Source organism: Pseudomonas sp. ZL2, from assembly GCF_054788455.1.
In genome coordinates this window covers 1-54710 of the sequence record NZ_JBGOGX010000032.1, presented here as the reverse complement: position 1 = coordinate 54710, position 54710 = coordinate 1, and the positions used below count along the sequence as shown (strand labels likewise).

The following is a 54710-nucleotide window of genomic DNA, read 5'->3' as shown; positions in this document are numbered from 1 at the left end:
TAGCGCCCGACGAAGGTGTCCAAAATCATTAGGCCAGTTCAGCTTGCCCCGCGATAGGGCCGGTACAGCCTAGAGAAACCAGCGATACTCCCGCGCACTCACCTCATGCATGAACGCCAGGTGGTCCTGCCGCTTGTTCTCGCAATAGACCATGACGAACTCACTGCCCAGCCGCTCATTGACCACCGGGTGATGACGCATGGCCGCCACCGCCGCGAGCATGTCCTTGGGAAAATCGATGCCGCTGCTGCGGTCGTCGTTGAGCGGTGCAATCGGCTCCTGGCCGGCCTCCAGGCCATGCTCCATACCGCTGAGGATCGCCGCCAGCACCAGATATGGGTTGGCATCGGCGCCGGCCAGGCGGTGTTCGATGCGCAGGTTGCGCGGGTCCGATTCGGGGATGCGGATGCACGCGTCGCGGTCTTCAAAGCCCCAGCTGGCGCGGCTCGCCGCGTTGACCATGGCACCATAGCGACGCATGGCATTGTGGTTGGCCGCGAAGATCGGCATGCACTGCGGCAGCAGTTCCAGGCAACCGGCCACGGCATGGCGCAGCGGGCGCTGGTCATCGGCGGCCAGCAGGTTGTTGCCCTGCTGGTCGTAGAGGCTGACATGCACGTGCATGCCGCTGCCCGGCGCGTCCAGGTAGGGTTTGCTCATGAAACTGGCGCGCATGCCGTGCTTGAGCGCCACGCCACGCGTGCTGCGGCAGAACAGTGCGGCCCAGTCGGCGGCGCGCAGGCCGTCGTCACAGTGGCCGAAGTTGATCTCGAACTGCCCGGGGCCCAGTTCTGCGGTGATCACGTTGGCGTCCACGCCTTGCTCGTTGGCGGCTTCGACCATCTCTCGCAGCACGTCGGAGTAACGCGACAGGCGTTCGATGTGCATGTTCGGCTGGTCGTCCGGATCACCGCTGAACGGGTCGCGGGGGAACTGCGGTAGGCCGTCTTTCAGCGTGCGGTCGAACAGGTAGAACTCCAGCTCGAAGGCCACCACCGGGCGAATGCCGCGACGCTCCAGGCGCTGCAGCACCCGGGCCAGCACTTCGCGGGGCTCGAACTCGATCGGTGCGGCGGTGCCGTCGGAGCTGATCAGCATTTGCCCCAGCGGCTGGTTCTCCCAGCGCACCGGCTTGAGGGTGCCGGGAATCAGCCGCCGTGGCGCATCGGGGTCACCGTCGTTGAAGCAGTAGTCGCCAATCGGGTGCAGGCCGCCCTGGACACCCAGCAAAACGCAGTTCTGCGGCAGTTTCAGGGCGCTGCCGGCAGCGACTTTTTCGAGCATGTCGATCGGGTAGCGCTTGCCATAAAAATGCCCGGGGATGTCCAGGCTGATCAGGTCGACATAACGCACCTGAGGATGCTCGGCGCGAAATGCGCGTACTTCACTAAGCAGATCAGGGCAGTCTTTTATTGTTGTCATCACGTGCGATCCTGCGCTTGGTTTCAACGGAATACCCAGAGCACCCGGGTAGTGTGTTCGGTCAGGTTGGCGTAGCGGAACTGGCTGTGCGGTGGCAGCTGGAAGCTGTCGTTGGCCTGCAGGGTGACCGGCATCTCAGCGTCATCGAGCCAGATGCTCAATTCGCCTTCGAGCACAAAACCACCTTGCTCGGAGCTGTCGTCCAGGTGCCCGTCACCGCTGCTGGCGCCCGGCGCCAGGTGGCTTTCGAGCATCGAAAAGCCACCGTTGAGCTTGGGCGAGACCAGCACGTCGGTAATCCCGGCGGCGTAGTACAGGGTGCGCCGCTCACCGGGGCGGGTGACCCAGTCCACTTCGCGCGGCTTGCTCAGGTTGTAGAAGTAGGTGGTGGGCACGCACAGGGTTTCGCTGATGGCGGTAAGGTCGGCCACGGTCGGGCGCGACAGGCCACGCTCGACCTGGGACAGGAAACCCACCGAGCGGTCGATGCGGTCGGCCAGCTCGCCGAGGGTCAGGTTGCGATGCTTGCGCAGGTCGCGGATGAGGATCGCCAGGCTTTCGATTTCTTCCTGCATGTCCATGGGTGGGCCCTCTCAAATAGTGTCGCGCAGGCGGTACCAGACCTTGGCTGCCGCTTCCAGCGGGGCAGCGAGCAGGTCGCCGCCAGGGAAGCGGCCGTTGTCGATGGCCTGGTACAGGTCCAGCAAATGGTTGTCGCCCAGAATGGCGTCGCTGACCGCCCGGGCGCCGGCCAGGGTTGGCAGTACGCCATGGCCGGAGAAGCCCTGCAGCCAGTAGCGCTGGCCCTGGCGGCCGATGTCCGGGGTGCGGCGCAGGCTGCAGTCGATATGGCCGCCCCAGGCATAGTCGATCTGCACGCCTTGCAACTGCGGGAAGGCTCGTTCCAAGACCGGGCGGGTGGCAGCGGCAACGTCCTTGGGGATACCGCCCAGGTAGGTGCAACCGCCGCCGAACAGCAGGCGCTGGTCCGGGGTCAGGCGGAAGTAGTCGGGGACGAACTGGTTGTCGATCACGCAACTGTTCTGTGGCAGCAGCGAACGGGCCAGGGCCGGGTCCAGGGGCGCGGTGGCCACCTGATAGGAACCCACCGGCAGCAGGCGTTGTGACAGCGGGCGGTCGAGCTGGTCGATGTAGGCGTTGCAGGCCAGCACCAGCACATCACTGCGGATCTCGCCCTGGTCGGTACGGGCGACAAAGCCTGCCGGGGTATCGCGGTAGCTGAGCACCCGGCTCTGCTCGAAGATCCGCCCGCCGGCCGCTTCGATGGCGCTGGCCAGGCCCTGGGCCAGCTTCAGCGGGTTGAGGTGGGCACCTTCGGCGTCATACAGCGCAGCCTGGTAGCGCGGGCTGCCGATCCACTCGGGCAGTTCGTCGCGCTCGATTACCCGTAGCGGGTCGTAGCCCCATTTCATTTCGGCCTCGTGCCGGGCCGCATGGAGCATGGCCACGCGGCGGGGCAGGACAGCGGCCCACAGGCTACCGCGCCGGTAGTCGACCTCAAAGCCGTGGCGTTCGGGCAGCTCGCGCATCTCGCTGGCGGCCCAGCGCATGCTGTCCCACAGGCGCCGTGCGCGTTCCTGGCCAAGGGATTTCTCCAGTGGCGCCATGTCGCACGACCAGCCCAGCAACGCCTGACCGCCGTTACGCCCGGACGCCGCCCAGGCCACCCGGCTGGCTTCCACCAAAATCACCCGCTTGCCGGCCAGGGCCAGGCGCAGGGCGGTGTGCAGGCCGCTGAAACCGGCGCCGATGATCAGCACCTCGGTATCCAGGCGTTCCTGCAGGGTAGGGCGCAGAGGGATAGGGGCGGGGTAGGTCTGGGCGTAATAGCTGGCGACATGCTGGGCGGATTGCTTGAACACGACGGACCTCATGAATTTTTATTGGTATATTTTCATGAAAAACTACCAGATAAATTTCAAGTGGCCAAGCAGCGTCCAGCCGTAAACCGTGCGGTGGCTCTAGACCGCTGGTTTGTGATGGTGCCGGGTGCTTTCGATTTCGTCAGCCAGGCGTGGGCTGTAGCTGCGCGTGGGGATACCGGTCAGGCGTTCGAACATCAGCGCGAACTTCATGTCCAGCGCGCGCTTGCCGGTCATGTAGGCATTGAGGGTGGTCACACTGACCCCGAGCTCCGCGGCCATGCGCCGCTGGGAGACCCGGTCGGCCTGGCGCTGCCCGGCCTTGAGTGCGGCAAATGCCTTGCGCAGGGCCAGCAGCTCTTCTTCTTCCCACACCCACAGATTACCGCTCATGATTCGATCTCAGTCACACGGATTCGGTCGAGCAATCCGTTGCTGGAATCGCTACATCCTACTGCTGTTGTCTAGTGTTCATTAACCGACCAGAGCGGTCGGTTGTTTTGCCATCATACTCTTCGCGCGTTCCAAACTAGTAGCACGCGGCCATGAATGTGCAGTTTTTCCAGCGCCGCACCCTCGATCAGCACCGGCGGGTACAGCGGGTTGTCGGAAATCATCCGCAAGGTGCCATCGATCAGGCGCTGCAGGCGTTTGACGAACAGGTCGCCGTCGAGGCTGAAGACGTAGATGGCATCGCTGCGCACCTCGTTGATGCCGCGGTCGACCAGCAACGCGTCGCCGTCGTTGAACGTGCCGGCCATGCTGTCGCCATCGCCGCTGATGATCGCCAGGTTGTGCGCGCCGGAAAAGCTGATGCCCTGGCCGCGCAGCCAGTCCAGGTGCACGGTCAGGTCACGGATCACCTCGACGTGGGCTGGCGGCGTGTTGCCGTTGCCCATGGAGCCGCGGATGTCGAAGTGGGCGATGCTGACGAACTCGCTGCTCAGCGCCGTGCCGCTGCTGGCAGGTACGCCAGCTTCGCCTTGCAGCACATCCATCCAGCCCGCGGGCAAGTGCTCGGCCTGCTCGATGCGCCGGGCGACTTCATCACCGAGGTTTTTTTCCGTGCGGGTCGAGAGAATCTGGCTCAGGTGCGCCGGGCTCATGCCCCAGCGCTCGGCACAACTGGCCTTACGCTGGGTACCGATCAACTGCAGCAGATTGCTCTTGCGAATTGCGTAGATGTCCATGGGGTGCAGAATGCCACTATTTAGCTCGATGCTAAAGAGCCCGGCACAACTTTACCCGCGTGTTTGTTGTGCCTGTACCGCGCTGACCGGTGCGCTCATCAGGCGCTGACGCAGCAGGTCATAGCCCCAGTTGTAGGCCATGGTGTAGGGCAGCATGAAGGCGAAGAAGCCGATCTCCAGCAGGAACGCCTGCACCAGCGACACATCGAGCATCAGCGCGGCAATCGGCACGCCGATCAGCACGAAACCGGTTTCAAAGCCGCCGGCGTGCAGGGCGCGGACCTTGACCGTACGCGCTACCCGGCTGACGGGCCAGAGGCGGTCGAATGCCGCGTTGTAGAGCATGTTCCAGATCATCGCCACGGTCGACAGCATCACCGCCAGCGCGCCCATTTCCAGCATCGAGCGGTCGAGCAGCCAGGCGCCGATCGGCGCGCAGATCAGCACGGCGATGACTTCAAAGCCGACGGCGTGGACGATGCGTTCAGCGAAGGATTTTTGGGTGGCTTGCAGTTTCATGACTTCACCTGAAGGTGTGTTTCGGTGAGGTCATTTTCATCGCTTTTTTGCTTATGTGGAAAATAGGTTCCATCGAAAAAAGCGATGGTGTGGTGTTGCCAGGTTAGTCCCTTTGCTCGTCTTCAAGCTGACTGCGCAGCTGGTGTAGCACCTGGTAGGTCGTCTGGATGTCTTCGACCTTCAAACCCTGCGAAAGCTCGTTGATCCAAGGCGCTTGCAGCTTCATTGCAAGATTGAATGCTTGTTTTCCAGCGTCGGTAAGCACAACCAGCTGCGCCCTGCGATGGTGAGGGTTCGGCTGAAATTCCAGCATTCCATCCTTGACGAGATCGTTGACGATCCGCTGAACGTTCTGGCGGTTCGCGCCCATATCGCGGGCAATCCATGAGACGGGCTGCGCTCGATCGGCATTGACGATCGTTCCAAGCAGCTGCCAACGGGCGCTCGTGAGACCTGTCTCGGCAACGAGGCGATCGCCTGCGGTGAGCATTCGCGCACTTGCTCGAAAGAGCTCAAGGACCAGATCGGTCATGGCGCGTCCAGCGGGGGTGTGGTTTGGCTTGTTCATGGCGCAAACTTTTCCACATTGACATGATGATGTCAATTTTGTAGGGTTGGATGCGTGGTGCCAGGTTGTCACCATGTTTACAAGTTTGGAAGTCTCCATGCTTTCTATTCACCCACTTGATCCAGTCGCACCCATCCGCAGGCAGCAGCTCCAGTGCAGCGAATCTCCGGCGGTACTGGTCAACCCGTGCCCAATTAACTGACGGTATTCGATACATGCTCAAACGACTCCACCTGACAGCCAGCATGCTGGCACTGCTGTGCATCGCTACTTTCTTTCTATCGACCCTTCTTGTCGAAATCCTGGGAACCCAGCGTTCGATAGCTCAGCTCAAGCACTTGATCGTGAGCCCCGGACTTTGGCTGCTGGTGCCGATGATGGCACTGGCCGGGGCAAGCGGCATGCTGCTGAGTCGGGCTCGACCAGGGCGCCTGGTGAGCGCGAAGAAGAAACGCATGCCATTCATCTCCGCCAATGGCCTGTTGGTGCTTGTGCCCTGCGCAATTGCACTCAACTTATGGGCGTCGGCAGGAAGCTTCGACACGCGTTTCTACGTCGTACAGGTCATCGAGCTCGTCGCCGGGGCAACCAACCTTGCATTGATGGGGCTGAACGTGCGCGATGGCTTGCGCCTAAGCGGCCGCTTGCCGCGGGCTGTGCCTCACGGCCAGTAAGCTCGGAGCTCCCACCTTTGGCGTCGTGGGGCATCATGCCGAGTTGGGAGAGCGCCGTAGACTGGATTACTCTGCGCGGTCAGTTTCCAGGTTTACAAGGACGTCCATGATTCCTGTCGATCCGCTGGCCATGGTGGTCGGCTACATGATCTTGATTTTCTCCGAGGTTTTCCTCTGGCTGCTGATCGCCTGCCTGGTGGCTTTCCTTATCATGGGGATGCGCGTGCGTCGTCTAGAGCTGTGGCAAAGCCATGGCAACGCGACGGTCGAGACCGTGTCCACCCACGACCTTGAAGGCTGGAAATGTGAGCCAGGCAAGGTCGAGTTCAACTTTCCGTTCGGTGCCCATTTCAAGTTTTCCGAGTGGAGCCTGAAAGAATGCATGCTGGCGCCAGGCACCCGCTTGGGCGGCATCGTCTGGCCGGGGCCGGTGACGGTGTTTTCCACCGAGAGAGGATGGGAGGCGAGGTCCGAAGATACACCGGTCCACCTGCTGGGGATGGAACTGCGCTGGCTGCGCATGCGCGTGACCGGGCCTGACGGTGATGTGCTGATGTGGGATGGCTACTTGAACCGTGCCGTCGACTTCGGCTCTGTTCACTATCCACAAGGCACTCAGGTGCGCAGTGATCGAGGTAATCTGCGCTTCAGCCTGCCAGCGGAGATGGAGGCCCTGGATCGGCGCACGGGCAAGGCTCATGTTCCGCTGCCAACATCGACCTGAACTGAGCAATGAGCTCCGAAGACAGCCCGGCACCTTCGAACACGGCGCAGGTGAAGCTAACGGGTGCAGGGCCTGGAGCAGTGATGATGCGGTCGGCAATCACCGCGACTGGACTGCTTCGATAAAGCGCGTGCCCGTCATAACCTGGGGCATTCTGTTGCAAGAAGTCGGCGCTGTTCGAGGTATGAGGAACCGTGTCGAGAAGCCCGGCCCTCGCAAGTGCCAGCGTTCCGCCGCAGATGCCGGCAATTGACGCTCCACTTGAGCGATTGGCATGAAGAAAGTCCCGAATATCTGGTGCTTCTGCACGTTCCCAGGCCATTCCTCCAATGACCACAACAACGTCCGGTTTCCAGTCCAGGCATTGTTGCAAACTGCTATCGACCGTTACAGCCAACCCGCCCTGCGAGTGGAACTGCCCTGGAGTAGGAGCGAAAAACCTGACGTCGATCCCGTAAAACGGGGACGCAGTTCCAGCAATGAATGCATATTCCCAGTCTGCAAAACCTGGTGTCAGTATCAAACCCACGCGTGCCATCAGCCAGAATCCTCCATGAATGTTGCTAGCGTACGGTTACAACAAGCAGACATCAAGACGGATTCGGGTTGATTGCGGTCGGCAGCTTTCGACCCAGAGCTGCCGGTGTACGACGTCCAGGTGGGAGCGGGCTTGCCCCGCGATTCTGACTCTGAAAATTGTCTGTCATGCTGCCATGACCCTATCGCGGGACAAGCCCGCTGCCACCGTTTGCAGGCCGCTTGTGGCCGTCAGCTGCCCTCCGTGAAGGGCAGCTATAGGTCGACCCCGGTCATCCAGCGCCAAGGGCCGGCAGTGCCCAGAACAGGATACCTTCCTGGATTTCACAAGCCCGGTAGGTGCTGCAGGCAAGATGAGGGCTTAGTCCACCATCACTTCGTCCAGTGCCTGCTCGAGGGTGCTGACCGTGCGCTCGATATTGTGCAGCTTTTCGAGGCCGAACAGACCGATGCGGAAGGTCTGGAAGTCGGCCGGCTCGTCGCATTGCAACGGCACTCCGGCGGCGATCTGCAGGCCGTGGTCGGCAAATTTCTTGCCGCTCTTGATGTCGGCATCATCGGTGTAGCTCACCACTACGCCAGGGGCCTGAAAGCCGGCTGCGGCCACGCTTTTGATGCCTTTGCCGGTCAACATTGCGCGCACCCGATCGCCCAGCGCCTGTTGTTCGCCGCGGACCTTGTTGAAACCGTAGGCTTGCATCTCTTTCATCACGTCGTTAAAGCGCGCGAGGGAATCGCTGGGCATGGTCGCATGGTAGGCATGCCCGCCCTGTTCGTAGGCCTGCATGATCTGAAGCCACTTTTTCAGGTCGCAGGCAAAGCTGCTGCTTTGCGTCTGCTCGATGTGCTCGAGGGCCAAGGCACTGAACATCACCAGGGCGCAGCAAGGGGAGGCGCTCCAGCCTTTCTGCGGCGCGCTGATCAGCAGATCGACTGCGCACTTGTGCATATCAACCCAAATCGTGCCTGAGGCGATGCAGTCCAGCACGAACAGGCCACCCACCGCATGCACGGCGTCGCCGACGGCCCGCAGGTAGTCGTCGGGCAGAATAATCCCTGATGAGGTTTCAACGTGAGGGGCGAAGACAATCCGCGGCCTCGAAGCCTGAATGGCGGCCAGCACTTCGTCCAGAGGGGGTGGTGCGTAGGCAGCCTGGCGGCCCGTGTCGACCGGTCGGGCTTTCAGTACCGTGGTGGCCGCCGGGATGTTGCCCATCTCAAGGATCTGGCTCCAGCGATAACTGAACCAGCCGTTGCGTATTACCAGGCATTGCTGGTCGGTGGCAAACTGTCGCGCTACCGCTTCCATGCCGAATGTGCCGCTGCCCGGCACTACCGCAACAGCCTGGGCGTTGTAGACCTGTTTCAGGGTGCTGGAAATGTTCTTCATCACGCCTTGAAATTGCTGCGACATGTGGTTGAGCGAGCGGTCGGTGTAGACCACCGAGTACTCGACCAGCCCCTCAGGATCAATACTGGGATATAGCTTTGACATGCGGTCACTCCTTTGGCAGAGATGTCAGTGGTATCGACCCTGCCCTAAGCGTTGGCAAATGACAAGATTGCTCGGGACTGATTGCGACTTCTGTCGAACGGCAGTTACCGACCCAGAGCTGCCGTTCAACAAACAATATCTTGAGCCACCCAGCAGGAGTTTAAGCCACGAATTGTCGTACACTCCCCAACGCCTCGGGGCTACCTAAACATAAGGAACAGTGGATCTCATGACAAAGCTTCTCGAGTGCTCAAGTGAGGTTTTCAGTTGCGGGACCGTATTTAGAGCTAGGGGCTCTTACCCTTATGAAGAGGTTGTAGATTTCATGGTTTTCAACACACTGGACGAGGATCGTTGCTTTGGGCTGATGGTTACCACTGGATACAAAGCCGGCCTACCGCTGGTTTGGCTGCCTGGAGAGAGCAATGCAGGGTGTCTGGGCCTCAGTAGGGAGTGGGTTCTGGCCAACTGGGGTAAGTGGATCTATCCGGACTGTGAAATCTCGCAAGTCCTTGTGATTGATGGCTATAAACCTGGCTCGCATGTGGAATTGTTTGAGTAACCCTTCGAGCCGCTGAGCGGTTGGGGTCGCACCAGTCATGCTTGACTGCAACCGAAGTACGTAACGAGATTTCTGAGCAACTGCTGCACCAGGTAGTGAGCGACATATTGGCCAAGCCTTCTGCTGATGACCGCTATGGATCGTTTATTGCCTGTCACGACTGACTGAAATCGCCCCATAGCAGCCAGATGTATTCATAGGCGAATGAAGAGTGATGCTTGTTAGCTGATCTGAAAGATTTCAGAAATTGCACTCAGGGCTTTCTTGCCGTGAGATTCATAAAGACCGCTCAGCAACCTCTGGTCACTGAGACGATGCAGTCGGAAGTGGTTGTAGAAAGCCTGACCCAACCGCTGGTTCTCGAATGCACCTCTGTCCCAAAGCTCCAGGAACTCATCGTAGGTAGCCCTCTCAATTTCCGGTCTTATTCCACTGTCCAATGCGGATCCCAGTTGACGGTTGGTGTTGTTAGGATCCTACAAAGGCAAAACGGCTTGTGCAATGCACTCGACCCGCGTGACTTCTTCTGGCCCGCTTCAGCCCTTCACAACGCTCAGAATTCAGCCAGTTGTGATCTTTGTTGGAGCGGGCTTACTCAGAAGGAGGCTGCTTGAGCAACGCACATACTCTTCGAGCTGTGTCATCTGCGCTATCGGGAACGACTATTGAAATGCCTATATAGTGCTCAAGGTGCAGCGTAAGCGTGTGGTCGCCCACCAACAGATCCCAGTAGCGCTGGTCTAGGCCATCGAGCTTCTCTTTCCAGCGACCGCCCAGCCCTTGCTCAAGAGCCCGGGCCACGTCCTCGAAAAGCTTCCAGTCGGCTTTTTCTGATACTTCAATCGTCGCCATACGTCACCTCACCACCAGCAGTCCCCGATTCTGGTGGCTCCAGCGGATGGCCGCAACGGGTCGATAGTCATCGTTAGGATTTGACTGCTTTAGGCCGTTAGCCGACCTCGGCCAACGGCCGCTCTGGGTCGAATGCGGTCATCCGTGACCGGCTGCTATCGACCCATTGCAGACGGTCAGCACAGACAACCTTTCAAGTACACCAGGCACGGCCCCAGAACAGGTTGCCACACGATCTCATGCACAGACAGATCAGGTAAGGAGTTCGCCTGTGTCGTAGTCAAACCGGTAGACCGATTGATCGAAGTCTACGGCTCTAATATGGTCGTGCAACAAGTCAAAGCCTTCAGTAAAGATGTCTGCGCCCCACGCTTGCCAGATGAGTCGGCCATCTGTAGAAAAACGAGAGATCGCTAACTCTCCGTGAGCAATCAGTGCTCCCCGCTGACTTTGCCAATAGATACCAAAGCACGTGGCGACGTCGACCTGAAGGGACCAGAGAAGACGATAGGGATGCACGATCGAAATGCAGGCAATGTGATTGCCGACGGCCAACAGCATAGTATCTTCGATAACCAAGGCCGAGTGTGCGTGGACATCGGTGGCACCACCCCCTGCACCCACTACCATGATCAATTCCCCGTTTAAGCTCACCCCATGGTTAGACCCTATCGAGTCCGTAAGTGGGATTTCAGATGCGTAACAGCGCCTGTTGTCAGTAGAGTTGAACGAATGAGTCGGCTCATTAGTAACTGTGATCAATCCGTGATCGGTATGCAGATTCATTGGTTTCCTCATCCGGAAGATCGATGATTTTGCCTGTTCAGGGTGCTTGAGGGCGATGCATTGTGAGTGACGCCACTCTTGGTCATTGTCGACGAAAGCTGCCGGTGTACGGCGTCCAGGTGGGAGCGGGCTTGCCCCGCGATTCTGACTCTGAAAATTGTCTGTCATGCTGCCATGACCCTATCGCGGGGCAAGCCCGCTCCCACCTGCCAACCTTCATCCCTGCCTGATGCAAGTCGAAGAGGGCGGCTCGATCTCTACTCACGGTTTCATCAGTCTTGCCTGCCAAACAACGGGCAATTGGTCTGCTCACTAAGCAAAAACTGGATGGGCAACCCAGACCATTGGCGCGATATAAATCAATCACCAAGGGGGGGCTACCACTTGGGGGCGGCGCCGTACCGTGCGCTTTCGACAGGTTCACGTTGCCGTTTCTACCGTCATTAAGGATTGATCATGACAGCACTACAACAGGTTTTATCGGTTCGCCCAGTAGCGCAGAAGGACTTCGCCAAGTGGTGCGAGTTCTGGGCCAAGTACCAAGAGTTCTACAAGGTCGATGTGGGCATGCAGACCACCCAGTTAACCTGGGCCCGCTTCTTCGACAGCAGCGAGCCTGTGCACTGTGCGGTCGCCTCGATTGGGGAGCAGATCTACGGTTTCGTCCACTTCGTCTTTCACCGCTCCACCTGGGGCCGCAATGACTTCTGCTACCTGGAGGACTTGTACGTTTGCCCAAGCGTACGCGGCCAGATGATCGGCAAGCAACTGATCGAATACGTGCAAGGGCAAGCCCGCGAGAAAAACTGCGACCGGCTTTACTGGCACACCCAGGAGACTAACCACACCGCGCAAAGGCTATACGACTGGATAGCCGAAAAGCCTGGTGTTATCGAGTACAGAATGCCGTTGGATGCCGTCCACGCTCACACCTGATCCATAACCTCGGTCACCCCCCGATCCTCACCCAGAAACCCGCCACTCTGGTGGTGCCACAGCTGCGCATAGATGCCGTTTTTGGCGAGCAGTTCTGCGTGGGTACCTTGTTCGATGATGCGGCCGTCATCCATGACAATAAGCCGGTCCATTGCCGCAATCGTCGACAGCCGATGGGCGATGGCAATCACGGTTTTGCCCTCCATCATCTCATCGAGGCTTTCCTGAATGGCCACTTCGACTTCGGAGTCCAGCGCGCTGGTAGCCTCGTCAAGGAGCAGGATCGGGGCGTTCTTGAGCATCACGCGGGCAATCGCGACCCGCTGGCGCTGGCCGCCGGAAAGCTTGATGCCACGCTCGCCCACCAGGGTGTCGTAGCCGCTATGGCCTTGCCGGTCGCTCAGTTGGCTGATGAACTCATCGGCCTGGGCACTGGCCGCGGCACTGCGGACCTGGGCGTCGCTCGCATCGGGTCGGCCGTAGGCGATGTTGTCGCGAATGGAGCGGTGCAACAGTGACGTATCCTGGGTGACCATGCCGATGGCGCTGCGCAGGCTGTCTTGCGTCACCTGTGCAATGTCTTGTCCGTCAATGCGAATCTGCCCGCTGTCGACATCATAGAAGCGCAGCAGCAGGTTGATGAGCGTGGATTTGCCCGCGCCGGAGCGGCCTACCAGGCCGATTTTTTCACCCGGGCGAATATTCAGGCTCAGGCCATCGAGCACCTGGCGTTCGCCATTGTAGTTGAAGCTCACATTGTCGAAGGTGACCGCGCCGCCGGAGGTCACCAGCACACCGGCATCCGGCGCATCCTTCACCTTGGGGCCGCGGGTGAGGGTGGCCATGCCATCCTGCACGGTGCCGATGCTCTCGAACAGCGAAGTCATTTGCCACATGATCCAGTGCGACATGCCATTGATACGCAACGCCATGGCGGTGATGGCCGCCACGGCACCGGCGCCGACCTCACCCTGGTGCCACAGCCACAGGGCATAACCGCCAGCTGCCATGATCAACGCCACCACCAGGGCCTGGTTGACGATCTCGAACTGGCTGACCAGGCGCATCTGGCGAAAGCCGGTTTGCTTGAAGTCCTCCATCGCTGCACGGGCGAAGTGCGCTTCACGATTGGAGTGGGAGAACAGCTTCACCGTGGTGATGTTGGTGTAGGCGTCCGAGATACGCCCGGTCATCATCGACCGCGCATTGGCCTGCTCCTGGCCGACTTTGCCCAGGCGGGGCACGAAGTACAGCATGGCCAGGCCGAACAACACGACCCAGGCAACGAAAGGCAGCATCAGTTTCAGCGCGAAACCGCCCGCCAGGGCGATGATCGCAATGAAATACACGCCTATCCCGGGGAGGATCTCGATCAGGGTGAACAGCAGGTCGCGCACGGCCAGCGCCGTCTGCATGACCTTGGTGGTGACCCGGCCGGAAAACTCATCGGAAAAGAACGAAAGGCTTTGCCGCAGCATCAAGCGGTGGAAGTCCCAGCGCAGTCGCAACGGCAGGTTTATCGCCAATATCTGGTGCTGCACCATGGTCCGCAATGCCACCAGCCCGACGCTGGCCAGCATGACGATACCCATGCCCCACAACACGCGACTTTCCTGCGCCGCCGCATCACCACCTGCCTGCCAGGTCGAGAGCAGATCCACGACCTGACCGAGGAAAGCAAACAGCCAAGCTTCGTAGATCGACACGCCAGCACTCAACAGTGCAAACGCAAGAATATAGCCGCGCGCGCCCCGTGTGCAGGCCCACAGGAAGCGAGCCAGGCCCTCGGGCGGTGGCGGTACCTCGTCAGGAGGAAAGGGGTCGAGCCTTCGTTCAAACGCACGAAGCATGGTGGTCTCCACAACGATCAAATTCTGGAGATTCTGCCACCGAACGGTGGCTTTGAGGGATTTGCCATGGGGCGTTTTCTGTCTGGCGGACTTTCAAGCAACGCGCTGGCTCACTAAATCTACCGGCTGGCTGCGCACGGTTGCGGGTCGAGCAATCCGGGCCTATGGTCCATGCGAGGCTTTACCTGCGCAGCGAGGTGACCCCATGCCGAACGACTCCCGCCCGGCCGTGCTCGAACTGATCGGCAATACGCCGCTGGTGCGTGTCAGCCGCTTCGATACCGGCCCGTGCACACTGTTCCTCAAGCTCGAATCGCAAAACCCCGGCGGTTCGATCAAGGATCGCATCGGCCTGGCGATGATTGACGCCGCCGAGCGCGATGGCCGCCTGCGCCCCGGCGGCACCATCGTCGAAGCCACCGCCGGCAACACCGGCCTGGGCCTGGCCCTGGTCGGCCGCGCCAAGGGTTACCGGGTGGTGCTGGTGGTGCCCGACAAGATGTCCACCGAGAAGGTCCTGCACCTCAAGGCCATGGGCGCCGAAGTGCACATCACCCGCTCTGACGTTGGCAAGGGCCATCCCGACTACTACCAGGATGTTGCCGCGCGGCTGGCGCAGGAGATTCCCGACGCGTTCTTCGCCGATCAGTTCAACAACCCGGCCAACCCGTTGGCCCACGAATGCAGCACCGCGCCGGAGATCTGGGCGCAGACCCAGCATGATGTCGATGCCATCGTCGTCGGCGTCGGCTCGGCCGGCACGCTGACCGGGCTGACCCGCTTCTTTCGCCGCCTGCAGCCCAACCTGGTGATGGTGCTGGCCGACCCGGTTGGCTCGGTGGTCGCCGAATACAGCCGTAGCGGCACCCTCGGCACGCCCGGCTCCTGGGCGGTGGAGGGCATCGGCGAAGACTTCATTCCGTCGATTGCCGACCTTTCCAGTGTGCGCCAGGCCTACTCCATCAGCGACGAAGAGAGCTTCGATCATGCCCGTCAACTGCTGCGCGCCGAGGGCATTCTCGGCGGCTCTTCGACCGGCACATTACTGGCGGCGGCGCTGCGCTACTGCCGCGAACAAACCGAGCCGAAGCGGGTCGTCAGCTTTGTCTGCGACACCGGCACCCGCTACCTGTCGAAGGTCTACAACGACCAGTGGATGACCGACCAGGGCCTGCTGGCGCGCAAGCGCTATGGCGACTTGCGCGACCTGATTGCGCGGCGCTTCGAGGACGGCCGGGTGATCAGCGTCGGCCCCGACGATACGCTGCTCACCGCCTTTCAGCGCATGCGCCTGGCCGATGTGTCGCAACTGCCGGTGCTGGTCAATGGCCAGAATCTGGTCGGGGTGATCGATGAGTCCGACATTCTGCTCGGCGTGCACCACGACGCTTCGCACTTTCACATGACCGTGGCCAGCGCGATGACCGACAAGCTCAAGCTGGAAACCCTGGCCCCCAGCGCCAGCCTGGCTGAACTGCAGGCCGAGCTCGACCGTGGGCTGGTGGCGATTATTGAAGACGCTGCGGGGTTTCACGGCGTGATTACCCGCGTCGATTTGCTCAATCACTTACGCAGGTCCCTACCATGAGTCAGCACGATGAAAGCGGCGCGCCACGCGCCTTCGCCACCCGGGTGATCCATGCCGGACAGGCGCCGGACCCATCCACCGGGGCACTGATGCCGCCGATCTACGCCAACTCCACCTATTTGCAGCAGAGCCCCGGGGTGCACAAGGGCCTCGACTACGGCCGCTCGCACAACCCCACGCGCTGGGCCCTGGAGCGCTGCGTGGCGGACCTTGAGGGCGGCACCCAGGCCTTCGCCTTCGCCTCCGGGCTGGCGGCGATCGCCAACGTGCTCGAGCTGCTCGACGCCGGCGCGCACATCGTCTCGGGCAATGACCTGTATGGCGGCACCTTCCGCCTGTTCGAACGGGTGCGCCGGCGCAGCGCCGGGCATTGCTTCAGCTTCGTCGACCTGGCTGACCTGGCGGCATTTGAAGCGGCGCTGCAGGCAGACACGCGGATGGTCTGGGTCGAGACCCCGAGCAACCCCTTGCTGCGCCTGACCGACCTCGCCGCCGTCGCGCGCATCTGTCGCGAGCGCGGCATCCTCTGCGTGGCCGACAACACCTTCGCCAGCCCGTGGGTCCAGCGCCCGCTGGAGCTGGGCTTCGATATCGTCCTGCACTCGACCACCAAATACCTCAACGGCCACTCCGACGTGATCGGCGGCATCGCCGTGGTCGGGCAGAACCCGGAACTGGCCGAGCGCCTGGGCTTTTTGCAGAACTCGGTGGGCGCTATCGCCGGGCCGTTCGACGCGTTCCTCACCCTGCGCGGGGTGAAGACCCTGGCCCTGCGTATGGAGCGTCACTGCAGCAATGCCCTGGAGCTGGCGCAATGGCTTGAGCGTCAGCCGCAGGTGGCGCGGGTCTACTATCCGGGCCTGGCCTCGCACCCGCAGCACGAACTGGCGCGGCGGCAGATGCGCGGCTTCGGCGGGATGATTTCCCTTGACCTGAACAGCGACCTGGCCGGCGCCAAGCGCTTCCTTGAAGCGGTGGAGATCTTCGCCCTGGCCGAGAGCCTGGGCGGGGTCGAAAGCCTGATCGAACACCCGGCGATCATGACCCACGCCAGCATCCCGGCAGAGAACCGCGCGCAACTGGGCATCGGTGATGCGTTGGTGCGTTTGTCGGTGGGTGTCGAGGATGTCGAGGACCTGCGGGGTGATCTGGCTCAGGCGTTGGAGCGGATTTGAGCGGTGGGGGGATAGCTGCTAAGCGGCCTTCAGACGGTGGGAGCGGGCTTGTCCCGCGATAGGGTCATGTCAGCATGACAGACAATTTTCAGAGTCAGAATCGCGGGGCAAGCCCGCTCCCACATTGGATCTGCATGCACCGAGCCTATGGGGCCAGTCCAGCTCCTGCTCCTGCTCGACGATCCGCCAGGCAGGCTCGCCGTTGCGGTACCAGTACGTGGTTCAACGGGCTCATTTGGGGCTCCTTGTGCAATGCTGCGCACAGGGACCGATGGCGTTGCCTTGGGCTCAACCGTGCACCAAGAAGGCCCCTGGTGGAACCCGATATCGCAGCTTCTTGCATTTGCCGGGTGCGGGCTGGTGCCCTGGCGGGCGATCCGGAAACCAGATTCGGCATTTACCCGGAGGCGGTAAATGGCCGCGGGGAACTTCAACCTCATCGTACCCAGACTCTGGCTCGACGGAAGCCGTTTGCAGTTTCCCTTCGGGCCGAGGCCTGTCAACCGTCGGTAAATCCGATACCCGGTCTGCCTTTGCACGAGCGATGTTGCCGGCGTCGTGCCCTTGAGTCTCCACTTCCTGCCTCTTCTGTACTGCGGCCAGGTCCGCTTTGGCGTTGGGTAGGGTGCCCGAAGACCGGGCCTGCTGCGCCGCCTGGATCAATTGGAAGTTGCGGTTGCGTAACTCGACGTTGCGACCAACTCGCATGTTCGAGCGCGCCGCCAAGGTTTCAGCCTGCTGGTACTGCCCTTGCTGAAGACGCAACACACCGAGGTAATGCAGCGTCGCCGGATTGTTCGGCTGGATTTGCAGGGCTCGCTCCAGCGTGGCTGCGGCTTGATCCAGCTGGCCGTTCTCATACTGCCGCGAGGCGGTTTCGATCAGGGCGGTTGATGCGCTGTTACTTTGCGCTGCCGCACTTCGCTCAGCAGCAACCGAACAAAGCGACGCGACGGCGCTGAACACCAGGATGAGACCCGGCAGAAAACTCTTGGTTGGCATCAGGGGGACGGACTCGACTGATCTCGGACGGCACTGCCGTAAAACAGACCACAGCGCTGCTCGGTACTTCCGATGCAGGGCCCCAATTGACCTGGCCAGTACCCTGAAGTTCCCGCGGCAGCGGCCAGCGGGTGGGTAACAATGCCGAGGGGCATCGCTCATTCACCACCACTGGGGCGAAGTTGTTCATTGTGGATTAGCAGTGGGGCGAGGACACTCGTTCAGCGTCCTCGCCACTAAGGCACCCTACAGCGACACCAGCACATCACACTGCGATTCGTTCAGCACATGCTTGGTGACGCTGCCGATCAACAGCTCTTCCAGCGCGCTGTCCCCCTGCTTGCCGATCACGATCAGATCGCAGTCCAGCTCCTGCTCCTTCTCGACGATCCGCCAGGCAGGGTCGCCGTGCACCACGACTTGCCGCGCATCGCTCACCCCGGCGGCTTCGCTCAAGGCCGCGAGCTGTTGCACGGCATCTTTGCGGATGACATTGCGGTAGTGAGTGAGGGTGTCCTGGTCGATGTGAGCGAAGCGCATGCTGCTTTCGAAGGGCGCTTCGTACACATGCAGCAGGATGATCTCGGCCTGCGGGGCAACCGCTTTTACCAGCTCGATGGCGCGCAGCGATGAAGGCGAGAAATCCACCGGAACCAGCACGGTACGGTAGGTGTCGCGAGGTGCCTGCTTGACCACCAGCATCGGGCAGAGCATGCGGTTGAGCATTCGTTGTACGGTCGAGCCCAGCAGCAGACGGCGCGCCACACTCTGGCCCTTCGCCCCACACACCAGCAGGTTGCTGCGTTTGTCCTGTACCACACGGGTGATTTCGCTGACCACCGAGCCGGGCGCGACCTGTACGCCAGGGGCGATGTCATAGCGCTGGAACAGCATGGCTGCCAGTGCGTGCACTTTCTCTCCGGCGGTCTCCAGCACGCGATTCAACAAGTCTTCATCAGGCACCAGCACCTGCTTCAAGCGCTCGTAGGGCGCTGGATTGGCAACGTAGAGCAGGTCCAGCGCTGCCTGTTGCGCCTTGCTCAAGAGTGCAGCGCGCTCTGCCGCGTTGCGGGCAGAAGTGGACAGGTCGGTGGCTACCAGTACGTGGTTCAACGGGCTCATGTGGGGCTCCTTATGCAATGCTGTGCACAGGGATCGATGGCGTTGGCCGGTTTCGATCCATTCCTTGCTTGCCGCCATCGTCTCGCGAACCAGGCCTGGCGGCTTGATTTGGGTCAAAGGAGTGGGGGAGGCGAGGCGGGTGCCTGAAGAGCCCCCTATGTTGATCTCAAGTACCGATAAAGCGTCTGCCGACTGATATCAAAATCACGCGCCAATTTAGATTTACTTTCTCCAGCGCGGGCGCGGTCAATTAAACTTACAACCTGATTGTCAGACAGTTTTTTCTTGCGACCTTTGTATAACCCACGGATCTTTGCGGCAGCAATGCCTGTCGCCTGTTTTTCCCTCGCTGCAGCGCGCTCGAACTCTGCCAGCGCCTCCATTACTGCAATGATGGGCTCCACAACTTCAAGACAGTCATGGCGGAAAATCAGGTTTTCGTTCAAGAACTCCAGGGTTACCTGCTTTTCAATCAGCCGGCGAATGAGGGTGCACAGCTGCTCGGTACTGGAACTGAGCGATGCCATGCTGTCCACTACCACAGTATCCCCGCACTGTATGTAGCGAATTAGCTTTTCAAGGCCTGCGCGATTCGCGGCATCGTCTGCAGTTTCATCGAAAAACACGGCGTCAAATACATCATGGCGGGTTGATTTCTCTACGCTGTCCTCGGGTTCTTGTAGAGAGAGCCGGAAATATTTGATGCGATGCAATCTCATGGTGCCTCCTTGGCAATACTTGTACACCGTCGTTCCAGACTTGTACAACCTGTAACTAAATCAATAAATTCTTACACATGCCTGTAACACTGAGTCCACCCAAAATACACAGTTGCAAAGAATTTGGCTTGTCTTATCATTTTGAAGCTTGGAATGAGTCTAACAAATTTTTCGGCAAGCAGTCGATTTCGTGTTTATTGAATAACGCGCATGCATTCATGCAGTGAATTTGAATGCCTGCTGTTTGATAGCTCAAGCAATTGATTTAACCCGCTTGATGAGGCTGGTAATTATCCGGCGCACGCAGAGGATGCAGTGATGAAGGTCATGGAAAAAACCATCGAAACGGATCACCCGAATACCGATCAGGAAAAGATTGCTACTGTCACCCGGAGCATTACCGAGCACGGAAACTACCTACGCAAGCGCTATCCGATCTTGCAGCATCAGAATGCGCTGGGTGCGAGTGTCATGGTGTTTTCCCTGGCAGGGATGGTCGTCACCGGAGGGCTCTACCTAACGGGCTATATCCCCGCATGGATGTGCATTTTGATCAATGCGCTGCTGACATCGTTCATTCATGAAATCGAACATGACTTGATTCATCGCCTTTATTTCAGAAAACAGCCGCTGGCCCATAATGCCATGATGTTTTTTTGCTGGCTGGCTCGGCCGGGAATGCCCAGCCCCTGGCTAAGGCGCAATCTGCATTTTCATCACCATAAGGAGTCCGGAACTGATACGGATGTCGAGGCATGGATCACGACCAGTGGCAACCCCTGGGGAATACTGCGGTTGTTGAAACTGATGGATGGGTTTGTATTTGGTTTTCTAAACGCGGTTTTTGCGCCGGGATGGCGGCAAAAGGTAAGATTGTTAGGCAAGATCATTCGGCTCAACACACCGTTCGGGCTTTTGTATTGGGGGTGCTGGTATGTGTTCCTCGGCTACCATCTGTATGTGGGCTTTGGGTCAATCATCGGGGCGGAGGTCCACAGTAGTGCTGCGACATTGGCGTTAATGGATGTCGTCAATAGCGCAGTGGTTATACTTATCGCTCCAAACATGATACGGCAGTTCTGCCTGTTTTTTATAAGTTCCAATATGCACTATTACGGCGATGTTGCCCCGCGTAATGCGTTGCAGCAAACCCAGGTAATGAACGCTTGGTGGTTGTGGCCGTTTCAGCTGTTTTGTTTCAACTTCGGTAGCACTCACAGTATTCACCACTTCGTTGTGAGAGACCCGTTCTATCTTCGTCAGATGACCGCACCTTATGCGCATAAAGTCATGGCGGAGGCCGGTGTCAGGTTCAATGACTTCGGTACCTACAAACGAGCGAACCGTTTTTCCATGGGGCACTCTCAAACTCGCTCGCGGGGGTGAATTCCCCGATAAACATGATCTGTTGATAGGTGGAGCCCGGTCTGCCAGGCGGCGGGATCTTTCTTGTCGCCTGGCAGGCTTGCTAACGGTCAAGTTAGGCAAGTAGCAAGGGCTGCACTGCAAATACGAGGAGTCTTAGGTATGAAAGCGCAAGGGATGTGTGCGAAGCCGTTCGAAGCGGTCAAGCAGGCCTTCGAGGACATGTTTGACGATCCGCAGGAGCGTGGCGCCGGGCTCTGCGTGCAGGTAGGCGGAGAGATGGTTGTCGACCTGTGGGCCGGTATGGCGGATCAAGAGGGCGCCAGGCCTTGGACGCGGGATACGCTGGCCAACACTTTTTGCGTTGTAAAACCCTATGTCGCGGTGGCCGTTCTGATGTTGGTCGAGGAGGGCAAGCTGGAGCTGGATGCGCCGGTGGCCCGTTACTGGCCTGAGTTCGCCCAGAACGGCAAAGCCAAGGTCACCTTGCGTCAGGTGATGAACCACACCGCGGGCCTGCCGGCGCTGCGAGCACCCGACCATAACGCCATGATGTATGACTGGGAGCATATGCTGCGGGTCCTGGAAGCCGAGCCGCTCTGGTGGGAGCCGGGAACAGACCTGGGGTACGGCACCACTACCTTTGGCTGGATTCTCGGTGAGTTGATTCGTCGGGTGGATGGACGAGACCCCTGTGCCTTTATCCACGAAAAGATTCTGGACCCCCATGACCTCGACGTTCACCTTGGTGTGGACGAAAAACACTTTCATCGTATCGCGCGTTTCGACAGTGCCACCGGGCGAGTCGGTGATCCTTACTCGCAAGCGCTGCGCACAGTGCTAAAAAGCGAGCCAGCGCATATCGCGACATTCGCCTTCACCAACCCCGGAATGGTGCCCAGACGAACCAGCGATCCTCGCTGGTGGGCCTATCGGCAACCGGCTGTGTGTGGACATGGCACGGCTCACGGCCTGGCCGGTTTCTATAGTGCATTGCTGGCGGGAAACTTTATCGGTCGCGAACTGCTCAGTGAGTTCACTCGAGAGCACAGTCATGGCATGGACCGGGTATGGATGCGGCCAATGCGTTATGGATTAGGCTGCATGCTGGAACAGCAAGTCGACCCGACGGCTTCCCACGCAATGGGCCCAGACACCTTTGGGCATATCGGCCTTGGCGGTCCGATAAGTTTCGCCGATCCCGAAAGGCACGTGAGCTTTGGTTTTGTCACCACGACCTCGGGCAGCCATACGATGATTGACCCCCGTCCTGGCCGGCTGTCATCGCTTGTCTATGCGGCGCTTTGAGCGAGTAATCCTTTATACAGGGTGGGTGCATGAGCGGGCCGCATCGGCGGCCCAGGACAATCGCAGGCGATCACTCACCGGCGCGGACGAAGGCGCCCCGCGCACAATTTGCAGCAATGGTGGGAGAGTAACGTGGTGGGTGGGTAGAGCAAGGGATATGGACTTGGAGGGTTACGATGGAGTTGGCCATCAACTTGAAGCGGGCGGTGTATCAAGCTTCCGTGGGGGCTGGCTTGTCCTGTGATTGCAATCGATCTTGTGCCGGTGCGTTGTGGGGCAAATCGTCGTTGTTGAGGAGGTGAGTACTAGGAGCTGATCTTGGGCGAAAGCGGATGCATTCGGATGGCTGCTTTCGACCCAAAGCTGCCGGTGTATGGCGTCCAGGTGGGAGCGGGCTTGCCCCGCGATTCTGACTCTGAAAATTGACTGTCATGCTGCCATGAGCCTATCGCGGGACAAGCCCGCCCCCACCGTCTGAAGGCCGCTTCTGGCCGATTGCAGCCTATTGAGACAGGCTAAACCCAATATTATGGTTTGCGGACGATCACGCCACTACGAAGCAGACATACAACGCCTGCGACTGCGAGAGTGTTGCGAGATCAAGCGCAAGGGCCCGCTATTTGATCTGCACGATGACCGGACCTTCCGTTACGATCGGCGGTTCCGCGTGAATATCTAGCGCATTTTTCTGAATCCAGTCACGTGCGACTTTCAAGCTCGCATCGCTGCCGACTTTGTCCGTGCAGACAGTCACCGACGTACCGCCATCACCCGTATTCAGAAGCGTGTAGCTGACCAGCCCTGGCACTGTCCGCAGGGTAGCTTCGACGTCGGCGTTGCGCTCTTCCAAAAGCTCGAAAAGCTGCTTCGCTCCAGCACCTAGGTAGGTTCTGATAACCGCATACATGTTCGTCTCCTTTGGGGCGCCGCCTCGATGCTAATCTCCAGGTCCACTGATGGCCGCTTTCAGCCAAGTTTCAATTCGCCCCGGTTTATTAAGCTTAGCCACACGCCAACGACAAACGAAACGCAACGACCACCGGCTGCTTCTGGCCGGTTGCTGCCGGTGTATGGCGTCCAGGTGGGAGCGGGCTTGCCCCGCGATTCTGACTCTGAAAATTGTCTGTCATGCTGCCATGACCCTATCGCGGGACAAGCCCGCTCCCACCGTCTGAAGGCCGCTTCTGGACGGTTGCTGTCCCTCACGGTAGCTATCGGCCATTCGGAGAGGGCACTGAATCAATAGAGTGGGGGGCGAGGCGGGTACCGAGGCTTACGGCACTGGATGAGCGGGCCGCATCGGCGGCCCAGGACAACCGCTGGCGATCACTCCACCGCCGATTGCCCTGCTTGCAGCGAGCGCCGCAACAACGCTGCGGTTACCGAGCGCGCTTCAACTTCATCCAGCAACGCCTCGACCAGGGCGAGGCTCATCTCCAGTGATTGCTCGGTGGCCCAGAGCAAACCGCGCACCTCGGCATCGACCAATTCACACGCGTGGGCGTTGGTCTGGTAGGCGCTTTTGAGCAGGATGGAGGTGTGGATCAGGGCGTCTTCGGACGAGACACCGGCGCGGACGGCGAACAGCGGATCGTGGCTGCCATTGCAGGAGCCGAAGGTGGTGCTGGTTTGGGTGGTGAGGGGTGGATCGGGAACGGGTTTGGTCATGGTGGTGCTCCTTCGTAGAAAGGATCCGCCACCGCCTGCCGCCAAGCAGGGAAGGGTGACGGACTACGCAAGGTTGGCGGACCGGTACGAAGGAACCCGGCACTTCCGAAGAAGTCCATGCGCAGCCCGCCATAAAGCATCATCGCGGGCACAAAAAAAGCGCCTGCGAGGGTGATTGTGGGGCGCTTTGCGCCTTCGTTTCGGACCGCCAAGCCCGAGTCGCTGAATTTGCAGCGACTGGGGGAGGGTAACGTGGCGGGTGGAGTAGGGCAAGGTCTTTGGAGCCAGGTGGGAAATGGCCTTTAACGGGCATTGCATTGAGCGTAAGTGTGGGGGCAGGTTTGTCCTGTTATTGGGAGTTGCTCCGAGGTGGGTCAAAGAACGCCTCATTGCTCCGATTTCCTACAGAAATGGCCTGGTGTGCGACATCAAATGGCTATCATCTTGTAAACTAATCTCGCAGAGTCGAACCGTCATCCAACAAGGAGTAAACCATGGCGGCATGTCCGAAATGTAATTCAACGAGTATCGATAAACTGAACTATGGGAAGCGTACAGGCGCTGCCATCGGTGGCTTGGGTGGAGCTGCTGGCGGTGCAGCAACTGCTGTGGGAGGGGCGACTGCTGGTGGACAAGCTGGAGCCGTCGTGGGGGCACTTGCAGGTCCCGTTGGTATTGCCGCAGGCGCAGCGATTGGTGCTATAGCAGGAGCAATCGCTGGAGCACTTGCGGGCGGCACGATAGGTGCGACAGCGGGGGCTATGGCGGGCCGAGCTATCGATGAAAATGTTCTTGATAATTACAAATGCTTAACCTGCGGACACAAATTCAACGAAGAATAGAGCTTTCCAAACATAGCTTTGGCTAAAAGCCTTTTTCTTCGACTGTCCGTTTCCGGTCGATAGCGGCCACTCACTGCTATCGATCCATAGCGGCCGTTCAGGCCGTCATCGTACGCGTACAGATAGTTTCAGCGATTGAGAAACCGAGAAAATGCAAAGATTTATGTCGTCCATGACGTGTAGAGGTTAGCAATACGTGGGCGGAGTCGCATATCATTTAGCGGACACATTGATATCTATTTTTAAGTTTGGACTGAGGTGATGGTTGATGTTGCAAGAGATTCTGCCGCAGGTTAATAATGCCGTCGGCGCTATAACTATGATTATAGGGGTCGGCTTTCTAGCTTTCACGCGATTTTTTAAGGTTTACTCTTTATATGGCCGTCATTGGTCACGGAGGCATCATAAGATGCTGAAAGAACTGCGTGCAGCTGAGAGCAATGAGGGGCCATTTGCTCGTTATTTGGATGATGCGATCTATCTTGAGAGCTACCGTATCGCCAGCGGAGTCCGCGCAAATAGACGGAAGGCTGACCTTCTGGTTCGAATAGCTGCCTTAGGGTATTGGAATTTTTTCCAAATTCGGCAAATCGCCAAGTTCGTAATAACCACGCCCGAAATGCCTGTGCCGACGTTTCGAATTACCGCATGGCAAGTCGCAAGTGCTCGATTCTCGCTGGCTTTCGGCATTTTCCTTATGGCGATGGGCGGTATCCTAGCGTTTAGTGTAATGCTGAAGGGAGCAGCTTTAGGTTCTGTCTACGCGATCTTCGCTGGCTTAGGAGTTGAGATTGCATTCATAATTGCTGCGGCATTAGTGATGTCTAGCTACAACACCTATAAGATCGCCCGTAAATTCGAGGAGTATGTGAAGGGTCATTCTGAAATTCTTAGTGAAAAATGTAATGAAGCAATACAGGGAAACGCCAGTGTACAAGGCAAGGTTAAGGAGAGGATGGCGGTGGAACTAGCATTATGAATGTCGCGCTCATAAAGCACGTTAATATATTTCGAGTTGTCGCGGGTACGTGAAAATCGTCATTCTCGACCGACAGATAACGCCCCATGCCAGCCCTTCGCAAATGGAAGAAACAGCCGCTCGCCTGTTGGATCTTAATGGTCAGAAGTCTTTACTGGTAATGCTGGAAGTAATAAGATATTTATCCGCGTGGAGGCTCGACAGTTATACAGAGTGCAACGAGAATGTGCGTGGTTGTGCAGTTAGGTAGATGCCAAAATTTGCAGGGGACGAGCGGCAGCTTTTGGCCGATTACTGCCTTTGGGTGACCAGTGAGTTGAGACGTGAGATGGATATCAAGGATTTTTGTATTGCTCATAGATTCGATATGAGCAAATGTACGGTAGCATCAGGTGGTGGTAGTTTCCAAATGACAGAGCTGAAAACGTCACCTGTCGATTTTTTGAGCTTGGCAGAGGATGATTTTGAAAGAGGTGGATTGTCTGCACTTATCAATGCAGCTACTAATGCGAAACGTGCAATTGTCTGTCAGCTCGATCAGTTGCTCGTTTCGTTTGGTTATTCACCATATCGATGGAATGTACCCAAAAAAATAGAGAAACTACGAGTTCTGGGATTACTGGCCCCTAGTCTTCTACGTAAAGTTGTTGATATGCGTAATTTACTTGAGCATGAGTATGAGGCTCCTGAGCTTAAGGCAGTTGAAGAGGCTCTAGATATCGCTAGCCTGTTTGTCATGTCTGCTTCCGCTTTGTTTGTTCCATTTGATGATGTATTGGAGTTCTCGCGGCTCGACATTACTGACGGGAATAGCCACGTAACACACATGACAGTCGGTTTGAATCGGGATTCTCGTGGTGTTTTCTACATTGTTTATGCTTATGAGCCTGGGGAGCGGTGGGGGCGATGCGTTGGCCAATGTGAGATTCCTTCGGGACACTTGCTTTTCGAAGCTATGGTAAAAATTTCCGCATCTCTGATGCTGCGATACAGGGTCAATCAAGCTTTGGAGGACTTCGGTTACGCTTATACTAAGCCATAAATACCTGCAGGCAGGCAGGTCGGTGCGTGCAACTTGGCTACGCTTGGAGTTTATGGGGTTTTGATTGGCCGCTTCTGGCCCATAGCTTTCCTTCACGAAGGACAATTGTGGATCGAAATCGGTCATCCATGACCGGCAGCTATCCGATCCAAATCGGTCATTCGCTAACGACTCTAATCGACCATTACTCAGACCTTTTAGTCAGCTCTGCAGCTCTATTTCGGCTTGGCACTGATCAATGTGCCAGTTTTTCCAGGCATACCTCTCATTTTTATAGGTCGTCGGGCAAACTTGTCTAGGTCGAATCAAGTGTATGTCACTTGGTTCTTGAGCGAATACGTAGCGGTCAGCATGCTCGATGATAATTTTTCTTATTAGCCTGGCCGTTCTCGTGTCAAGTGTAGTGCCTCGCGCCCAAACCTGGTTACCAATGCAGGTGTAGAGCAGGTGCCTCGGGCTCAGGGGCAGGAGTATGTCTCCGTTCTTGACTGCCCAACCGCCACCAAAGTCATAGTTACTCGAATCATGGAAGTTAAGACGTATAAGCGGATTGTCAGATGTAGGCCAAGACATGCCAGCAGGAGCATGCAGGATAGTCCACCTGTGAATAGGTATGCGGCCTAGTGTTTTTGTTAATAAATGCCTCATCTGCCAAATCCATAGTCTCCTTCCAACAATGGTTTCTGCTTTTACTTGTCCCCCTCCACTCGGTAGGGCCTCTATAGATATCTTGAAGAGTGAGAGAGCATCGCTTTCCACCGACGAAATTGGTAATGGCTTGTTTCGCCTAACGGCCTCTTCCATTTCATTGACAGAGCGCTGGATCGTCTCATCCATCAATGTCTGTAGTGTCTCGCTCTGGCGACGTATAAATTCCCTCAGGCGAGCAGGGGTACGGAGATCTAAGGCAACCGCGAAACGTACCAGCCGCCTCCAGTGCTCAGGAAACATACGATCCTCTTGGATAACTCGACGGATAGCTTCTTCAGCAGGACTTTCAAATTCGCTGTCGAGCCAGCGTTCGAATTCATCCGTCTCTTCTTGCCCCGCAAGGTAGGTGTAAAGGTGTTGATGGTAAGCAATTCCTTTCAGGGATTGCTCTTTCCATAGGGGCACATTTTCACTTGGAACCAATAGCCGGTAAGTTGAAATTTGACCTTTGTGCGCCCATTGTTTCAAGTAAAGCTTTGGTGCGTAGTGATTGTCTTTACGCAGTTCCTGCATTATTAGTTCCCTGTTGATAAGAGTTCAGCTCAACTCAAATATACATATTGGTATGAACTAGTCGATACCTGCTATTCGCTTATGTATACCTGGCATGCTGTCAAAAAATATGATTCGAGATTAGATACAGCTTACGGTTAGGAGTTGATGTTTTAGAGGAGGCGTGTAAGTGGATAACCCCATTACCCAGTTTATGGACACAGCATGACGCTGATAAGCATCCGCGCCCTTAGATCATCATCCCTATCGTCTTTCCCTCTATACTAATCCTATCCTCCATCGAAAAAACCGATACCCCTTCATGCGCTACTCCCCAGAAGCCCTCCAAGCCTTCGTAGAAGCCGCCGCCCTAGGCTCCTTCTCCGCCGCTGCCCGCAAACTGCGCAAAAGCCAATCCACCATCAGCGCCGCAATCGCCAACCTCGAAGCCGACCTCGGCGTTACCTTGTTCGACCGCCAAGCCCGTCACCCCATACTCACGGAAGCCGGCCGCAAGGTGCTCGGCCATGTACAGGAGATCCTCGCCGCCAGCGAACGCCTGGACCAGCTGAGCATCCGCCTAGCGGACAAGGTTGAGCCCCGGCTGACCATCGTGTTTTCCGACATGCACCAGCTCAACCCGGACAACCGGGTGATGCAGTTGTTCGAGCAGCGCTACCAGGACATCGAGCTGGAATGCATGATCGCCGAGGCCGGCGATGTGCTGAACCTGCTGCAGAGCGGCCGCGCGCACCTGGGCATGCTCGCCGCGCAACCCGGTTACCCGCCGGATGTGGCCGCTACGCGGCTGGCGGCGCAGGCGCAGATGGGGATTTTTGTGGCGAGCAGTCACCCGCTGGCGCAGCTTGCGCAGCCGACTCAGGCGCACTTGGCCGGGCATCGGCAGTTGTACTTGAATACCTACACCGACAGTGTGAACAAACCCCAGGGGCGGGTGTGGTCGGCGCCGGATTATCTAATGCTGCTGGAGATGACCGAGGAGGGTTTTGGCTGGGCCGAGTTGCCCCACGGTCTGGTCAGGCAGTACGGCCATGGCCAGCTCACCGAGCTGAAACTGCGCGGCTGGCCGCGGCCGATTGCGGTGGATGTGGCCTGGTCGAAACTGACCCCGCCAGGGCCGGCGGGGTTGTGGTTGCTCGATCGGTTGCTGGAAAGCAGCTAGGCGCTGCAAGGTCAGTCTTCGAAAAACAGTTTGCGCGCCAGTTGCGGGCTGATGCGATCACGGTAGATGGGGGTTACCGGTTTTCCTCGGCTTGCCTGATCCTTCTGCCCGCTCAAACCCATGAAGCGTTGCTCGGGTTTTTTGAGGTGGGCGGCCTGGTAGTTGAGCTCGGCGCTGCTGGCGGAGCTGTAGTGGAAGTGTGCATAGGCCAGTGGTTTGCCTCGGCGATTCTGTACCGCGAACTCCAGCAGATAGTCCATGCCTTTGCCGCCCGAAACATCGGTGCGCTCACCCAGGCGGGTGATGACAATCTCGTGTTGATCATGCAGAAAGTCTATCCCGGTGGCAGTAGGCGGTAAGGTTTTCAGGCGTGCGATGCGCAGACGTCGCCCCGCACGCTGCAAGCGTTGCGCACTTGAACGCAGCTGGCTGATGGTGTGCGAGGTGCTTTGATCAGGTGAGTTGGCAATCTGCTTTTCCAGGGTAGTGGCGCAGGCTCGGCGGGCTTGGGCTTTGGTTTCCAGCTGCTCTTCGACTTCAATCGGCAGCCCCTGAAGGCGCTCGCCTGCCGCGATTTCGTCCGCTTCCTGCGCCAGCAACAGGCGGGCTTGGCGCAACTGGGTCTGTAGTCGTTTAAGCGCCGCATTGGAAACTGGCGCGCCGCCGCGCAGGTGCAAGCGCAGGTCGAGTTGCCAGGTGCCCGCGCTGCCACGAGCGATGCGTGGGCCAGGTGCCGAGGTGCGTGGGTCAACAATCATCCAGACCTCATCCGCGACTTGTTCGACGCGAAACCACCCTTGGGGCAAGCGCACGCAGCGTTGCCCCTGATGAACGAACAACCCGTGTTCATCCTGATCGCTCAACGTGCCATCAAACGGGTCGATGGGGGCAATGGCCAGCGCACGTAATTGTTCGAGATTCTGCCTGGAAAGAGCAGGGGAGCTCCATCCGCTGAAATCCAGCAAGGTATCGCTTGGCAGCTGGGGTAACAGCAGGAGCGAGCGGCGCTTGCGAATGGCGTTGCCAAGTTCTCTTGCCGGCTGGACTTTGCTCGGCCCCATACGGCCTGTACGCACGCTCTCATGAATGAGCAAAAGCGCCGCCTGTATCAGCACCTGCACCAGTGCGCTCTTTTCTGCTTGAGGATCAGGGTTCAGTGCCGCCGTATGCAGTGCATAGACACTGGCATAAAACTGGGCAATCCAGGCAATGTCAGCGAGCGGGCCCTCAAGGACCGGCAGCAGTACCGACAGCACCAGTGCGATGGACTTTTCTGCGCTGAGCCAGTGTTGCTCGGCGTCAGACGTCGTTGCCCGGCGCGCTTGTTCGATGAGGGAGCGGGCATTGGCCTGATAGACCAGATCAAGTGCATTGTTGGCGATGGGGGCCAGGGCCAACAGGATCGACTCATGCCTCAAGCCAAGCTCGCCGCCAAGGTAGTTGCTGTCCAGCGCAGGGCTCCAGTTGTCACCCCGGCGCAGCGCGGTACGGATCTGCCCTTCAGGCAGGGCGCCGAGCACAGCATCGTGCAATGGCCCAGGGTGTTTCAGGCGGGATAGCAGCGCCGCGCGCGAACTGAACTCCAGCAGTTGCGGGGTGCATTGGGGTGCGTACAACACCAATAGGCTGGGTGCCGAGCCTTCCGGTTCAATAATGAACAGGCCTTGTGCAGGCACGGCCGGGCTTGCGTTGTGGCTCAGTTGCAAGGCCAGGTGACTGAACTGGATGCTGTCGCTGAGTGGGTCGTTGCCTGGGGCGAAGGCGGCGAGCACGTAGCGGCGTGCAGGTTCGCTGAGTGCGCCTTTGCCTTCCGGCCTGGGGGTGATCAGGAGAATCGGCAGCAGGATGCGCAAGCGCTCGACAAACAGTGTTTGTTGGGTGCTTGCCTGAGGCACGTCGTCCAGCAATGTGTGTTGCAGGAGTGCCGGATAGCGCTTGCCCACATCAACACGGCGGATCAACTGGCGAAAGTAGGCAGCGCTGGCCCAGGTCGGTACCGCTTTGCCCGAGTGCAAGCTGATCTGCGAGCGCTCCAGCGGCAGCGCCTGGGTGTTGAGGGCCGCTACCTGGATGAGCGAGCGCGGTTTTTGCGGATGAGATGAAGTCCCCCTGGTAAGGTAAAAAGGGTCAAAGAACGGCGGCGTGTAGTCGACGACCTGCACGATGAAATCGGTGGCGGACGGCAATGCCTGCCCGGGGTGATCGTGCTTCATCTGCGCATCGATAACCTCAGCGGTGTAACGCGCCAGGCTGGGCAGGGCGATGGCCTGGCTGGACTGCTCAAGCTTTGCCAGCGCGGCGAGTTGCCGGGCAATCATCTGCCGGTCCGCAGCGCTGGCTTGGTGCATCCAGGCCGGTAGTGGAGAGCTCGATTGAGCCGAGGCCGATGTGGACGGTGGACGAAGTCGGCAGAACAGCTCGTCGAGGTTGATCAGTTCGTCGATGTGCTGAGCCAGTGCGATCGACGTTTTGAAGTCGCCAGGCACAATGGCCGATAATCCCTGCAGTTGTTGCTCCAGCAACCCCGTTGCGAACGCCTCGAAAACATTCTGCCCAGGACGAAATCCGGGGCCGGGGTCACTGAACTGATCACTCAAATGAGCTTCAAGCGCATCGGCACTGGCATATACAACTAGCCCGCTGTTGAGGGTATACAGCACCGCGTTGGCTGAGCGGTCGGTGTGCCGTATGGCGATGCCTTGCTGCGCGCCGTCGCCCAGGCTTGGCGTGAAGAACACAATGCTGGCCTGCAGTTGCAACCATTGCTGTTGGCCGCCAGGCAATTTGCTTGCCTCTGCCTGCATGTCACCCGCCACAAACAGTGAAATCCGCTGCAGCAAATTCAGCGCTTGCTCATCCTGAGCATTCCAGAAGTCGAGCAGTTGTGACTCAAAGATACTGAGCAATCGCGGGCCACCGACCTCAAGGATTTCGCTGAGGTCCGCTTGGCTGATCAAGGTCGCCCCTGGCTCTGTGCCACTGGCGATCTGGGTCACCACGCCATCCACTGGAAGCTCAATAGCCTTATTGAGCAGGTAGCGCTGGATGATCAGATCCGCAAGCGGGGTAGAAAGCCCGGAGGGCTGTGCGAGATAGAACGGCGCCTGGTCCACCGATGTCCTCGTGGCGTCGGGGAGGAGCGCATGGACCAGGTTGTTGGCCACGTCCGCCAGCGTCGGACGCTGTTGTAGCCGTTGGCTGATGTGCAACAGGTCCCAGCTTGCGGGGTGGCTGGTAGACGCTGTCGGGGGAGGTGCTGATTGGCTCATGGTGAAACTCCTCGCTCTGGAGTTTCGCAGCCTAATCAGGGGTAGGAGCAGGGCTGGGGTAACTATCTATCGCGCTCAGCTTTTCGCACCCGCCTGTTCCAGCAGGCTCTGCATTTCCTTGTAACCCCGCTGCCGCGCATGCTGCAGCGGCGTCACGCCTTCACCATCGGCGAGGTTCACATCCGCCCCGGCCTTGATCAGCTCGCGCACGATCTCGACATGCCGCTGGCCGCCGTCGCCGAGGATGATCGCCTCAAGCAGGGCGGTCCAGTGCAGTTTGTTGACGTGATCAACCGCCACACCTGCGGCGATCAGCAGGCGCACGGTGTCGACGTGGCCGCGTTCGGCTGCCGGTATCAGCGCGGTGCCGCCGTAGCGGTTGGTGCTGGTGAGGTCGGCGCCGTGGGCCAGGGTCAGTGTGAGGATGTCGTTGTGGCCACGGGCACCGGCGTACAGGTAGGGGCTGTCTTCGATGGAGTCCTTGGCGTTGACGTCGGCACCGGCGTCGATCAGTACCTTGGCGGCTTCGACCTGGTTGTTGTGGGTGGCCAGCAGCAGCGGGGTACGGCCCATTTTGTCGCGGGCTTCACGGTTCGCGCCCTGGTCAAGCAGGCTGCGTACCTGTGCGGCCTGGCCTTGTTCGGCAGCGCTGCGCAGTTGGCTTTCGAGGGTGCCGCCGTCGGCGCTGGCGGTCAGCGAGGTGAGCATGGCAAATACCACGGCAAGGTGAGTGGACAGGCGTTCAAGGAGCATGGCAGTACCTCCTGGTGGGCGATTGCTCGCAAGGTCGGGCCATGTTAAAAGTCGGGCTCCTTATTTAGAAGTTAAATAAAAGCATGTCTGTCAGTGAAAAATCGAATAGGCCGCTGTTCGACCTCGACCTGTTGCGGGCGGTGGTGATGGTCAGCGACTGCGGCAGCTTTACCACGGCGGCGGCGCGCCTGCACTCGACCCAGTCGACGGTCAGCCAGAAGGTCCGGCGGCTGGAGGAGATGGTCGGGCACAAGCTGCTCGAACGTGGCAACCGCGACGTGTTGCCCACTGACGCCGGGCAGACGCTGCTCGGCTACGCCCGGCAGATGCTGGCCTACAACGATGAAATGCTCGAGGCGATGTCGGGCGCGACGGTGGCGGTGACGGTGCGCCTGGGCGTGCCGGAAGACTTTGCCGCCGGGCGTACCACCCATCTGCTCTCGACCTTCAATCGCAAGCACCCGCAGGTCAAGCTGGAGGTCACCAGTGGCCTGTGCCGCGACCTCAGCGCCAGTTACGACAACGGCGAGCTCGACCTGATCCTGCTCAAGCAGCGACGCAACAGCCGTGAGGCGGTGGCCTGCTGGCCGGAGAAGCTGCAATGGATCGACAGCGCGAAAAACCCCGCCTTCGACCAGGACCCGGTGCCGCTGGTGACCTTCCCGCCACGCGGCCTGTACCGCGACGACATGATCGGCGCCATCGAGCGCATGGGCCGCCGCTGGCGCATCAGTTTCACCAGCTCCAGCCTCAGCGGCCTGCAGGCGGCGGTGGCCAACGGCATGGGCATCAGCCTGCTGCCGCTGCGGGCGGTCACCGCCGAGCATTTGCAGCTGACCTCGGCCCACGGCCTGCCGTCGATCGATGCCATGGAGGTGGCGATCATTCATCGGCCGACCGCCGACGCCATGGTCAAGGAACTGGCCGCGGAGCTGGCGCGTACCCTGGCGAGCGAGTAAGGCCTGCATCGATCTGCGCCATGCTCAGGTGCGCGGTCTCGCGCAGCAGGTAAGAACACAACGCCAGCAGGGCCAGTGCGGCGGCGCCGTAGATCGCCACGCCGAGCGGGTTGTGGTCGGTGGCGATAAGGATCGCCGTGGCCACGCTGGAGGCCGTGCCACCGCCCAGTGCCGCGCCAATCTGGTAGCTGGCGGAGATCCCCGAGTAGCGCATCTCCCGTGGAAACTGCTCGCCGAGAAACGCCGGGATCGGCCCCTGGGTCGCGCCCATCAAGGCGCCGACGGCGGCATAGGCCAGCAGTGAAGTCAGCAGGTCGTGGCGGTTCACCAGCGGGAAGAAGGCGAACAGCCCCAAGGCCATGATCAGCGCGCCGAAGATCATCACGCTGCGCCGGCCATAGCGGTCGGAGAGCAAGCCGAACAGCGGCGCTGATATGACGATGGCAATCGACAGGGTCAGGTCGAACATCAGCGCATCGGTGCTGCCATAACCCACCTGGGTCGCATAGGCGAGAAAGAACGTGCTGCCGATATAGGCAATGGTGCAGTAGCCAAAGGCGATGCCGGTGCACAGCAGCAGCTCGCGCGGGCGCTGGCGCAGGGCTTCGGCCAGCGGCATCGGCCGCGGTTTTTTCGCCTGTGGCGGCTCGACCGCGACAATGCGCAGGCGCGCATACAGGCCGACGAACACCAGCGCGCCGCCGAGCCAGAAGGGGATGCGCCAGGCAAAGTCGGCGAGGTTGTCGCTCAGGGCGCTGACGATGGCAAACACCGCCGCACCAAGAATCCCGCCAACGCCGATGCCCATGCTGGTAAAGCTGCCCCACAGCCCGCGCCTTCCGGGTGGCGCTGCTTCGATGCCGAACAGCGCCGCGCCGCCCCATTCACCGCCAGCGGCAAAGCCCTGCACCAGGCGCAGCAGTACCAGCAGCAACGGCGCGTACACGCCGAGGGTGGCGTGGCCCGGCAGGCAGCCGATCAGCAGGGTGCTCAGGCCCATCAGCAGCAAGGTGGTGACCAGCACTTTCTGGCGCCCGACCTTGTCACCGAAATGGCCGAAGACAATGCCGCCGATGGGCCGGGCGAAGAAGCCCGAACCGAAGGCGGCGAAGGCCACCAGGGTGGCGGTCAGGCGGTCCATGTCCGGGAAGAACACCTGCGGGAACACCAGCGCTGCGGCGGTGCCGTAGATGACGAAATCATAGAACTCCAGGGCGGTGCCCAGCCCGGATACGCAGAAGGTCTTGGCGGCCGACCTTGGCAGCGCGCCGTTTGCAGTTTCCCCGATCATTGTTGTTCTCGTGCAGTGGCTGGCGCACGCGTGCACACAAGGGCGGCGCCAGCGGGGGTGGATGGAAGGACTAGAAGCGTTCGAAGCCCTGGCTCGCCAGCACGCTCGGGTTGCCGGCGGTGTATTCGAGCTGGCAGTTTTGCGTGTCGATGGCGATGCTCAGCAGGGTTTCCCAGCGTTGGGTGTCGGGCTGGCTCAGGTCGGGGTGGAAGCAGATCGGCGCCTGGCCGCCCGCGCCGCCGCACATTGCCTGAGCCCGAACGCGCAGGTCGGCGCTGTTCATCGCGCCAACCACCTCGTCCAGGTGCTGCAGGCGGCCTTCGGTATCGGCGCGGTCGGCGCTGCGTTCACCCAGGGCCAGCTGCGGGTCGAGGAAGTGGTTGGTGTGCAGCAGCCAGCCATCTTCGCGAGGCAGTACCAGGCCGGTGTGGGCCGGGCTCATCTCGATGCTCACCGCCCGTGGGCTGCTGTCCTCGCGGGAGAACACCGTCAGCACGGTCGAGGCGCTGACCGGCGCCGAGCGCGCCAGCTCGATGGCTTCCTGCACGCTGCTGGCGTCGTCCAGCACCCGGCGGGCGATGGCATGCACCGGTACGCCGCCGCTGTCGTTGTCGCTGTGGTGATGGAGGATGTTGAAGTGCAGGCCGACGCCGGCGCTGTTGACGCCGATCTTGCCGAGCATGCCGAACTCGCTGAACTGCTTGACGGTCATGTCGTGCTCGGTGGTCAGTTGCAGCAGCAGGCCGTGGGGCGCCAGGCTGTCGTGCCAGTCCCAGGTTTGCAGGCTGCGCGGCAGTTGCGCGCCGGCCGGGGCGAACACCGTGGTCGAGCATTCACCGTGGGTGGCGGGCATGGCCGCGAGAATCTCGGTGCGCGCGTTCAGGCTTGCCAGTTGCCACAGCGGCAGGCCGGTGCCCTGGGCGATGCCGATGACTTCGGCGGCCAGCGCCGGGCTCCAGCTTTCCAGGGCCGCCAGGCTGCGCTCGCCAATGGCCTGGACCTGCGCACTGTCGATGCCGACCCGGGGGAAGAAGCCCAGGTACAGCGCGGTGGTGTGGCGGATCTGCTCGGCAAAGCGCTCACCGATTTCGCGCCCGCGGGCCAGCGGCTGGCGTTGTTCAGTGACGTGGGTGTGGATTTTCACAACAGCGACTCCAGAGGGGGAAGGCTTCAGCGCGCGGCGGCGCGCTGGTAAACGGATTTGCCGGCGAACCAGGTCTGCAGCACCTGGGTGTCGCGCAGGTGCTCGGTATCGGCATGGAAGATGTCGCGGTCGACCAGCACCAGGTCGGCCTGCTTGCCCGGTTCCAGCGAGCCGATCTGCTGCTCCAGGCGCAGGGCGCGGGCGGCGTTGACGGTGTAGGCGCGCAGCATGCTGTCGAGGTCGATGGCCTCTTCGGCGTTGAGCACGCCTTTCGGGCCCTTGCGGCTGACCGCCTGGTAAATGGCTTGCCACGGGTTGGGGGTGGTGATCGGCCAGTCGCTGGCACCGGCGATGGTCGCGCCGTTTTTCAGCAGCGAGCGCGCCGGGTATTGGTAGTGGTAGGCCATGGCGCTGACGTAGGGCTGGAGCAGGTCGGTGGCCAGCTCATCGGCGCTGGCCCAGTACAGCTGCATCGAGGCAATCACATCCAGCGGCTTGAAGCGGGCGAACTCTTTCGGGTTGACCATCTGCAGGTGGGTGATCGAGTGCGCCACGCCGCTCTGGCGATGCTGGCGCGCCTGCTCGAAGGCATTGAGCGATTCACGCACGGCACGGTCGCCGATGGCATGCACGTGCACCAGCCAGCCACGGGCATCGGCGGCGTCGACCAGTTCACCGAAATGCGCCGGGTCGATCAGCAAATCGCCGGTCTTTTTCGAGTTCTTGTAGGGCTCAAGCAGGGCGGCGGTCTGCGCCGGAAACTCGGCCACGCCGTCGGCGAACACCTTGATCCCGGGAATGCTCAGGTTGGGCACGCCCTGGAACTGCGCGCGCACCTTGGCCAGCTCATCGAGGTCGGCGGGTTTGGCTTTCGAGTCGGCCACCAGCAGGGCGGCGACGTGCTGGTTGAGCTCGCCGTTGTGGGCCAGTTGCTTGTAGATCGGCAGCACGCCGAGCGAGGTATTGGTTAGCGTCACGCCCGGCGCATCGTTGGCGGTCGGGTCCATCCAGGCGGTAATGCCCAGGCTGTGGTAGTAGGCGATGGCTTCGCGGCCGGCGTCCAGCAGTTGCTCGGTGGGCACCGGCGGCAGGTGGTCGATCACCTGGTAGAGCACGCCTTCGGCGAGAAAACCTGCGTCTTTGCCACCGGTGGTGATCCCGGCGCGGGCGAGCATGGCGTCGTTGGCCCAGCCGGTGTGGTAGTCCCAGCCGATCAGCAGGATTGGTTGCCGGGCCCATTCACCCTTGTTGAAGCGCTGCTGGAACTGCTCGAGCTGGCCCCAGTAGGCCGAAGGCAGGCCGCCGAGGGTGAGGATGTCGCCACGTCGCGCAGTGCCGTCGCTGGCGGCGCTGCGCAGGCGCTGCTCAAGCTGGTCGAAGCTCAGTAGCTGGCCGTCGAGGTTGGCCTGGCGGCGCTGCAGGCCACCGCGCAGGGCATGGGCGTGAGAGTCGATAAAGCCGGGCAGCAGCACCTGCTGCTGCAGGTCGATCAGCTGGGTGCTGGCCTGTTTCAGGCGCAGCACCTGGGCGTCGGAGCCGACGGCGAGGATCTTGCCGTTCTCGATGGCCACGGCCTGTTGCAGCGGCTGGCCGGCAACGGCGGTGTAGACCTTGCCGCCATGCAGGATCAGTTCCGGGGCGGCGATAGTTTCTGCTGAGGAAATAACCAGGGCGCTGCAGAGCAGGGTGGGGAGCAACCGTTTCATGGGTCTGCCTTAAATTATTATTGGCGTTGCGCTAGATTATCCAGGCCCTGGCGGATTGATCATGCTCGGTTCTTACATAACTTTTGTGCCTGTCGGGAATAAATGAATGGATAAAATGACCGCGCTGACCATGTTCGTCGCGGCGGCGGACCAGGGCGGTTTCAGCCGCGCCGCCGAGCACCTGGGCAAAACCCCGTCGGCCATCACCAAGGCCATTGCCCAGCTGGAAAGCGAGCTGGGTACCCTATTGTTCGAGCGTACTACTCGACGCATGGCCCTGACCGAAGCCGGGCAGATCTACCTGGAGGGCGCGCGTCAGGCGCTGATGCAGTTGCAGCTGGCCGGCGAAGAGGTCGACCAGTTGCAGCACGCACTGCGCGGCAGCCTGCGCATCACCGCACCGCCTGCCTTCGGCCCGGCGTTCCTCAGCCAGGTGTGCTCACGCTTCATGGCCGAGTACCCGCAGGTGCGCCTGGAGGTGGACCTCAACGACAACAACGATGACCTGGTGGACGGCGGCTATGACCTAGCCCTGCGCGACGGCCCCACCGACCTGCCGGAGCTGATCGCCCAGCCATTGCTGGAAAACCGCGTGATGCTCTGCGCCAGCCCCGCGTACCTGGCGCGCAAGGGCATGGACGTGACCCTGGACAACTACGCCCAGCATGACTGGCTGATCCTCCGTCACCCGCAGCTCAGCCGCAGCTTCTGGTGGGTGGAGAGCGAAGGGCAGAGCATTCGCCTGCGCCAGCCGGTGCCGCGCCTGGCCAGCGACAACTACGACCTGCTGCTGACCTGCCTGCTCGAAGGCCAGGGCGTGCAATTCGTGCCGCATTGGAGCGCTGCGCCGTACCTTGAGCGCGGCGAACTGGTGGAGTTGATGGCCGGGCTGTGGCGAGCCCAGAGTGCGTTCGGGCCCTGGGTGCATGTGCTGTACCTGCCGCACCGGCGCAATACCCGCAAGGTGCGGGTATTTATCGACGCGCTTAAAGCGTATCTGCAGGCTGCTCGCTCTGCAGCCATCTAGCAGGCTGGTACAGGTGCACGCGATTACGGCCCTGGTGCTTGGCGGCATACAGGGCGTTGTCGGCCTTGGACAGCAAGCGCGAAAGGTCGTGTTCGCCAGGGCCGCTAGCGCCGACGATGCCGATACTGACGCTGAGGAATCCCGGTTCCAGCATCGGTAGCGCGTAGAAGCTTTCACAGATGCGTTGCGCCACCTGCTGCGCCGTCTGCGCGTCGGTATTGGCCAGCAGACAGGCGAACTCTTCGCCGCCGATACGGGCGAAGACATCCTCCTGACGGACGCTGTTGCGGGTGACCTGGGCGAAGGCGATCAGCGCCTGGTCGCCGGTCTGGTGGCCGTGGGTATCGTTGAGGCGCTTGAAGTGATCGAGGTCGCACAGCAGCAAAGCCACCGGCTCGCCACGGCGGGCGCAGTCGGCCAACAGCTTTTCGCCACGGGACATGAAGGCGCGGCGGTTGCCGACGCCGGTCAACGGGTCGGCATAGGCGGCGGCCTTGAATTTCAGCTCGGTGCGCTCGCGGACCATGGCCAGGGTCACGTAGGCGATGCCGATGGCGTAGAGCATCGACTCAAACAGCATGAACGAGAAGAAACCGGTGCCGCGGCCGTTGCTAGTGATCGCCTGGTCCAGCGACACGCCGTGGTCGGCAACGGTACGCACGCAGTAGAAACCGGTGTGCACCAGCATCAGCAGCAGCGCTGGCAGGTAGGAGACTTCAAGCTGCTGGCGGCTGCGCCACAGTTCAAAGATCGACAGGCCGCCATACGTCGCCGCCAGCATCGAATACACCGTCACCCGCAGGCCCAGGTCGTCGTAGAAACCCGGCATCAGCCCCCACAGCGACCAGAACAGTGCGCCGGCCAGGATCCCCGGCAGGTGCGGCGGGCGGCCGGTAAACACACGCATGGCGGTCCAGTTCAGCGCCGCGCCGAGCAGCAGGACAATGTTGCCCAGCACCAGGGCGATAAAGTCGGGGGTCAGGCCGCGCAGGCTGATCAGGGTCACGCCGCAGGCGGCGAGCAGGAGCATGCTGCCCAGGTAGCCGAGGGTCCGCTCGCGTACGCCGCGGCTCCAGGCATGCAGGGTCAGCAGGCCCATCAGGGCAAAGATGAAAATGGCCACCAGCAACAGGGTCGGGATGCTCAGCAGCAAGGGTATCGCTCTCCGCTCATGGCCGGGTGGCCAACCGGCCAGCGCCGGTTTTCAGCGGCATGCTAGCCGAGCAGGTGCCACTTTGCCAGCCGCTCGCTGCCTTCAGGACAGGCTTCGGTTATGCTGCTGGCCGATCCTCAATCGGCGGACCACCCATGCCCAGACTGCCTTCGCTGACCGCCTTGCGCACCTTCGAGTGCGCCGCCCGCCATGGCCATTTCGGCCGCGCCGCCGCCGAGCTGTGCGTCACCGACAGTGCCGTCAGCCATCAGATTCGCCAGCTCGAAGAGCAACTGGGCGTTGCGCTGTTCGTCCGCGAAGGCCGCCAGGTGCGCCTGACCAGCGAGGCGGGGCGCCTGCTCCAGCATTTGCAGCAGGCCTTCGAGCTGATCGGCAAGGCCTGCGACGAGCTGCGCGACCCGGCCTCCCAGGCGGTGCTGCGCCTGGCCGTGACCGCCGAGCTTGCGCAAAAGTGGCTGGTGGCGCGCCTGGCCGATTTCAGCAGCCGCTACCCGCATATCACCCTGCACCTGCACGAGCAGCCGATCGATGCCGGGGCGCCGGCCGCCGATATCGACCTGGCGATCACCTACGGCACCAGTTCGGTGGATGCCAGCACCCACTTCGTCCGGCCCTTGCCGCTGTTGCAGTTCTTTCCGGTGTGCAGCCCCGGGCTGTTCAACCTCGGCGGCCTCAAGCGCCCGCGCGACCTGGTGCGCCACTGCCTGCTGCACGACGACCAGGACGGCAAGACCTGGACCGCCTGGCTCGCCACCCACGCCGAGGATGCCCAGCCCGGGCGCCAGCTGTACTTCCCTCATGCAGCTTTGGCCCTTGAGGCGGCGGCCTTGGGCCAGGGCGTGGCCATGGGCGACAACCTGACCTGCCAGGCCGACCTGGTCAGTGGCCGCCTGGTGCGGCCTTTCAACGCCAGCGTCACCGCGCTGGGGCAATACGCGCTGGTGTGCGAACGCCTGCGCCTGGAGCGCGGCGCGGTGGCCGATTTCATAGAATGGTTCACCACTCAGATCGCCGAACCGTGAATTGAATTCATCAATCGCTTAGATTTCATCGTTGGAAGCCTTGGCCCGGGCGGCGTAGCGTGCAGCTATCCCCACCCACCGCAGAGGTTGCTCATGGCGCGTTCACTTACCACCACTCCCAAGGCCGATGGTTTTCGCCTGCCCGGCGAATTCGAGCACAAGGCCGGTTGCTGGCTGGGCTGGCCGGAGCGCCCGGACGTCTGGCGCAACGGCGCAAAGCCTGCGCAGAAAGTCTGGGTCGAGATCGTCAGCGCCATCGCCTCCAGCGAGCCGGTCACCGTCTGCGCCTCCGCCGCCCAGTACGCCAACGCCCGGCGCCTGCTGCCGCCGCAGGTACGGGTGGTGGAAATGACCTGCAACGACACCTGGTTCCGCGACAGCGGCGCGGTGTTCGTGGTCAACGATGCCCGTGGCGAAGTGCGCGGCGTCGACTTCGAGTTCAACGCCTACGGCGGGCTGGATGGCGGTCTGTACTACCCCTGGGACAAGGACGACCAGATCGCCCAGAAGATCCTCGAAATCGAGAACCTCGACCGCTACCGTGCGCCGCTGATTGCCGAACTCGGCGGAATCCAGAGCGACGGCCAGGGCAGCCTGCTGACCACCGAACAGTGCCTGCTCAACCGCAACCGCAACGCCCACCTGGGCAAGGCTGAAGTGACCCGCCGCCTGGAGGATTACCTCGGCGCCGAGCAGGTGATCTGGCTGCCGCGCGGCTGCAAGTTCGACGAAACCGACGGCCACGTCGACGACCTGGCCTGCTTCGTACGGCCCGGCGAAGTGGTGCTGCAATGGACCGACAACCGTGACGACCCGCAGTGGGAAATCTACCAGGAGGCCTACGACATCCTGCGCAGCACCCGCGACAGCCGCGGCCGCGAGCTCAAGGTGCACAAGCTGCCGCAGCCGGATGTACTGGAATGGACCGCCGAAGAAGCCGCCGGCCTCGACCAGGTCGACGGCACCCACCTGCGCCAGGCCGGGACCAGGATCTGCGCGTCGTACATCAACTACTACGCCGGCAACTCGGCGATCGTCGTGCCGCTGTTTGGCGACCGTAACGACCAGGTGGCCCAGGCGACCCTGGCCGAGCTGTTCCCTGGCCATCGCATCATCGGCATCGACAACTCGCGGGAGATTCTGCTCGGCGGTGGCAACGTTGCCTGCATCACCATGCCGCAATACGCCGGAGCAAAAATCTCATGAGCCTGCGCGCCTGTGGCCTGGCCGTAGCGCTGGCGTGCGGTATGACGCAGGCGCTGGCTGCCAGCAATGAGCAGCCGACGGTCAACCTGTACATCTGGGGCGAGTACCTGGCCCCGGATACCCTGAGCAACTTCGAAAAAAGCACCGGTATCCGCGTGGTGGCCGACCACTTCGACTCGCTGGAAACCGTGGAGACCAAACTGCTGACCGGGCGCAGCGGCTACGACCTGGTGCTGACCGCCGGCCAGCACCTGTCGCGGGCGATCAGCAGCGGCGCCCTGCAGCCGCTGGACAAAGCCCGCCTGCCGCACCTGGCCGGCATCGGCGAGGAGTTCCGCCAGCACATGGCGGTGTACGACCCGGGCAATCGCTATGCCGGCACCTATGCGTGGGGCACCACCGGCTTCGGTTACCAGCAGCAGGCTTTGGCGGCGCGCCTGCCCGAGGCGCCGACCGACAGCTGGGCGATGCTGTTTGATCCGCAGGTGGTGTCGAAGTTTGCCAGCTGCGGAGTGAGCCTGCTCAACGACCCCAACGAGGTGTTCGCCGCCGCCATGCGCTACCTGGGCCTGGACATCAACCAGCAGCGCGTCGAGGACCTGCGCCAGGCCGAGGCCCTGTTGCAGAAGGTGCGGCCGTACATCCGCTACTTCGACAACGACCGCAACATCAACGACCTGGCCAATGGAGAGACCTGCCTGGCGATGTCGTGGAACGGCAACGTCGCCATCGCCCAAAACCAGGCGCGCCAGGCCAACAAGGCCATCGACCTGACCTTCAGCATCCCCCGCGAGGGCACGCTGATCTGGCTCGATGCCCTGGTGATCCCCAAGGACGCGCCGCACCCGGAAGCTGCCCTGGCCTTGATGGACTACCTGATGCGCCCGGAGGTGATCGCGCCGATCACCGACAATATCCAGTACGCCAATGCCATCACTGCGGCCAATGCCCTGGTCGATCCGGCGATACGCAACGCTCCCGGCACCTATCCGCCCGCCGAGGTGCGGGCGCGCCTGTACAGCAAGAACGACAACAGCAAAGCCTTCAACCGCGAGCTGACCCGCGCCTTCAGCCGGCTTAAATCGGGGACCTGAAGCACGCCAAGATGCGCGGGTGCGCCACATTGTTGCGCCCGCGCGTCGCGGCGATTGTGGCACTTGCCGGCGTGCGGTATGAGTAGCCCACTCCCGCCGCCCAAGAGCGGGAGATCACAAGGAACGCCCCGAATGCCTCAGCTCAAGAACGCGATCTCCCTGGCCTTGCTGTTGCTGGCCACGCCCCTGGTCCATGCACAGACCGCCAACCCCGAAGCCGCCGTACGCTCCAACCTGCTGGTCGATGCGGTGGCCTGGCGCCAGACCGCGGCGGAATTCCGCGCGCTGTACTACCAGGGTTTCAACGTCGCCAAGGCGCGTCTGGACCAGGCCCTGGCCAACCAGAAGCCGGGCGACAAGAAGCCTGCGATCATCAGCGATATCGACGACACCATCCTCAGCAGCAACACCTACTGGGGCTTTCTGATCGGCCAGGACAAGGAGTTTTTCGATGATGCGGTGTGGGACCGCTGGGTCGCCGCCAATGGCCCGACCCTGACCCCGGGGGCGCTGGAGTTTCTTGACTACGCCAAGTCCCGTGGCGTGGAGATCTTCTACGTCTCGAGCCGCGACCAGGGCGACAAGACTTACGAGTACGCGCTCAACAACCTGCGCGCGCTCAAGGTGCCGTACGCCGACGAAGCCCACGTGACCATCCTGCGCGAAAGCTCGAACAAGGAGCCGGCCCAGCACAAGATCGCCGAGCAGTACAACGTGCTGCTGATGCTCGGTGACAACCTCAACGATTTCGAGCGCAGCTTCTATGTCGACAACGTCGACCAGCGTGCCCAGCTGGTAGACGCCAGCCGCAGCAAGTTCGGTGGCCAGTACATCATCTTCCCCAACCCCACCGACGGCCATTGGCTCAAGGCCATTTTTGGCGAGTCGGAGCCCGCCGATACTCCGGCCAACCGGGCGAAATTCCGCGAGGCAGCAGAGCAGGGCGCCTGGAAACCGGCCAGCTGATTCACCGACGCCATAAACAAAAAGTCCCGCAGGCCGTGTGGCCTGCGGGATTTTTCATGCAACCGTGAAACTTAGCGCTGTGGGTTGAGCACCAGGTTCATGTGACGGTTTACATCTTTGTACAGCAGGTAGCGGAACGGGCCCGGGCCGCCGGAGTAGCAAGCTTGCGGGCAGAAGGCGCGCAGCCACATGAAGTCGCCGGCTTCCACCTCGACCCAGTCCTGGTTCAGGCGATAAACGGCTTTACCTTCCAGCACGTACAGGCCGTGTTCCATGACGTGGGTTTCAGCGAACGGAATCACGCCGCCCGGCTGGAAGGTGACGATGTTGACGTGCATGTCGTGACGCATGTCGGCCATGTCGACGAAGCGGGTGGTGACCCAGGCGCCATCGGTGCCCGGCATCGGGATCGGCGCGATGTCTTTTTCGTTGGTGACGAACGCTTCCGGCAGGGCCAGGCCTTCAACCACCTGGTAGTGCTTGCGGATCCAGTGGAAGGTGACGTTCTTGGCGCTGTTGTTGCGCAGGCTCCACTCGGCGGCCGGTGGAATGAAGGCGTAGCCGCCTTCTTTCAGGGTGTATGGCTTGCCCTGCAGGGTGATGTCGATTTCGCCTTCGACCACGAACAGTACCGCTTCGGCGTTCTTGTCCAGTTCAGGACGCTCGCTGCCGCCTTCCGGCGCCACTTCGACGATGTACTGCGAGAAGGTCTCGGAGAAACCGGTCAGCGGGCGGGCGATGACCCACATGCGCATCTTGTCCCAGAACGGCAGGTGGCTGGTGACGATGTCACGCATCACGCCTTTGGGGATGACCGCGTAGGCCTCGGTGAACATGGCACGGTCGGTCAGCAGTTCGGTCTGCGCCGGATGGCCGCCGTGGGGAGCGTAGTAATTGGACTTCGACATGGAACACCTTCTGTCGTTGTTGTTCTGGGGTTTTGTGTTGCATCGCCCGGGTGTTGCCCTGGGCGATTATCTTTCTCTGCGGCGCAAGCCGGCAGAAATGTGTTGGGTCAGCCGCTGCGCACCTCGAAGTGCAGCGCCGGCGCGGGTGCAATCAGCTGGCCGCGGCGTACCAGGCGCCGCTCGGCCGGCGCGGCGGCGACCGCGGCGGCGCCGTTGTCGGCCTTGAGCACGATGAAGGTCGCCTCGTTGCCGACCTTCAGACCGTAGTCGCTTTTGCCCAGCACTGCTGCGCCGGCCGTGGTGGCCATGGTCAGTGCCACATTCAATTCTTCATCACTGTAGAAGCCCGAGCGGTAGCCGATCAGCATGGCGCGCTGGAGCATGTCGGCGTTGCCGTAGGGCCACCAGGCATCGCGGATATTGTCGTTGCCGGCGAACACGTTCACCCCGGCGGCGCGCAGGCGCAAAATCGGCGGGAAGCCATGATCGCCCGGGGCGTTGGTCATGATTGCCACCCCGGCGTCGGCGAGGGTGGCGGCGGTGCGCGCCACTACCTCGTCGTCGACCTGGCCCAGGGCATAGGCATGGCTGACTGCGACCCGGCCATTGAGACCGGCGGCGCGGGTGCGGGCGGCGATCCGTTGCAGCTGTTCGATGCCTTGCAGGCCGGGCTCGTGCAGGTGGATATCAATCTTTACAGCATGGCGCTCGGCAATGCCGAAGACCACATCAAGCTGACCGTCGGCGTCGCCGTCGAGGGTGGTGGGGTCGATACCGCCAATCACGTCGGCGCCTTCACGGATCGCCGCATCGAGCACATCGGCGGTGCCTGGGCAGGACATCACACCGGCTTGCGGGAACGCCACCAGCTCGATATCGACGATGCCGCGCCATTTCTCGCGCGCCTCCAGTACCGCTTGCAGGTTGCGCAGGCCGGTGGTGGCGTCGACGTCGACATGGCTGCGCATGGCCACGGTGCCGAACGACACCGCCTGGCGGATCAGTGCCTCGGCACGCTCGAGCATCGGCGGGGCAGCGGCCAGTTCACGCTTTTCGATGGCCAGGCGTTCACGCAGGCTGCTGACCGCTTGATGCGGGTGCCAGCGGTCGCCGACAAAGCTCTTGTCCAGATGGATGTGACCGTCAACCAAACCGGGCAGCACCAGGTGTCCTGCCAGGTCGATGACCTCGGCGCCTGCGCTGGCCGGACGTTCGCGGCCCAGGCTGACAATGCGCCCGTCGGCAACCGCGAGGTTGAGCGGGCTGCCATCGGCAGCAACAGCGTTGACGAATACACGATCGATCATTTCACAGCCCTTTGCCTACTACTGATTCACACCCTATAGAAAGACCGTACCTATCCACAAATTAAATATTGGAATCGGTTGCAGTGGATTTCTGAATGCGAACCCTGGCCTGGCGCTGATTCAGCCCAGCAGGTGCTTGAGCGGGTGATAGTCGGCCTTGAGCGTTTGCGTGGCCTTGAGAATCGCCTCTTCGATGCCGCGCAGGTGAGTGCACACCAGCTCGATGGCCGCGGCCTGGTCACCGGCTTCGATGAAGCCCAGCAGGCGCAGGTGCTCGTTGCCGCGGCAGGCCTCATGGCGCTCGTCATCCAGGGTCGAGGCGTACAGCGAGCCACGTTCGATCAGCTTGCGGAACCAGTCGAGCAGCACCGGGTTGTCGAGCACTTCGGCCAGGCGCAGGTGGAACTCGCCGAGCAGGTTGACGTAGCGCCCATGGTCGCCAGCGTCGGCGGCGGCTTCTTCTTCGGCAACATGCTGGTGCAGCGGTGCGAGGATGTCGGGGTCGGCGCGTCGGCACAGCTCGGTGACGATGCCGATTTCGATCAGCCGACGGGTTTCGAACACCGAGCGGATGTCATCGTCGCTGGGCAGTGATACCCAGGCGCCCTTGTTCAGTTCGGTGGACACCAGGCCGTCGGCTTCCAGTTGCTTGAGCGCTGCGCGCACCGAGGTGCGGCTGACCTTGAACAGCTCGGCCAACGACGACTCGCCCAGCTTCATGCCGGGGCGCAGGGTGCGTTTTCTGATGGCCTCGTGAACCCCTTGGTAGACGCGCTCTACCGTCGATGCGGGGTGTTTTTCCGTCATTACCAGCTCCGATATGCCTTGACCTTATAAGCATGCCGTAAATGTGGGCTGCTGTGCACCACTGTGTGGCAGATGAACCTGTGGGAGCTGCTTGCACCCAATCCTGTGGGAGCCGGCCTTGCCGGCGATTGGTTCAGGCAAAACCTGATGTGCTGAATGTACTGGCTTCATCGCGGGTCAAGCCCGCTCCTACAGTGTTGAGTGGGTACATATATTGCTGGTTGTGTGTACTTGAGTAGCGTTCAAGTGGATACATGTTTCCTTCCTCGTTACCTGATTTCTCAATTTTCTCCCTCTGGCGTTTGACCGTTTGGTCAGCTTAATCAGCCTTTCAGTAACCCCGCAAAAAAATTTACCGGATAAAAATCAAATGGATAAATGCCTGCAACGCGGCCGGCAGGTTGGCCGCTACCTGCCATCTGGCACACATATTGTTCGTCGAAAATCGTTAGACAAAAATTGTATGCAATATTTGTATTCATCGGCGCAGGGCAGCGCCAACACTGCGGTCCCACTCTTCAAATCCAACAATAATTCGCTGCAGCACCTGCATTCAGGCGCTGCAGAAGGAGCCCGGGGAACATGCAATTGGATACTTCCAACCCGCTGCAAACCTCCTACCTGCCACCGCAGGCCGCGCCGGTCGAGCCGGGGGCCCTGAGCCCCCGGCTGCACAACGCCGACCTTGCGCCGACCAAGGCTGAAGGCCGGCGCTGGGGCGGTTACAGCATTTTTGCCTTGTGGACCAACGATGTGCACAACATCGCCAACTATTCCTTCGCCATGGGCCTGTTCGCCCTCGGCCTGTCCGGCTGGCAGATGCTCGCGGCACTGAGCATCGGTGCCGTGCTGGTGTACTTCTTCATGAACCTCTCGGGTTACATGGGGCAGAAAACCGGGGTGCCGTTCCCGGTGATCAGCCGCATGAGTTTCGGCATCTACGGTGCGCAGTTGCCGGCGATCATCCGCGCAGTGATCGCCATCGCCTGGTTCGGCATCCAGACCTACCTGGCCTCGGTGGTGTTGCGGGTGCTGCTGGTGGCGGTGTCGCCCGACCTGGCACGCTTCGACCATGACGCGATCCTCGGCCTGTCCAGCCTCGGCTGGGCGAGTTTTATCGCCATCTGGCTGGTGCAGCTGGTGATCCTCACCTTCGGCATGGAGATGGTGCGCAAGTACGAATCTTTCGCCGGGCCGGTGATTCTTTCCACCGTGCTGATCCTGGCGGTGTGGATGTACCTGCGGGTCGACGGCCAGCTGGCCTGGTCGGTCGGCGAGCCGCTGACCGGGTGGGCGATGTGGACCCAGGTGTTTGCCGGTGGCGCGCTGTGGCTGGCGATCTACGGCACGCTGATCCTCAACTTCTGCGACTTCGCCCGTTCGGCACCGTGCCGCAAGACCATCCGCATCGGTAACTTCTGGGGCCTGCCGGTGAATATCCTGGTGTTTGCGGTGATCAGCTTCGTGCTGGCCGGGGCGCAGTTCAGCATCGATGGCCGGGTGATCGACAGCCCGACCCAGATCGTTGCCGCGATCCCCGACAAGACCTTCCTGGTGCTCGGTTGCCTGGCCTTTCTGATCGTCACCGTGGCGGTGAACATCATGGCCAATTTCGTTGCGCCTGCGTTCGTGTTGTCGAGCCTGGCGCCGAGCCGCCTGAACTTTCGCCGCGCAGGATTGATCAGCGCCACCCTGGCGGTGCTGATCCTGCCCTGGAACCTCTACAACAGCCCGTTGGTGATCGTTTATTTCCTCTCCGGCCTGGGCGCGCTGCTGGGGCCGCTGTACGGGATCATCATGGTCGACTACTGGTTGATCCGCAAAGCCCAGGTGCATGTGCCCGACCTCTACAGCGAAGCGGCCTGCGGCACCTACCACTACACCCGCGGGGTCAACTACAAGGCGGTGGCCGCCCTGGTGCCCTCGGCCATTGCCGCCGTGGTGCTGTCGCTGGTGCCGGCCTTCAGCGCCCTGACGCCGTTCTCCTGGTTCTTCGGCGCCGCCATTGCCGGCGGCGTGTACTACCTGATCTCCGATCGCAACAAACACTACGTGGACTGTTCCGGCGAGCACTTTGCCGTCGACAGCGCCCAGCACTGAGTTCTGCACAAGGAATACCGCAATGAGAATTTTGGTCGTAAACGTCAACACCACGGTGTCGATCACCGACGCCATCGCCCGCCAGGCGCGCAGCGTGGCTTCGCCAGGCACCGAGATCGTCGGCCTGACCCCGCGCTTTGGCGCAGAATCGGTGGAGGGTAATTTCGAGAGTTACCTGGCGGCAGTGGCGGTGATGGAGCGGGTGCTCAGTTATGACCAGCCGTTCGATGCGGTGATCCAGGCCGGGTACGGCGAGCACGGGCGCGAAGGCTTGCAGGAGTTGCTCAATGTGCCGGTGGTGGACATCACCGAGGCGGCGGCCAGCCTCGCCATGTTGCTGGGCCATCGCTATTCGGTGGTGACCACCCTGGATCGCACCGTGCCGCTGATCGAAGACCGCCTGAAGCTGGCCGGGCTGGACAGCCGTTGCGCTTCGGTGCGTGCCAGTGGCCTGGCGGTGCTGGAGCTGGAAGAAGACCCGGAGCGGGCCATCGAGTCAGTGGTGCGTGAAGCCGAGGAGGCCGTGCAGTTCGACAAGGCCGAGGTCATTTGCCTGGGCTGTGGCGGCATGGTCGGGCTGGAGGAACGGATCCAGGCGCGCACCGGGGTGCCGGTGGTGGACGGGGTGACGGCGGCGGTGGCGTTGGCGGAGTCGTTGGTGCGCTTGAAGTTGAGTACGTCGAAGGTGCGCACTTATGCGCCGCCGCGGCAGAAGCAGATTCTGGGGTGGCCTCGGGCGTTGTTGGGGTGAATTGACTTTGCCGTCCGCGGCGGCCTTATCGCCGGCAAGGCCGGCTCCCACAGAGGCTGGCGTCATGGGGACTCTGTGGGAGCTGGCCTTGCCAGCGATCGACCGCGCAGCGGTCGGCTTTTTCATTCAGCGGTGTTTGTGCTTACGCTTGTGCTTGTGTTTATGCCCACCGGAATCGTGACGGTTATCGTCGGCGATGTTGTTGCCCAGGGCACCACCGGCCGCGCCACCCAGGCCGGCGCCGATGGTCGAGCCGGTACGACCGCCGAGCTGGTTGCCGATCACCGAGCCACCCGCCGACCCCAGGCCGCCGCCAATCGCGGCCTCGGTACGGTTGCCCTTGCGCGCACCGACGGCGCTGCCAGCTGCGCCGCCAACACCCGCGCCAATGGCTGCACCGGTGCTGCCGCCGATCTGCTGACCGACCACGTTACCCAACGCCCCGCCGAGGCCACCGCCAATGGCGGCAGTACCATCCCCGGCAGCCATGGCGCCCTGGGAGAGCAGGATACCCAGCGTCAATGCAGGTAATGAGATACGCATGTTGTTAGCCTCAAGAAATACGGGGGTTAGGGGAGCAGCAGGGTAAATCAATCGTCATCATCATCGTCGTCACGGTCGCGACGGCGGTCGTGGTCGTAGTTGCGGTAGCGGTCGTCATCGCGGTAGCGCTTGTACTTGCGATGGTCGTGATCGTCGCGGTCATCCCAGTCGCGGGAGTAACGATGGTCACGGTCGCCACGGCGGTAATCGTCGCGGTCGTAATCGTGGTAGTAGCAGCCAGAGGCGGCCAGTACGCTGGCGATCACGGCGATTTGCGTCAGCTGTTTCAGCACTGAGGGTCCTTGATCCGCAGAGCGGTAGGGAAGGTATTAGCTCAGACTGTGTTTCCGGGATTTTGTTTCCGTTGGCGTTGTAATTTGCGGCAACAAAAAAGGCCCACCGGAGTGGGCCAAACGTTCTGAAGGGAGGACGCTCAGGATAAAACCTGGCCGGTTAAGCCGTCGTTAAGGGCGGGCAGGGTCTATAATTTTTTCGATTTACCCGTCTTGCCTACCACATCCCGCCCCGGGTCGGTGCCGCCATGCCTGCAGAGAATGAGCCGCTCCCTGCGTCGCAGATCCTCTTCGACGATGCTGATTGCGGTTTATTGCTGACCGCCGAAAACGGTCAGATCGAGCGGGTCAACCTGACCTTCTGCCGCTGGATCGGCTATCACCGCGACGAACTGCTGGGCCGCCCCATTCAAAGCCTGATGAGCCTGGATGCGCGCACCTTTCACCAGGCCTACTGGCTGCCGTTGCTGCAAATCCAGGGCTCGGTGGTCGATGTCAAATTCGACCTGATGCACCATGATGGCTACACCTTGCCGATGATGCTCAGCGCCATCAGTTGCGAGCACGACAGTGGCGTCTTTCATGAACTGGCGCTGTTCAGGGCCGAAGGCCGCCCGCGCTACGAGCGGGCGCTGCTCAACGCGCGCATGCTTGCCGAACAGCACCTGGCCAAACACCTGAAAACCCGGCGTGCCCTGGACATCGCCCAGGGCAAGTTGCGCGTCATTCATGCCGCGACCGAGAACCGCGCGTTGTTTGCCGAGCAAATGGTCGGCATCGTCAGCCACGACCTGCGCAACCCCCTGGCGGCGATCAAGATGGCGGCAGACCTGCTCGGGCGTGGCCTGCTGGATGCCAAGCAGACCCAGGTGCTGGGCCATATCACCCATTCGGCGGACCGGGCGCAACGGTTGGTGGCTGATTTGCTCGATTTCACCCTGGTGCAGGTCGGGCGCGGTATCGCCGTGAGCGTGCAGCCCGTGCGCCTGCACGCGCTGATCGGCCAGTGCCTGGAAGAACTACGCCTGGTGTTTCCCGGCCATCGGCTGATTCATCAGGCGCTGGGTGACGGCGAGTTCATCGCCGACAGTGATCGGCTCTACCAGTTGGTCGGCAACCTGGTGGCCAACGCCATGGCCTACGGCGCGCCGGGCAGCGAGGTCAGTGTCAGTTCGAGCTTCGAGGACGACCGGGTGTTGCTGTCGGTGCACAACCACGGCACGCCGATTCCGCCGGAGCTGCTGGATAACCTGTTCGAGCCGATGATCCGCGGCAGCCATGACAATGCCGAGCTGCGCAGCGTCGGATTGGGGTTGTTCATCGTGCGCGAGATCGTCCGTGCCCATGGTGGCGAGGTGGTGGTCAGTTCATCCGCGCAGGCGGGCACCACCTTTACCGTGACGTTTCCGCGAAGTTGACAGGCGCCCGCATCTGGGCCAAGTTGGCCGCCTTCAAGCCTGACCTCGGTCGGGTTTTTGTTTTTTCTGGCAGGGATGTCGATCGTGAAGTTTCTCAAGAAAGCCGTGTGGTTTGCCCTGTGCATCACCTCTGGCATTGTCATGGGCACCGGGCTGTTCCAGTTCGTCGGGCCTGGCGGCAACACCGATCTGGGCGCGATGCTGGTGATGATCGCGTTTTTCATGGGCTATTTTCTGCGCCCGCAACGAGCGGCGCGGGTGGTGCGCTGAAGCATGGACTGGAAAACCCTGGAAAACAGCCTGGTCGACTCGGCACGGGCCACCCTTGAGGCGCTGCTCGACGACGGTGTCGAGCCGCTGTATGGCGCGGCCTTTCATGCCAGCTACCGTGAAGAGGAACGGGTCATCGACCTGCCGTCGTTTGCGGCCAACAGCCTGGCGGCGCTGGATGAGGATCATCCCCGGCGCAAGCAGGAAGGCTTCTGGGGCGTGCAGTGGAACCCGGCGGACTGGCGTTGGGACTGGTTGCTGGACGATTACGCCAACGCTGCCCTCAGTGCCCTGGAGGCGCCGCTGCAAGCTTATGCCAATCGTGCCGGGCCGGATGCCTGGGCGGCGACCGAGCAGCGCTTTCTGAGGACGGTGGCGCGCGCCGCCAAGGCCCTGAACCGCATTTACGCTAAAGATCCACGGGTGGCCAAGGACTTCATTGTGTTTTTCCATGATGAATACGGCGGACCGGAGCTGGCGGCCAAAAGCCTGTCGCCACGTCAGTTCCTGCACCATTTTCCCGAGCAGGATGCCACCGAACAGGAGCGTCGGCGCGTTGCCGCGCTGGCAGACGACCAGCAGGTGAACTACTACCTGAGCTGCCTCTCGCGTCCTCAGCCTATCGATGGTGAGGAGGCCAGCCGCTGGCTGATTGGCCGTGGCCGCAGCGCAACGGCTGCGTTGGTGCACCTGCTGCAAAAGGGCCCGGAGCGCTGGCGGGCGGCGATGATCCTGGGCCTTGCCGGGGTGGCCGAGGCGGCGGCAATCGAAGCGTTGCGTCTGCAAGTGGTCAACGGCACAGAGCCGAGCACGCGCAGGTGGAGTGCCAACGCGTTGGGTTATCTGGGCGATTTTGACTGGTTGCTGGCGCAGGCGGCAGATACCCGGCTGACGGGCTTTTCGGTGGTTGGCTGCTGCGCCAGTCTCAGGGCGTTTCGCGATCAGGGTGCGCAGCCAGGGGTACTGGATTACCGTCCGCTTGAAACCCTGTTGCAGCGTTATCCGCAGTGCGCAGCGGACGCCGAGGAGACGATCAAACCGGGCTCCAGTTTTTGCACCCTCAGCAACGGCGATATCGAGGAAGCGGTGCGCGGCCTGGCGTCTGAGCATGTCGCCATTCGCCGCCATGCCGCCTGCGTGCTCGACAACCGTCGGCTGGGCAAGCGCAAACTGGCCCCGGCCCTGGCCGCGCTACGCGAATGCCTCAATGATGCTGACCCGAAGGTGGCCTACCTGGCTGGCTTGACCCTGGAGTCGCTGCAACGCTGAGACGGGCAACCTGCCTTTGTCTTGGCAGCCACTGGTCCAGCGGACACAGCTCCACTGTGGGAGCGGGCTTGACCCGCGATGAGGCCAGTGCAGCCGGCACATAAGGTGGTGTCTGGGTTGCGACCGCTTCGCGCTCGATCGCTGGCAAGTCCAGCTCCCACAGGTTCGGTGCATGCAGATCTATTGTGGGAGCTGGCTTGAACTGGTCAACAGATTTTGGACACCGGTTTAGGTTCATG

The 54710-nt window shown here is 61.0% G+C and carries 53 protein-coding genes; 23 read left to right on the top strand and 30 right to left on the bottom strand.

Annotated elements, in window-relative coordinates; genetic code table 11:
• Positions 1–69 precede the first annotated feature (69 nt).
• From ABM562_RS19480 to ABM562_RS19450, 7 genes are all read right to left on the bottom strand, one after another.
• Positions 70–1422: a glutamine synthetase family protein gene (locus tag ABM562_RS19480; protein WP_134062920.1), complete on the bottom strand. Its 1353-nt coding sequence runs from the start codon at positions 1420–1422 to the stop codon at positions 70–72.
• A gap of 23 nt (positions 1423–1445) precedes the next feature.
• Positions 1446–2003: a helix-turn-helix domain-containing protein gene (locus ABM562_RS19475; protein WP_115087558.1), complete on the bottom strand. Its 558-nt coding sequence runs from the start codon at positions 2001–2003 to the stop codon at positions 1446–1448.
• A 12-nt stretch (positions 2004–2015) separates the two neighbouring features.
• Positions 2016–3305 carry an NAD(P)/FAD-dependent oxidoreductase gene (locus ABM562_RS19470; protein WP_460423008.1) on the bottom strand — a complete coding sequence of 430 codons (1290 nt, stop codon included), beginning with the start codon at positions 3303–3305 and terminating at the stop codon, positions 2016–2018.
• 99 nt (positions 3306–3404) lie between these two features.
• On the bottom strand, positions 3405–3698 hold the full coding sequence (locus ABM562_RS19465) for a helix-turn-helix domain-containing protein (RefSeq protein WP_115087560.1): 294 nt from the start codon (positions 3696–3698) through the stop codon (positions 3405–3407).
• 113 nt (positions 3699–3811) lie between these two features.
• Positions 3812–4495 (bottom strand): S24 family peptidase, encoded by a 684-nt coding sequence (locus ABM562_RS19460; protein WP_460423006.1) that lies wholly within the window; start codon positions 4493–4495, stop codon positions 3812–3814.
• A gap of 51 nt (positions 4496–4546) precedes the next feature.
• The gene (locus tag ABM562_RS19455) at positions 4547–5014 is read right to left on the bottom strand and encodes a multidrug/biocide efflux PACE transporter (protein WP_166675695.1); all 468 of its coding nucleotides are present in this window, start codon (positions 5012–5014) and stop codon (positions 4547–4549) included.
• 103 nt (positions 5015–5117) lie between these two features.
• Complete coding sequence (locus ABM562_RS19450) at positions 5118–5546, bottom strand: MarR family winged helix-turn-helix transcriptional regulator (RefSeq protein WP_115087562.1); 429 nt, start codon at positions 5544–5546, stop codon at positions 5118–5120.
• A gap of 251 nt (positions 5547–5797) precedes the next feature.
• Between ABM562_RS19450 and ABM562_RS19445 the strand changes: the two genes are divergently transcribed.
• Positions 5798–6256: a hypothetical protein gene (locus ABM562_RS19445; protein ID WP_460423004.1), complete on the top strand. Its 459-nt coding sequence runs from the start codon at positions 5798–5800 to the stop codon at positions 6254–6256.
• Between the two features lie 106 nt (positions 6257–6362).
• Positions 6363–6980: a hypothetical protein gene (locus ABM562_RS19440; protein WP_460423003.1), complete on the top strand. Its 618-nt coding sequence runs from the start codon at positions 6363–6365 to the stop codon at positions 6978–6980.
• On the opposite strand, the gene ABM562_RS19435 is transcribed toward ABM562_RS19440, so the two are convergent.
• Together ABM562_RS19435 and ABM562_RS19430 are read right to left on the bottom strand one after the other, a co-directional pair.
• Positions 6904–7518, bottom strand: coding sequence for a DJ-1/PfpI family protein (locus tag ABM562_RS19435; RefSeq protein WP_460423001.1), 615 nt, complete (start codon positions 7516–7518; stop codon positions 6904–6906). The two genes, ABM562_RS19440 and ABM562_RS19435, sit on opposite strands and share 77 nt — an antisense overlap.
• 360 nt (positions 7519–7878) lie before the next feature.
• Positions 7879–9012: an aminotransferase class V-fold PLP-dependent enzyme gene (locus ABM562_RS19430; RefSeq protein ID WP_460422999.1), complete on the bottom strand. Its 1134-nt coding sequence runs from the start codon at positions 9010–9012 to the stop codon at positions 7879–7881.
• Positions 9013–9241: 229 nt separating this feature from the next.
• On the opposite strand from ABM562_RS19430, the gene imm45 reads away from it, so the two are divergent.
• A complete protein-coding gene (imm45, locus tag ABM562_RS19425) occupies positions 9242–9574 on the top strand; it encodes an Imm45 family immunity protein (RefSeq protein ID WP_134062909.1) in 333 nt (110 codons plus the stop codon).
• A gap of 221 nt (positions 9575–9795) precedes the next feature.
• On the opposite strand, the gene ABM562_RS19420 is transcribed toward imm45, so the two are convergent.
• The 3 genes from ABM562_RS19420 to ABM562_RS19410 form a co-directional block, all read right to left on the bottom strand.
• Complete coding sequence (locus ABM562_RS19420) at positions 9796–10014, bottom strand: hypothetical protein (RefSeq protein ID WP_134062907.1); 219 nt, start codon at positions 10012–10014, stop codon at positions 9796–9798.
• 151 nt (positions 10015–10165) lie between these two features.
• Positions 10166–10426, bottom strand: coding sequence for a DUF3630 family protein (locus ABM562_RS19415; RefSeq protein WP_134062905.1), 261 nt, complete (start codon positions 10424–10426; stop codon positions 10166–10168).
• A 252-nt stretch (positions 10427–10678) separates the two neighbouring features.
• On the bottom strand, positions 10679–11212 hold the full coding sequence (locus tag ABM562_RS19410) for a hypothetical protein (RefSeq protein WP_460422996.1): 534 nt from the start codon (positions 11210–11212) through the stop codon (positions 10679–10681).
• Between the two features lie 456 nt (positions 11213–11668).
• Here ABM562_RS19410 and ABM562_RS19405 point away from each other — a divergent pair, with 456 nt between their 5' ends.
• Complete coding sequence (locus ABM562_RS19405) at positions 11669–12148, top strand: GNAT family N-acetyltransferase (protein ID WP_134062903.1); 480 nt, start codon at positions 11669–11671, stop codon at positions 12146–12148.
• Here ABM562_RS19405 and ABM562_RS19400 read toward each other — a convergent pair.
• Positions 12139–13998, bottom strand: coding sequence for an ABC transporter ATP-binding protein (locus ABM562_RS19400; protein ID WP_134062901.1), 1860 nt, complete (start codon positions 13996–13998; stop codon positions 12139–12141). The genes ABM562_RS19405 and ABM562_RS19400 overlap by 10 nt on opposite strands.
• A gap of 205 nt (positions 13999–14203) precedes the next feature.
• On the opposite strand from ABM562_RS19400, the gene ABM562_RS19395 reads away from it, so the two are divergent.
• Positions 14204–15586 (top strand): pyridoxal-phosphate dependent enzyme, encoded by a 1383-nt coding sequence (locus tag ABM562_RS19395; protein ID WP_460422995.1) that lies wholly within the window; start codon positions 14204–14206, stop codon positions 15584–15586.
• On the top strand, positions 15583–16761 hold the full coding sequence (locus ABM562_RS19390) for a trans-sulfuration enzyme family protein (RefSeq protein ID WP_460422993.1): 1179 nt from the start codon (positions 15583–15585) through the stop codon (positions 16759–16761). The genes ABM562_RS19395 and ABM562_RS19390 overlap by 4 nt, the downstream gene beginning before the upstream one ends.
• Positions 16762–17049: 288 nt before the next feature.
• Here ABM562_RS19390 and ABM562_RS19385 read toward each other — a convergent pair whose 3' ends face one another.
• The 3 genes from ABM562_RS19385 to ABM562_RS19375 all read right to left on the bottom strand — a co-directional run bounded on the left by ABM562_RS19385 (position 17050) and on the right by ABM562_RS19375 (position 19604).
• Positions 17050–17763, bottom strand: coding sequence for a tetratricopeptide repeat protein (locus ABM562_RS19385; protein ID WP_460422991.1), 714 nt, complete (start codon positions 17761–17763; stop codon positions 17050–17052).
• A gap of 246 nt (positions 17764–18009) precedes the next feature.
• On the bottom strand, positions 18010–18885 hold the full coding sequence (locus ABM562_RS19380; protein ID WP_134062897.1) for a universal stress protein: 876 nt from the start codon (positions 18883–18885) through the stop codon (positions 18010–18012).
• Between the two features lie 155 nt (positions 18886–19040).
• On the bottom strand, positions 19041–19604 hold the full coding sequence (locus ABM562_RS19375; RefSeq protein ID WP_115087576.1) for a recombinase family protein: 564 nt from the start codon (positions 19602–19604) through the stop codon (positions 19041–19043).
• Positions 19605–19922: 318 nt separating this feature from the next.
• On the opposite strand from ABM562_RS19375, the gene ABM562_RS19370 reads away from it, so the two are divergent.
• Both ABM562_RS19370 and ABM562_RS19365 read left to right on the top strand, forming a co-directional pair.
• The gene (locus ABM562_RS19370; RefSeq protein ID WP_115087577.1) at positions 19923–20990 is read left to right on the top strand and encodes a fatty acid desaturase; all 1068 of its coding nucleotides are present in this window, start codon (positions 19923–19925) and stop codon (positions 20988–20990) included.
• A 141-nt stretch (positions 20991–21131) separates the two neighbouring features.
• Entirely contained in the window at positions 21132–22277 is a 1146-nt protein-coding gene (locus ABM562_RS19365; protein ID WP_460422988.1) for a serine hydrolase domain-containing protein, read from the top strand.
• Positions 22278–22893: 616 nt separating this feature from the next.
• On the opposite strand, the gene ABM562_RS19360 is transcribed toward ABM562_RS19365, so the two are convergent.
• The gene (locus ABM562_RS19360; protein ID WP_460422986.1) at positions 22894–23184 is read right to left on the bottom strand and encodes a hypothetical protein; all 291 of its coding nucleotides are present in this window, start codon (positions 23182–23184) and stop codon (positions 22894–22896) included.
• Between the two features lie 419 nt (positions 23185–23603).
• Positions 23604–23945 carry a DUF3077 domain-containing protein gene (locus ABM562_RS19355; protein WP_258578028.1) on the bottom strand — a complete coding sequence of 114 codons (342 nt, stop codon included), beginning with the start codon at positions 23943–23945 and terminating at the stop codon, positions 23604–23606.
• A gap of 543 nt (positions 23946–24488) precedes the next feature.
• Here ABM562_RS19355 and ABM562_RS19350 point away from each other — a divergent pair.
• From ABM562_RS19350 to ABM562_RS19340, 3 genes are all read left to right on the top strand, one after another.
• Positions 24489–24650 (top strand): hypothetical protein, encoded by a 162-nt coding sequence (locus ABM562_RS19350; RefSeq protein WP_460422984.1) that lies wholly within the window; start codon positions 24489–24491, stop codon positions 24648–24650.
• A 405-nt stretch (positions 24651–25055) separates the two neighbouring features.
• Positions 25056–25766 (top strand): hypothetical protein, encoded by a 711-nt coding sequence (locus ABM562_RS19345; protein WP_460422982.1) that lies wholly within the window; start codon positions 25056–25058, stop codon positions 25764–25766.
• A 328-nt stretch (positions 25767–26094) separates the two neighbouring features.
• Positions 26095–26808, top strand: coding sequence for a hypothetical protein (locus ABM562_RS19340; protein WP_460422980.1), 714 nt, complete (start codon positions 26095–26097; stop codon positions 26806–26808).
• 201 nt (positions 26809–27009) lie between these two features.
• On the opposite strand, the gene ABM562_RS19335 is transcribed toward ABM562_RS19340, so the two are convergent.
• Positions 27010–28032: a DUF4238 domain-containing protein gene (locus tag ABM562_RS19335; RefSeq protein WP_460422978.1), complete on the bottom strand. Its 1023-nt coding sequence runs from the start codon at positions 28030–28032 to the stop codon at positions 27010–27012.
• Between the two features lie 301 nt (positions 28033–28333).
• On the opposite strand from ABM562_RS19335, the gene ABM562_RS19330 reads away from it, so the two are divergent.
• Positions 28334–29194, top strand: a complete 861-nt coding sequence (locus ABM562_RS19330) for a LysR family transcriptional regulator (RefSeq protein ID WP_460422976.1) — start codon at positions 28334–28336, stop codon at positions 29192–29194.
• An 11-nt stretch (positions 29195–29205) separates the two neighbouring features.
• Here the strand turns inward: ABM562_RS19330 and ABM562_RS19325 are convergent, their stop codons facing one another.
• Entirely contained in the window at positions 29206–32463 is a 3258-nt protein-coding gene (locus ABM562_RS19325; RefSeq protein WP_460422974.1) for a dermonecrotic toxin domain-containing protein, read from the bottom strand.
• A gap of 75 nt (positions 32464–32538) precedes the next feature.
• Entirely contained in the window at positions 32539–33216 is a 678-nt protein-coding gene (locus ABM562_RS19320) for an ankyrin repeat domain-containing protein (RefSeq protein WP_346616828.1), read from the bottom strand.
• A gap of 83 nt (positions 33217–33299) precedes the next feature.
• On the opposite strand from ABM562_RS19320, the gene ABM562_RS19315 reads away from it, so the two are divergent.
• Positions 33300–34175: a LysR substrate-binding domain-containing protein gene (locus ABM562_RS19315; protein WP_115087582.1), complete on the top strand. Its 876-nt coding sequence runs from the start codon at positions 33300–33302 to the stop codon at positions 34173–34175.
• On the opposite strand, the gene ABM562_RS19310 is transcribed toward ABM562_RS19315, so the two are convergent.
• The 3 genes from ABM562_RS19310 to ABM562_RS19300 all read right to left on the bottom strand — a co-directional run bounded on the left by ABM562_RS19310 (position 34129) and on the right by ABM562_RS19300 (position 38316).
• Complete coding sequence (locus ABM562_RS19310) at positions 34129–35466, bottom strand: MFS transporter (protein ID WP_134062884.1); 1338 nt, start codon at positions 35464–35466, stop codon at positions 34129–34131. The genes ABM562_RS19315 and ABM562_RS19310 overlap by 47 nt on opposite strands.
• Positions 35467–35536: 70 nt before the next feature.
• On the bottom strand, positions 35537–36610 hold the full coding sequence (locus ABM562_RS19305) for a C45 family autoproteolytic acyltransferase/hydolase (RefSeq protein ID WP_460422972.1): 1074 nt from the start codon (positions 36608–36610) through the stop codon (positions 35537–35539).
• Positions 36611–36636: 26 nt separating this feature from the next.
• Positions 36637–38316: an amidohydrolase gene (locus ABM562_RS19300; RefSeq protein WP_134062880.1), complete on the bottom strand. Its 1680-nt coding sequence runs from the start codon at positions 38314–38316 to the stop codon at positions 36637–36639.
• 106 nt (positions 38317–38422) lie between these two features.
• Between ABM562_RS19300 and ABM562_RS19295 the strand changes: the two genes are divergently transcribed.
• The gene (locus ABM562_RS19295) at positions 38423–39343 is read left to right on the top strand and encodes a LysR family transcriptional regulator (RefSeq protein WP_460422970.1); all 921 of its coding nucleotides are present in this window, start codon (positions 38423–38425) and stop codon (positions 39341–39343) included.
• Here ABM562_RS19295 and ABM562_RS19290 read toward each other — a convergent pair.
• Positions 39303–40496 carry a GGDEF domain-containing protein gene (locus ABM562_RS19290; protein WP_460422968.1) on the bottom strand — a complete coding sequence of 398 codons (1194 nt, stop codon included), beginning with the start codon at positions 40494–40496 and terminating at the stop codon, positions 39303–39305. The genes ABM562_RS19295 and ABM562_RS19290 overlap by 41 nt on opposite strands.
• A 155-nt stretch (positions 40497–40651) precedes the next feature.
• Here ABM562_RS19290 and ABM562_RS19285 point away from each other — a divergent pair, with 155 nt between their 5' ends.
• The 4 genes from ABM562_RS19285 to ABM562_RS19270 all read left to right on the top strand — a co-directional run bounded on the left by ABM562_RS19285 (position 40652) and on the right by ABM562_RS19270 (position 44805).
• A complete protein-coding gene (locus ABM562_RS19285) occupies positions 40652–41539 on the top strand; it encodes a LysR substrate-binding domain-containing protein (RefSeq protein WP_134062874.1) in 888 nt (295 codons plus the stop codon).
• A gap of 93 nt (positions 41540–41632) precedes the next feature.
• The gene (gene aguA, locus ABM562_RS19280) at positions 41633–42745 is read left to right on the top strand and encodes an agmatine deiminase (protein ID WP_115087585.1); all 1113 of its coding nucleotides are present in this window, start codon (positions 41633–41635) and stop codon (positions 42743–42745) included.
• A 41-nt stretch (positions 42746–42786) separates the two neighbouring features.
• Positions 42787–43839 carry an extracellular solute-binding protein gene (locus tag ABM562_RS19275; RefSeq protein WP_233673816.1) on the top strand — a complete coding sequence of 351 codons (1053 nt, stop codon included), beginning with the start codon at positions 42787–42789 and terminating at the stop codon, positions 43837–43839.
• A 132-nt stretch (positions 43840–43971) separates the two neighbouring features.
• A complete protein-coding gene (locus ABM562_RS19270; RefSeq protein ID WP_134062870.1) occupies positions 43972–44805 on the top strand; it encodes a 5'-nucleotidase, lipoprotein e(P4) family in 834 nt (277 codons plus the stop codon).
• 71 nt (positions 44806–44876) lie between these two features.
• On the opposite strand, the gene ABM562_RS19265 is transcribed toward ABM562_RS19270, so the two are convergent.
• The 3 genes from ABM562_RS19265 to ABM562_RS19255 form a co-directional block, all read right to left on the bottom strand.
• The gene (locus tag ABM562_RS19265) at positions 44877–45713 is read right to left on the bottom strand and encodes a bifunctional allantoicase/(S)-ureidoglycine aminohydrolase (protein WP_010225345.1); all 837 of its coding nucleotides are present in this window, start codon (positions 45711–45713) and stop codon (positions 44877–44879) included.
• Positions 45714–45820: 107 nt separating this feature from the next.
• Positions 45821–47020, bottom strand: coding sequence for an amidohydrolase family protein (locus tag ABM562_RS19260; protein ID WP_233673723.1), 1200 nt, complete (start codon positions 47018–47020; stop codon positions 45821–45823).
• Positions 47021–47140: 120 nt separating this feature from the next.
• The gene (locus tag ABM562_RS19255; RefSeq protein WP_115087589.1) at positions 47141–47827 is read right to left on the bottom strand and encodes a GntR family transcriptional regulator; all 687 of its coding nucleotides are present in this window, start codon (positions 47825–47827) and stop codon (positions 47141–47143) included.
• Between the two features lie 582 nt (positions 47828–48409).
• Between ABM562_RS19255 and ABM562_RS19250 the strand changes: the two genes are divergently transcribed.
• Positions 48410–49927: an NCS1 family nucleobase:cation symporter-1 gene (locus tag ABM562_RS19250; RefSeq protein ID WP_460422965.1), complete on the top strand. Its 1518-nt coding sequence runs from the start codon at positions 48410–48412 to the stop codon at positions 49925–49927.
• A gap of 22 nt (positions 49928–49949) precedes the next feature.
• Positions 49950–50678: an aspartate/glutamate racemase family protein gene (locus ABM562_RS19245; protein ID WP_115087591.1), complete on the top strand. Its 729-nt coding sequence runs from the start codon at positions 49950–49952 to the stop codon at positions 50676–50678.
• Between the two features lie 126 nt (positions 50679–50804).
• On the opposite strand, the gene ABM562_RS19240 is transcribed toward ABM562_RS19245, so the two are convergent.
• Together ABM562_RS19240 and ABM562_RS19235 are read right to left on the bottom strand one after the other, a co-directional pair.
• The gene (locus tag ABM562_RS19240; RefSeq protein WP_115087592.1) at positions 50805–51221 is read right to left on the bottom strand and encodes a glycine zipper domain-containing protein; all 417 of its coding nucleotides are present in this window, start codon (positions 51219–51221) and stop codon (positions 50805–50807) included.
• Between the two features lie 47 nt (positions 51222–51268).
• Positions 51269–51514: a hypothetical protein gene (locus ABM562_RS19235; RefSeq protein WP_115087593.1), complete on the bottom strand. Its 246-nt coding sequence runs from the start codon at positions 51512–51514 to the stop codon at positions 51269–51271.
• Positions 51515–51762: 248 nt separating this feature from the next.
• On the opposite strand from ABM562_RS19235, the gene ABM562_RS19230 reads away from it, so the two are divergent.
• From ABM562_RS19230 to ABM562_RS19220, 3 genes are all read left to right on the top strand, one after another.
• Positions 51763–52932 carry a PAS domain-containing sensor histidine kinase gene (locus ABM562_RS19230; protein WP_134062862.1) on the top strand — a complete coding sequence of 390 codons (1170 nt, stop codon included), beginning with the start codon at positions 51763–51765 and terminating at the stop codon, positions 52930–52932.
• 84 nt (positions 52933–53016) lie between these two features.
• Positions 53017–53202 (top strand): hypothetical protein, encoded by a 186-nt coding sequence (locus ABM562_RS19225; protein WP_346616824.1) that lies wholly within the window; start codon positions 53017–53019, stop codon positions 53200–53202.
• Between the two features lie 3 nt (positions 53203–53205).
• A complete protein-coding gene (locus tag ABM562_RS19220; protein ID WP_460422962.1) occupies positions 53206–54471 on the top strand; it encodes a DUF4303 domain-containing protein in 1266 nt (421 codons plus the stop codon).
• Positions 54472–54710 lie beyond the last annotated feature (239 nt).

Coding starts and splice junctions, on each gene's coding strand:
- ABM562_RS19480 (WP_134062920.1), bottom strand. CDS start 1,422: ATGACAACAATAAAAGACTGCCCTGATCTGCTTAGTGAAGTACGCGCA.
- ABM562_RS19475 (WP_115087558.1), bottom strand. CDS start 2,003: ATGGACATGCAGGAAGAAATCGAAAGCCTGGCGATCCTCATCCGCGAC.
- ABM562_RS19465 (WP_115087560.1), bottom strand. CDS start 3,698: ATGAGCGGTAATCTGTGGGTGTGGGAAGAAGAAGAGCTGCTGGCCCTG.
- ABM562_RS19460 (WP_460423006.1), bottom strand. CDS start 4,495: ATGGACATCTACGCAATTCGCAAGAGCAATCTGCTGCAGTTGATCGGT.
- ABM562_RS19455 (WP_166675695.1), bottom strand. CDS start 5,014: ATGAAACTGCAAGCCACCCAAAAATCCTTCGCTGAACGCATCGTCCAC.
- ABM562_RS19450 (WP_115087562.1), bottom strand. CDS start 5,546: ATGACCGATCTGGTCCTTGAGCTCTTTCGAGCAAGTGCGCGAATGCTC.
- ABM562_RS19445 (WP_460423004.1), top strand. CDS start 5,798: ATGCTCAAACGACTCCACCTGACAGCCAGCATGCTGGCACTGCTGTGC.
- ABM562_RS19440 (WP_460423003.1), top strand. CDS start 6,363: ATGATTCCTGTCGATCCGCTGGCCATGGTGGTCGGCTACATGATCTTG.
- ABM562_RS19435 (WP_460423001.1), bottom strand. CDS start 7,518: ATGGCACGCGTGGGTTTGATACTGACACCAGGTTTTGCAGACTGGGAA.
- ABM562_RS19430 (WP_460422999.1), bottom strand. CDS start 9,012: ATGTCAAAGCTATATCCCAGTATTGATCCTGAGGGGCTGGTCGAGTAC.
- imm45 (WP_134062909.1), top strand. CDS start 9,242: ATGACAAAGCTTCTCGAGTGCTCAAGTGAGGTTTTCAGTTGCGGGACC.
- ABM562_RS19415 (WP_134062905.1), bottom strand. CDS start 10,426: ATGGCGACGATTGAAGTATCAGAAAAAGCCGACTGGAAGCTTTTCGAG.
- ABM562_RS19410 (WP_460422996.1), bottom strand. CDS start 11,212: ATGAATCTGCATACCGATCACGGATTGATCACAGTTACTAATGAGCCG.
- ABM562_RS19405 (WP_134062903.1), top strand. CDS start 11,669: ATGACAGCACTACAACAGGTTTTATCGGTTCGCCCAGTAGCGCAGAAG.
- ABM562_RS19400 (WP_134062901.1), bottom strand. CDS start 13,998: ATGCTTCGTGCGTTTGAACGAAGGCTCGACCCCTTTCCTCCTGACGAG.
- ABM562_RS19395 (WP_460422995.1), top strand. CDS start 14,204: ATGCCGAACGACTCCCGCCCGGCCGTGCTCGAACTGATCGGCAATACG.
- ABM562_RS19390 (WP_460422993.1), top strand. CDS start 15,583: ATGAGTCAGCACGATGAAAGCGGCGCGCCACGCGCCTTCGCCACCCGG.
- ABM562_RS19385 (WP_460422991.1), bottom strand. CDS start 17,763: ATGCCAACCAAGAGTTTTCTGCCGGGTCTCATCCTGGTGTTCAGCGCC.
- ABM562_RS19380 (WP_134062897.1), bottom strand. CDS start 18,885: ATGAGCCCGTTGAACCACGTACTGGTAGCCACCGACCTGTCCACTTCT.
- ABM562_RS19375 (WP_115087576.1), bottom strand. CDS start 19,604: ATGAGATTGCATCGCATCAAATATTTCCGGCTCTCTCTACAAGAACCC.
- ABM562_RS19370 (WP_115087577.1), top strand. CDS start 19,923: ATGAAGGTCATGGAAAAAACCATCGAAACGGATCACCCGAATACCGAT.
- ABM562_RS19365 (WP_460422988.1), top strand. CDS start 21,132: ATGAAAGCGCAAGGGATGTGTGCGAAGCCGTTCGAAGCGGTCAAGCAG.
- ABM562_RS19360 (WP_460422986.1), bottom strand. CDS start 23,184: ATGTATGCGGTTATCAGAACCTACCTAGGTGCTGGAGCGAAGCAGCTT.
- ABM562_RS19355 (WP_258578028.1), bottom strand. CDS start 23,945: ATGACCAAACCCGTTCCCGATCCACCCCTCACCACCCAAACCAGCACC.
- ABM562_RS19350 (WP_460422984.1), top strand. CDS start 24,489: ATGGGAAGCGTACAGGCGCTGCCATCGGTGGCTTGGGTGGAGCTGCTG.
- ABM562_RS19345 (WP_460422982.1), top strand. CDS start 25,056: ATGTTGCAAGAGATTCTGCCGCAGGTTAATAATGCCGTCGGCGCTATA.
- ABM562_RS19340 (WP_460422980.1), top strand. CDS start 26,095: ATGGATATCAAGGATTTTTGTATTGCTCATAGATTCGATATGAGCAAA.
- ABM562_RS19335 (WP_460422978.1), bottom strand. CDS start 28,032: ATGCAGGAACTGCGTAAAGACAATCACTACGCACCAAAGCTTTACTTG.
- ABM562_RS19330 (WP_460422976.1), top strand. CDS start 28,334: ATGCGCTACTCCCCAGAAGCCCTCCAAGCCTTCGTAGAAGCCGCCGCC.
- ABM562_RS19325 (WP_460422974.1), bottom strand. CDS start 32,463: ATGAGCCAATCAGCACCTCCCCCGACAGCGTCTACCAGCCACCCCGCA.
- ABM562_RS19320 (WP_346616828.1), bottom strand. CDS start 33,216: ATGCTCCTTGAACGCCTGTCCACTCACCTTGCCGTGGTATTTGCCATG.
- ABM562_RS19315 (WP_115087582.1), top strand. CDS start 33,300: ATGTCTGTCAGTGAAAAATCGAATAGGCCGCTGTTCGACCTCGACCTG.
- ABM562_RS19310 (WP_134062884.1), bottom strand. CDS start 35,466: ATGATCGGGGAAACTGCAAACGGCGCGCTGCCAAGGTCGGCCGCCAAG.
- ABM562_RS19300 (WP_134062880.1), bottom strand. CDS start 38,316: ATGAAACGGTTGCTCCCCACCCTGCTCTGCAGCGCCCTGGTTATTTCC.
- ABM562_RS19295 (WP_460422970.1), top strand. CDS start 38,423: ATGGATAAAATGACCGCGCTGACCATGTTCGTCGCGGCGGCGGACCAG.
- ABM562_RS19285 (WP_134062874.1), top strand. CDS start 40,652: ATGCCCAGACTGCCTTCGCTGACCGCCTTGCGCACCTTCGAGTGCGCC.
- aguA (WP_115087585.1), top strand. CDS start 41,633: ATGGCGCGTTCACTTACCACCACTCCCAAGGCCGATGGTTTTCGCCTG.
- ABM562_RS19275 (WP_233673816.1), top strand. CDS start 42,787: ATGACGCAGGCGCTGGCTGCCAGCAATGAGCAGCCGACGGTCAACCTG.
- ABM562_RS19270 (WP_134062870.1), top strand. CDS start 43,972: ATGCCTCAGCTCAAGAACGCGATCTCCCTGGCCTTGCTGTTGCTGGCC.
- ABM562_RS19265 (WP_010225345.1), bottom strand. CDS start 45,713: ATGTCGAAGTCCAATTACTACGCTCCCCACGGCGGCCATCCGGCGCAG.
- ABM562_RS19260 (WP_233673723.1), bottom strand. CDS start 47,020: ATGATCGATCGTGTATTCGTCAACGCTGTTGCTGCCGATGGCAGCCCG.
- ABM562_RS19255 (WP_115087589.1), bottom strand. CDS start 47,827: ATGACGGAAAAACACCCCGCATCGACGGTAGAGCGCGTCTACCAAGGG.
- ABM562_RS19250 (WP_460422965.1), top strand. CDS start 48,410: ATGCAATTGGATACTTCCAACCCGCTGCAAACCTCCTACCTGCCACCG.
- ABM562_RS19245 (WP_115087591.1), top strand. CDS start 49,950: ATGAGAATTTTGGTCGTAAACGTCAACACCACGGTGTCGATCACCGAC.
- ABM562_RS19240 (WP_115087592.1), bottom strand. CDS start 51,221: ATGCGTATCTCATTACCTGCATTGACGCTGGGTATCCTGCTCTCCCAG.
- ABM562_RS19230 (WP_134062862.1), top strand. CDS start 51,763: ATGCCTGCAGAGAATGAGCCGCTCCCTGCGTCGCAGATCCTCTTCGAC.
- ABM562_RS19220 (WP_460422962.1), top strand. CDS start 53,206: ATGGACTGGAAAACCCTGGAAAACAGCCTGGTCGACTCGGCACGGGCC.